This window comes from Streptomyces sp. NPDC050264, assembly GCF_040655895.1.
GTDB lineage: Bacteria > Actinomycetota > Actinomycetes > Streptomycetales > Streptomycetaceae > Streptomyces.
Window position 1 is genome coordinate 132,516 of the sequence record NZ_JBFAKV010000004.1, and the last position, 54,861, is coordinate 187,376.

54 protein-coding genes and 2 pseudogenes are annotated in these 54,861 nt (G+C 71.3%); 22 read left to right on the plus strand and 34 right to left on the minus strand.

The window, feature by feature from the left end; genetic code table 11:
* Nucleotides 1–373: 373 nt before the first annotated feature.
* Nucleotides 374–1,777: an MFS transporter gene (locus AB0J02_RS08060; protein ID WP_363192740.1), complete on the minus strand. Its 1,404-nt coding sequence runs from the start codon at nt 1,775–1,777 to the stop codon at nt 374–376.
* A 227-nt stretch (nt 1,778–2,004) separates the two neighbouring features.
* Between AB0J02_RS08060 and AB0J02_RS08065 the strand changes: the two genes are divergently transcribed.
* Complete coding sequence (locus AB0J02_RS08065; RefSeq protein WP_363192741.1) at nt 2,005–2,883, plus strand: helix-turn-helix transcriptional regulator; 879 nt, start codon at nt 2,005–2,007, stop codon at nt 2,881–2,883.
* A 32-nt stretch (nt 2,884–2,915) separates the two neighbouring features.
* On the opposite strand, the gene AB0J02_RS08070 is transcribed toward AB0J02_RS08065, so the two are convergent.
* Nucleotides 2,916–4,211 (minus strand): acetyl-CoA C-acetyltransferase, encoded by a 1,296-nt coding sequence (locus AB0J02_RS08070; protein WP_363192742.1) that lies wholly within the window; start codon nt 4,209–4,211, stop codon nt 2,916–2,918.
* Nucleotides 4,212–4,280: 69 nt separating this feature from the next.
* On the opposite strand from AB0J02_RS08070, the gene AB0J02_RS08075 reads away from it, so the two are divergent.
* Entirely contained in the window at nt 4,281–5,630 is a 1,350-nt protein-coding gene (locus AB0J02_RS08075; RefSeq protein WP_363192743.1) for a 3-oxoacyl-ACP reductase, read from the plus strand.
* Nucleotides 5,631–5,992: 362 nt separating this feature from the next.
* Nucleotides 5,993–6,817, plus strand: a complete 825-nt coding sequence (locus tag AB0J02_RS08080; RefSeq protein WP_363193033.1) for a MaoC/PaaZ C-terminal domain-containing protein — start codon at nt 5,993–5,995, stop codon at nt 6,815–6,817.
* Here the strand turns inward: AB0J02_RS08080 and AB0J02_RS08085 are convergent.
* From AB0J02_RS08085 to AB0J02_RS08095, 3 genes are all read right to left on the minus strand, one after another.
* Complete coding sequence (locus tag AB0J02_RS08085; protein ID WP_363193034.1) at nt 6,806–7,420, minus strand: TetR/AcrR family transcriptional regulator; 615 nt, start codon at nt 7,418–7,420, stop codon at nt 6,806–6,808. The two genes, AB0J02_RS08080 and AB0J02_RS08085, sit on opposite strands and share 12 nt — an antisense overlap.
* A 142-nt stretch (nt 7,421–7,562) precedes the next feature.
* Nucleotides 7,563–8,897, minus strand: a complete 1,335-nt coding sequence (locus tag AB0J02_RS08090; RefSeq protein ID WP_363192744.1) for a dicarboxylate/amino acid:cation symporter — start codon at nt 8,895–8,897, stop codon at nt 7,563–7,565.
* 376 nt (nt 8,898–9,273) lie between these two features.
* Nucleotides 9,274–9,567, minus strand: coding sequence for a DUF4229 domain-containing protein (locus tag AB0J02_RS08095; RefSeq protein ID WP_363192745.1), 294 nt, complete (start codon nt 9,565–9,567; stop codon nt 9,274–9,276).
* 108 nt (nt 9,568–9,675) lie between these two features.
* On the opposite strand from AB0J02_RS08095, the gene AB0J02_RS08100 reads away from it, so the two are divergent.
* On the plus strand, nt 9,676–10,209 hold the full coding sequence (locus AB0J02_RS08100) for a GNAT family N-acetyltransferase (RefSeq protein WP_363192746.1): 534 nt from the start codon (nt 9,676–9,678) through the stop codon (nt 10,207–10,209).
* A gap of 19 nt (nt 10,210–10,228) precedes the next feature.
* On the opposite strand, the gene mqnE is transcribed toward AB0J02_RS08100, so the two are convergent.
* Together mqnE and AB0J02_RS08110 are read right to left on the minus strand one after the other, a co-directional pair.
* Complete coding sequence (mqnE, locus tag AB0J02_RS08105) at nt 10,229–11,392, minus strand: aminofutalosine synthase MqnE (RefSeq protein ID WP_363192747.1); 1,164 nt, start codon at nt 11,390–11,392, stop codon at nt 10,229–10,231.
* Nucleotides 11,393–11,466: 74 nt separating this feature from the next.
* Nucleotides 11,467–11,922, minus strand: a complete 456-nt coding sequence (locus tag AB0J02_RS08110; RefSeq protein ID WP_363192748.1) for an Lrp/AsnC family transcriptional regulator — start codon at nt 11,920–11,922, stop codon at nt 11,467–11,469.
* A 140-nt stretch (nt 11,923–12,062) separates the two neighbouring features.
* Here AB0J02_RS08110 and AB0J02_RS08115 point away from each other — a divergent pair, with 140 nt between their 5' ends.
* Entirely contained in the window at nt 12,063–12,197 is a 135-nt protein-coding gene (locus tag AB0J02_RS08115; protein ID WP_363192749.1) for a hypothetical protein, read from the plus strand.
* Here the strand turns inward: AB0J02_RS08115 and AB0J02_RS08120 are convergent.
* On the minus strand, nt 12,194–12,874 hold the full coding sequence (locus AB0J02_RS08120; protein WP_363192750.1) for a UbiX family flavin prenyltransferase: 681 nt from the start codon (nt 12,872–12,874) through the stop codon (nt 12,194–12,196). The two genes, AB0J02_RS08115 and AB0J02_RS08120, sit on opposite strands and share 4 nt — an antisense overlap.
* 111 nt (nt 12,875–12,985) lie before the next feature.
* Here AB0J02_RS08120 and AB0J02_RS08125 point away from each other — a divergent pair, with 111 nt between their 5' ends.
* Both AB0J02_RS08125 and AB0J02_RS08130 read left to right on the plus strand, forming a co-directional pair.
* The gene (locus tag AB0J02_RS08125; protein WP_363192751.1) at nt 12,986–13,600 is read left to right on the plus strand and encodes a rhomboid family intramembrane serine protease; all 615 of its coding nucleotides are present in this window, start codon (nt 12,986–12,988) and stop codon (nt 13,598–13,600) included.
* A 102-nt stretch (nt 13,601–13,702) separates the two neighbouring features.
* Nucleotides 13,703–14,461, plus strand: a complete 759-nt coding sequence (locus AB0J02_RS08130) for a hypothetical protein (RefSeq protein WP_363192752.1) — start codon at nt 13,703–13,705, stop codon at nt 14,459–14,461.
* On the opposite strand, the gene mqnP is transcribed toward AB0J02_RS08130, so the two are convergent.
* Nucleotides 14,451–15,356 carry a menaquinone biosynthesis prenyltransferase MqnP gene (gene mqnP, locus AB0J02_RS08135; protein ID WP_363192753.1) on the minus strand — a complete coding sequence of 302 codons (906 nt, stop codon included), beginning with the start codon at nt 15,354–15,356 and terminating at the stop codon, nt 14,451–14,453. The two genes, AB0J02_RS08130 and mqnP, sit on opposite strands and share 11 nt — an antisense overlap.
* Nucleotides 15,353–16,807, minus strand: coding sequence for a menaquinone biosynthesis decarboxylase (locus AB0J02_RS08140; RefSeq protein ID WP_363192754.1), 1,455 nt, complete (start codon nt 16,805–16,807; stop codon nt 15,353–15,355). The genes mqnP and AB0J02_RS08140 overlap by 4 nt, the downstream gene beginning before the upstream one ends.
* Nucleotides 16,808–16,908: 101 nt before the next feature.
* Between AB0J02_RS08140 and AB0J02_RS08145 the strand changes: the two genes are divergently transcribed.
* Together AB0J02_RS08145 and AB0J02_RS08150 are read left to right on the plus strand one after the other, a co-directional pair.
* Nucleotides 16,909–17,313 carry a PLD nuclease N-terminal domain-containing protein gene (locus AB0J02_RS08145; protein ID WP_363192755.1) on the plus strand — a complete coding sequence of 135 codons (405 nt, stop codon included), beginning with the start codon at nt 16,909–16,911 and terminating at the stop codon, nt 17,311–17,313.
* Between the two features lie 5 nt (nt 17,314–17,318).
* Nucleotides 17,319–17,795, plus strand: a complete 477-nt coding sequence (locus tag AB0J02_RS08150) for a nucleoside deaminase (protein ID WP_363192756.1) — start codon at nt 17,319–17,321, stop codon at nt 17,793–17,795.
* A gap of 105 nt (nt 17,796–17,900) precedes the next feature.
* Here AB0J02_RS08150 and AB0J02_RS08155 read toward each other — a convergent pair.
* Nucleotides 17,901–18,668 (minus strand): annotated as a pseudogene (locus AB0J02_RS08155) (serine/threonine-protein kinase); the annotation flags it as partial.
* A gap of 29 nt (nt 18,669–18,697) precedes the next feature.
* Complete coding sequence (locus AB0J02_RS08160) at nt 18,698–18,895, minus strand: hypothetical protein (protein ID WP_363192757.1); 198 nt, start codon at nt 18,893–18,895, stop codon at nt 18,698–18,700.
* Between AB0J02_RS08160 and AB0J02_RS08165 the strand changes: the two are divergent.
* A pseudogene (locus AB0J02_RS08165) lies at nt 18,869–19,224 on the plus strand (2OG-Fe(II) oxygenase family protein); the annotation flags it as partial. The gene AB0J02_RS08160 and the pseudogene AB0J02_RS08165 overlap by 27 nt on opposite strands.
* Here AB0J02_RS08165 and AB0J02_RS08170 read toward each other — a convergent pair.
* The 8 genes from AB0J02_RS08170 to hemL all read right to left on the minus strand — a co-directional run bounded on the left by AB0J02_RS08170 (nt 19,211) and on the right by hemL (nt 27,591).
* Nucleotides 19,211–19,711, minus strand: coding sequence for a hypothetical protein (locus tag AB0J02_RS08170; protein ID WP_363192758.1), 501 nt, complete (start codon nt 19,709–19,711; stop codon nt 19,211–19,213). The pseudogene AB0J02_RS08165 and the gene AB0J02_RS08170 sit on opposite strands and share 14 nt — an antisense overlap.
* 81 nt (nt 19,712–19,792) lie before the next feature.
* Nucleotides 19,793–20,881 carry a c-type cytochrome biogenesis protein CcsB gene (gene ccsB / locus AB0J02_RS08175; protein WP_363192759.1) on the minus strand — a complete coding sequence of 363 codons (1,089 nt, stop codon included), beginning with the start codon at nt 20,879–20,881 and terminating at the stop codon, nt 19,793–19,795.
* Entirely contained in the window at nt 20,878–22,587 is a 1,710-nt protein-coding gene (locus AB0J02_RS08180) for a cytochrome c biogenesis protein ResB (protein WP_363192760.1), read from the minus strand. Before AB0J02_RS08180 ends, ccsB begins: the two co-directional genes overlap by 4 nt.
* A 3-nt stretch (nt 22,588–22,590) precedes the next feature.
* Nucleotides 22,591–23,364: a cytochrome c biogenesis protein CcdA gene (locus AB0J02_RS08185; protein WP_363192761.1), complete on the minus strand. Its 774-nt coding sequence runs from the start codon at nt 23,362–23,364 to the stop codon at nt 22,591–22,593.
* A gap of 6 nt (nt 23,365–23,370) precedes the next feature.
* A complete protein-coding gene (locus AB0J02_RS08190) occupies nt 23,371–23,991 on the minus strand; it encodes a TlpA disulfide reductase family protein (RefSeq protein ID WP_363192762.1) in 621 nt (206 codons plus the stop codon).
* A 66-nt stretch (nt 23,992–24,057) separates the two neighbouring features.
* Nucleotides 24,058–25,317 carry a hypothetical protein gene (locus AB0J02_RS08195; protein WP_363192763.1) on the minus strand — a complete coding sequence of 420 codons (1,260 nt, stop codon included), beginning with the start codon at nt 25,315–25,317 and terminating at the stop codon, nt 24,058–24,060.
* Between the two features lie 172 nt (nt 25,318–25,489).
* Entirely contained in the window at nt 25,490–26,146 is a 657-nt protein-coding gene (locus AB0J02_RS08200) for a histidine phosphatase family protein (RefSeq protein WP_363193035.1), read from the minus strand.
* Between the two features lie 110 nt (nt 26,147–26,256).
* Nucleotides 26,257–27,591, minus strand: a complete 1,335-nt coding sequence (hemL, locus tag AB0J02_RS08205) for a glutamate-1-semialdehyde 2,1-aminomutase (protein ID WP_363192764.1) — start codon at nt 27,589–27,591, stop codon at nt 26,257–26,259.
* A 394-nt stretch (nt 27,592–27,985) separates the two neighbouring features.
* Between hemL and AB0J02_RS08210 the strand changes: the two genes are divergently transcribed.
* Entirely contained in the window at nt 27,986–28,423 is a 438-nt protein-coding gene (locus AB0J02_RS08210; protein WP_030565229.1) for a hypothetical protein, read from the plus strand.
* On the plus strand, nt 28,420–28,947 hold the full coding sequence (locus AB0J02_RS08215; protein ID WP_363192765.1) for a DUF664 domain-containing protein: 528 nt from the start codon (nt 28,420–28,422) through the stop codon (nt 28,945–28,947). Before AB0J02_RS08210 ends, AB0J02_RS08215 begins: the two co-directional genes overlap by 4 nt.
* A gap of 29 nt (nt 28,948–28,976) precedes the next feature.
* Here AB0J02_RS08215 and AB0J02_RS08220 read toward each other — a convergent pair whose 3' ends face one another.
* Genes AB0J02_RS08220 through AB0J02_RS08230 form a run of 3 tightly spaced genes read right to left on the minus strand, consistent with a single transcriptional unit; the run spans nt 28,977 to nt 32,028 of the window.
* On the minus strand, nt 28,977–29,843 hold the full coding sequence (locus tag AB0J02_RS08220) for an LLM class flavin-dependent oxidoreductase (RefSeq protein WP_363192766.1): 867 nt from the start codon (nt 29,841–29,843) through the stop codon (nt 28,977–28,979).
* Between the two features lie 54 nt (nt 29,844–29,897).
* Nucleotides 29,898–31,295, minus strand: a complete 1,398-nt coding sequence (locus tag AB0J02_RS08225) for a HAMP domain-containing sensor histidine kinase (protein ID WP_363192767.1) — start codon at nt 31,293–31,295, stop codon at nt 29,898–29,900.
* 1 nt (nt 31,296) lies between these two features.
* The gene (locus AB0J02_RS08230) at nt 31,297–32,028 is read right to left on the minus strand and encodes a response regulator transcription factor (RefSeq protein ID WP_363192768.1); all 732 of its coding nucleotides are present in this window, start codon (nt 32,026–32,028) and stop codon (nt 31,297–31,299) included.
* A 178-nt stretch (nt 32,029–32,206) separates the two neighbouring features.
* On the opposite strand from AB0J02_RS08230, the gene AB0J02_RS08235 reads away from it, so the two are divergent.
* A complete protein-coding gene (locus AB0J02_RS08235; protein ID WP_363192769.1) occupies nt 32,207–33,514 on the plus strand; it encodes a glycosyltransferase family 4 protein in 1,308 nt (435 codons plus the stop codon).
* Nucleotides 33,462–35,042 (plus strand): hypothetical protein, encoded by a 1,581-nt coding sequence (locus AB0J02_RS08240; protein ID WP_363192770.1) that lies wholly within the window; start codon nt 33,462–33,464, stop codon nt 35,040–35,042. The genes AB0J02_RS08235 and AB0J02_RS08240 overlap by 53 nt, the downstream gene beginning before the upstream one ends.
* Before the next feature lie 35 nt (nt 35,043–35,077).
* Here AB0J02_RS08240 and AB0J02_RS08245 read toward each other — a convergent pair whose 3' ends face one another.
* The 3 genes from AB0J02_RS08245 to AB0J02_RS08255 form a co-directional block, all read right to left on the minus strand.
* Complete coding sequence (locus AB0J02_RS08245) at nt 35,078–35,740, minus strand: CE1759 family FMN reductase (RefSeq protein WP_363192771.1); 663 nt, start codon at nt 35,738–35,740, stop codon at nt 35,078–35,080.
* Complete coding sequence (locus AB0J02_RS08250; protein WP_363193036.1) at nt 35,737–36,834, minus strand: LLM class flavin-dependent oxidoreductase; 1,098 nt, start codon at nt 36,832–36,834, stop codon at nt 35,737–35,739. The genes AB0J02_RS08245 and AB0J02_RS08250 overlap by 4 nt, the downstream gene beginning before the upstream one ends.
* 65 nt (nt 36,835–36,899) lie before the next feature.
* The gene (locus AB0J02_RS08255; RefSeq protein WP_363192772.1) at nt 36,900–37,499 is read right to left on the minus strand and encodes a TIGR03086 family metal-binding protein; all 600 of its coding nucleotides are present in this window, start codon (nt 37,497–37,499) and stop codon (nt 36,900–36,902) included.
* A gap of 78 nt (nt 37,500–37,577) precedes the next feature.
* Here AB0J02_RS08255 and AB0J02_RS08260 point away from each other — a divergent pair, with 78 nt between their 5' ends.
* On the plus strand, nt 37,578–38,405 hold the full coding sequence (locus tag AB0J02_RS08260; protein WP_363192773.1) for a helix-turn-helix domain-containing protein: 828 nt from the start codon (nt 37,578–37,580) through the stop codon (nt 38,403–38,405).
* A gap of 17 nt (nt 38,406–38,422) precedes the next feature.
* On the opposite strand, the gene AB0J02_RS08265 is transcribed toward AB0J02_RS08260, so the two are convergent.
* The 3 genes from AB0J02_RS08265 to AB0J02_RS08275 all read right to left on the minus strand — a co-directional run bounded on the left by AB0J02_RS08265 (nt 38,423) and on the right by AB0J02_RS08275 (nt 39,784).
* The gene (locus tag AB0J02_RS08265) at nt 38,423–38,614 is read right to left on the minus strand and encodes a hypothetical protein (RefSeq protein ID WP_363193054.1); all 192 of its coding nucleotides are present in this window, start codon (nt 38,612–38,614) and stop codon (nt 38,423–38,425) included.
* Nucleotides 38,604–39,371 (minus strand): SDR family NAD(P)-dependent oxidoreductase, encoded by a 768-nt coding sequence (locus tag AB0J02_RS08270; RefSeq protein WP_363192774.1) that lies wholly within the window; start codon nt 39,369–39,371, stop codon nt 38,604–38,606. The genes AB0J02_RS08265 and AB0J02_RS08270 overlap by 11 nt, the downstream gene beginning before the upstream one ends.
* 77 nt (nt 39,372–39,448) lie before the next feature.
* On the minus strand, nt 39,449–39,784 hold the full coding sequence (locus AB0J02_RS08275; protein WP_363192775.1) for a YnfA family protein: 336 nt from the start codon (nt 39,782–39,784) through the stop codon (nt 39,449–39,451).
* 318 nt (nt 39,785–40,102) lie between these two features.
* On the opposite strand from AB0J02_RS08275, the gene AB0J02_RS08280 reads away from it, so the two are divergent.
* Nucleotides 40,103–41,287: a patatin-like phospholipase family protein gene (locus tag AB0J02_RS08280; RefSeq protein WP_363192776.1), complete on the plus strand. Its 1,185-nt coding sequence runs from the start codon at nt 40,103–40,105 to the stop codon at nt 41,285–41,287.
* 84 nt (nt 41,288–41,371) lie between these two features.
* Here AB0J02_RS08280 and AB0J02_RS08285 read toward each other — a convergent pair whose 3' ends face one another.
* Nucleotides 41,372–42,565: an RtcB family protein gene (locus tag AB0J02_RS08285; RefSeq protein WP_363192777.1), complete on the minus strand. Its 1,194-nt coding sequence runs from the start codon at nt 42,563–42,565 to the stop codon at nt 41,372–41,374.
* A 221-nt stretch (nt 42,566–42,786) separates the two neighbouring features.
* On the opposite strand from AB0J02_RS08285, the gene AB0J02_RS08290 reads away from it, so the two are divergent.
* From AB0J02_RS08290 to AB0J02_RS08300, 3 genes are all read left to right on the plus strand, one after another.
* The gene (locus tag AB0J02_RS08290; protein WP_363192778.1) at nt 42,787–43,626 is read left to right on the plus strand and encodes a DUF3558 domain-containing protein; all 840 of its coding nucleotides are present in this window, start codon (nt 42,787–42,789) and stop codon (nt 43,624–43,626) included.
* A gap of 156 nt (nt 43,627–43,782) precedes the next feature.
* Nucleotides 43,783–44,703: a DUF3558 domain-containing protein gene (locus tag AB0J02_RS08295; RefSeq protein ID WP_363192779.1), complete on the plus strand. Its 921-nt coding sequence runs from the start codon at nt 43,783–43,785 to the stop codon at nt 44,701–44,703.
* Nucleotides 44,704–44,833: 130 nt separating this feature from the next.
* A complete protein-coding gene (locus AB0J02_RS08300; RefSeq protein WP_363192780.1) occupies nt 44,834–46,093 on the plus strand; it encodes a DUF2637 domain-containing protein in 1,260 nt (419 codons plus the stop codon).
* A gap of 68 nt (nt 46,094–46,161) precedes the next feature.
* Here AB0J02_RS08300 and lysS read toward each other — a convergent pair whose 3' ends face one another.
* Nucleotides 46,162–47,979, minus strand: coding sequence for a lysine--tRNA ligase (gene lysS / locus AB0J02_RS08305; protein ID WP_363192781.1), 1,818 nt, complete (start codon nt 47,977–47,979; stop codon nt 46,162–46,164).
* Between the two features lie 303 nt (nt 47,980–48,282).
* Here lysS and argS point away from each other — a divergent pair, with 303 nt between their 5' ends.
* On the plus strand, nt 48,283–50,046 hold the full coding sequence (gene argS / locus AB0J02_RS08310) for an arginine--tRNA ligase (RefSeq protein ID WP_363192782.1): 1,764 nt from the start codon (nt 48,283–48,285) through the stop codon (nt 50,044–50,046).
* Nucleotides 50,047–50,050: 4 nt separating this feature from the next.
* On the opposite strand, the gene AB0J02_RS08315 is transcribed toward argS, so the two are convergent.
* Nucleotides 50,051–51,271: a PLP-dependent aminotransferase family protein gene (locus AB0J02_RS08315; protein WP_363192783.1), complete on the minus strand. Its 1,221-nt coding sequence runs from the start codon at nt 51,269–51,271 to the stop codon at nt 50,051–50,053.
* A gap of 120 nt (nt 51,272–51,391) precedes the next feature.
* Entirely contained in the window at nt 51,392–52,672 is a 1,281-nt protein-coding gene (locus AB0J02_RS08320) for a helix-turn-helix transcriptional regulator (RefSeq protein ID WP_363192784.1), read from the minus strand.
* Nucleotides 52,673–52,859: 187 nt separating this feature from the next.
* On the opposite strand from AB0J02_RS08320, the gene AB0J02_RS08325 reads away from it, so the two are divergent.
* A complete protein-coding gene (locus AB0J02_RS08325) occupies nt 52,860–53,588 on the plus strand; it encodes a DUF4232 domain-containing protein (RefSeq protein ID WP_363192785.1) in 729 nt (242 codons plus the stop codon).
* A 38-nt stretch (nt 53,589–53,626) separates the two neighbouring features.
* The gene (locus AB0J02_RS08330; RefSeq protein ID WP_363192786.1) at nt 53,627–54,292 is read left to right on the plus strand and encodes a nucleoside/nucleotide kinase family protein; all 666 of its coding nucleotides are present in this window, start codon (nt 53,627–53,629) and stop codon (nt 54,290–54,292) included.
* Between the two features lie 18 nt (nt 54,293–54,310).
* Here the strand turns inward: AB0J02_RS08330 and AB0J02_RS08335 are convergent, their stop codons facing one another.
* Nucleotides 54,311–54,757, minus strand: a complete 447-nt coding sequence (locus AB0J02_RS08335) for an ATP-binding protein (RefSeq protein WP_363192787.1) — start codon at nt 54,755–54,757, stop codon at nt 54,311–54,313.
* Nucleotides 54,758–54,861 lie beyond the last annotated feature (104 nt).

A 54,861-nucleotide genomic window follows, 5' to 3' on the forward strand; every position in this document is an offset into this window, starting at 1 on the left:
TAGTGCGGGGGGCGTCCGGTTCGGGTGCAGCGCCGTCGTATTGCGACCACGAGTGCGTGGGACGTCCGGTTCGGGTGCAGCGCCGTCGCATTGCGACCGCGAGTGCGTGGGACGTCCGGTTCGGGTGCAGCGCCGTCGGCTGTCGCCGCCTCCGCCAGCGGGTTCGCCGCCCCGCCGGCCGGGTCGCCGCCCGTCGCTGCCCTCGTCGCCTCGCCGCCCGCCCCGCCCTGGGCAACCTGCCCTCGCCTTACCCGACTTGGGCAATCTGCCGCCTTGGGCGGCAGGGTGGGCAAGGCGGCACCCCAGCGCCGGGCACCGTGGAATCAGGCCCGTAGGAAGGCAGACTCCCGGCCGAGGCCGATGCCCCGACATGTCAACGACCTCGCGGCAACAACCACCCCGCCAGCCCCGCCGTCCCGCACAGCAGGACCCCCGCGACGACCAGACTCACCCGCATCCCGGCCAGGGAAAACACCGCGCCACCGTCGGAGACGAGCGTGCCGAAGAGGGCCACCGCCAGCGCCCCGCCGGTCTGCCGGAACGCGTTCAGGAGTCCGGACGCCGTGCCCACCCGCGGGCCCGGGACGGAGTCCATCAGCATGGCCGTGACGGCCGGGATCGCGAAGGCTCCGCCGAGGCCGGTCGGCACCAGCAAAAGGATCACGAGCCACATCGGCGTACCGGCATCGAGCGGCAGCAGTACGAACATGGCCAGGGCAAGGACGAGTTGGCCCAGGACGATGACCGGGCGGCGGCCGAACCGCTCGGCCATGCGCGGGGAGACCAGGTTCGTCGTCGTGATGATCGCCGCCAGCGGTACGAACACCAGGCCCGCGGTGAGCGCCGACATCCCGCGCTCCTGCTGGAGGTAGAGGCCGAGCATGAACACGAGGCCGTAGAACGCGACGTTGATCGCGAAGCCGACCGCGAGCGACACGGACACGGTGCGCCGGCGCAGCATCGGCAGCGGCACCATGGGCGCCCGGTGACGCTTCTCGGTGACGTAGAACGCGATCGCGCCGACCACGGCGAGTGCCGCGGACGCGAGGACCGGCGCGGACGTCCAGCCCGCGTGCCCGCCCTCGATGACGGCGAAGGTGAGCCCGGCGAGTGTGACCACCGCCGTGATCTGGCCGGGTACGTCGAGCGGTGCCGGCCTGCGCGGCGAGGGTGCCACCTTCAGGAGCAGCGTCAGGATGGCCGCGCCGACGGGGAGGTTGAGGAAGAAGACGGCCCGCCATCCGACCGTCTCCGTGAGGACACCGCCCAGGACCGGGCCCGCCGCCATCGCGACGGAACCGCCCACGGTCCACAGCGCGATGGCCCGCGCTCTGCGCCGTGCGTCGTCGTAGGCCTGCCTGATCAGTGCCAGGGACGCGGGCATCAGGATCGCGGCGGCCCCGCCCTGCACGACCCGTGCGCCGACGAGTGCGCCGATGCCGGGGGCGAGGGCGCAGGCCAGCGAGGCGAGGGTGAACAGGCCGGTGCCCCAGGCGTAGGCGCGACGGGCCCCGGCGCGGTCGGAGAGCGCCCCGGCGGACAGCATCAGTCCCGCGAACATCAGCGTGTACGCGTCCACGACCCACTGCAGCCCCGCCATGCCACCGTGCAGCGAGGCCCGGATGTCGGGCAGCGCGATGTTCACCGCCGACACGTCGACCGTGATGACGGTGAAGCCGAGCAGCGCGGCGACCAGCGCCGTGCCGCCGGAGGCGGCGGCGCCTACCGGTGGCGGGGTGGTGCGGACGGCGACGGCAGGTGTACCGGTGAGGGTCACGCGGGCCTCCAAGCAGGCGGACGGGTCGGGGAGGAGCGGGTGGGTGGGGACGTCGGGCCGCGGCCCGGTGACGTGCACCCCCTGGGCCCGGCGGCCCCAGCCACCCGCAACGGGATCCACTCTCCCGGCGGCCCGCGCGAAGTGGCAGGCCGCGCTCCACCGGGGTGCCGCGTTCCACGCCCTGACACGGCCCCCCACCGCGTTCAGCGGCCGGGGACAATGGGCGTATGGCTGACAGCAACGGCACGGGCACCCCCACCGGCACCGAACTCGGCAAGTACCTGCGCGCCCGCCGCGCCCAGGTCACCCCCGCCGAAGCGGGTCTGCCCGCCGGCATGGGGCTGCGCCGTACCCCGGGCCTGCGCCGCGAGGAGCTGGCCACGCTCGCCGGGGTCAGCGTCGACTACTACACGCGCCTGGAGCGGGGCCGCGAGACCAACCCGTCGACCCCCGTGATCGACGCCCTCAGCCGCGCCCTGCGCCTGCGCGGCGACGCCCACGAACGCCTTCACGAACTCGCCGAGCTGGCCTCGGGCCGGCTCACCGTGCCGCACCCCACGAGCGACGACACGGTCCGCGACTCGGTGCTGCACATGCTGGAGGCGCTGCGCCCGATGCCCGCGTACGTGGTCAGCCGCCACAGCTACATGCTGGCCGCGAACCCGGCGGGCCGCCGCCTGCTGCCCGGCCTGTGGGACCTGCCCCCCGAGCAGCGCAACGTGACCCGCTACCTCTTCCTGCATCCCGTCGGCCGGACGCTGTACGTGCCGTGGGAGGACACGGTCGCCAAGTCGGTGGCGCATCTGCGCGCGGTGGGCGGCACCGACCCGGACGACCCGAGGATGGCCGGTCTCGTCGGTGAACTCCTTCTCAAGTCACCGGAGTTCGCTCGCCTGTGGGACCGGTACGACGTGCAGGAGCGGGGTGGCGGCACGAAGACGTTCGACCACCCGAAGGTGGGCGGGATGACCCTCACGTACGAAGTGATGCAGCTGGCCCGTACGGGCGGCCAGCGCCTGGTGGCCTACCAGGCGCCGGCCGGCTCCCCCGACGAGGCGGCCATGCTGGAACTGGACCCTGCCCACTCAAGCCCCTCCGGCGGTTGAGGAGCGGGGTCCGGGGCGGGGCCCCGTGTCCTTCAGGCCCGCTCCAGAATCGCTGTGACCCCCTGGCCACCTGCGGCGCAGATGGAGATCAACCCCCGCCCCGAACCCCCGCGCTCAGCAAGCAACTTGGCCAGCGTCGCCACGATCCGCGCCCCCGTCGCCGCAAACGGATGCCCGGTGGCGAGGGACGACCCCGCCACGTTCAACCGCTCCCGCTCGACCGGCGCGAGCCCCCGCTTCTCCCACGCGGCGAGCGTCGCCAGCACCTGCGACGCGAACGCCTCGTGCACCTCGACCAGGTCGAAGTCCTCGATCCCGAGCCCGGCCCGCTCCAGCATCCGCGGCACGGCGTACGCGGGCGCCATCAGCAGACCGTCGCCGCCACCACCCGTGACGTCCCCGTCCACGAAGCCGACCGCCGCGGTCTCGTACGCCGTCAGATACGCCAGCGGTTCGAGCCCGCGCGCCTCGGCCCACTCCTCGCTCGCGAGCAGCACCACGGCGGCGCCGTCCGTCAGCGGCGTCGAGTTCCCGGCCGTCATCGTCGGGTGCGGATCCTTGACGCCGAACACCGGTTTCAGGGTGGCGAGTTTCTCCACGGTCGAGCCGGGACGCAGGTTCTGGTCGCGCTCAAGTCCCTTGTAGGGGACGACCAGTTCGTCGAAGAACCCGCGGTCGTACGCCGCGGCGAGCCGCTGATGGCTGGTGGCGGCGAGTTCGTCCTGGGCCTCCCGCGCGACGCCCCACTCGCGGGCGGTGACGGCGGCGTGCTCGCCCATGGACAGGCCGGTGCGCGGCTCGGCGTTGCGCGGGATGTCGGGCACGAGGTGGCCCGGCCTGATGCGCGCCAGCGCCTTCAGCCGGGCCGGCGCCGTCTTGGCGCGGCGCGCGGCCAGCAGGATCTTGCGCAGGTCGTCGTTGACGCCGAGCGGGGCGTCGCTCGCGGTGTCGGAGCCGCCCGCGACGGCGCTCTCGGTCTGGCCGAGGGCGATCTTGTTGGCGGCGGCGATCACGGCCTGCAGGCCCGTGCCGCAGGCCTGCTGGATGTCGTACGCGGGCGTGCGCGCGTCCAGCATCGAACCGAGCACGGTCTCGCGCGCGAGGTTGAAGTCCCGGCTGTGCTTGAGCACGGCGCCGGCCACGAACTCGCCCACGGCGCCGGGTTCGTGGAGCTTGAAGCGGCCGGCGAGGCCGTCCAGGGCCACGGTCAGCATCTCCTGGTTGGAGGCGGTCGCGTACGGGCCGTCGGAACGCGCGAACGGGATGCGGCTGCCGCCGATGACGGCGACTCGGCGGGGCGGTGCCGGTGTTTTGGCGGGGCGTACCATCTCGACAACTCCTGACTACTGAGTAACCTTACTCCGAAGTAAATTTACGACCGAGCAGGGAGTTGGACAATGGCCGACCGCTATCTGAACTTCACCGGCACGGCCCCCGGCCGCTTCCTGACCCGCGGCCTGGGCCTGCCGCAGCCCGCGCCACTGCGCCGCTGGACCAGCGAACACCCCTCCTTCACAGGGCAGTTGCTGCACTTCACCGCCGGTACGTCCGCCCACCGCGAGGAGCTGTCCGAACTCCTGGCCCGCACCGGTCTCCAGGTGCGCGGCTCGCTCTCGGGCGCCGACCCGGAAACCCGGCGTCCCGTCGGCGTCGTCGTGGACGCGACCGCCGTCGCCGACCTGGCGGCACTCGCCGAGGTGCACGCCGCGCTGCATCCCGTCGTCCGCTCGGTCGCGGCGAGCGGACGCGTCATCGTGCTCGGGACGCCGCCGTCCGCCGACGACCATCACCAGGCGGCCGTGCAGCAGGGCCTCGAAGGGTTCGTACGCTCCCTCGGCAAGGAGATCGGGCGCGGCCGCACGGTGAACCTGGTACGGGTCGCGGGGCCGGTGGCGGCCGCCGAGTCGACGCTGCGTTTCCTGCTCTCCCCCAGGTCGGCCTATGTCAGCGGGCAGGTCGTCGAAGTCGGCGCTGCGGAGGGCGAGCCGGCGTCTCCGGAGGACTGGGCGCAGCCGCTCGCCGGACGCACCGCGCTGATCACCGGCGCCGCGCGCGGTATCGGCGAAGCCGTCGCCGCGACCCTCGTACGGGACGGGGCGAAGGTCGTTCTCCTCGATGTGCCGTCCGCCGAGGCCGAGTTGGGGCGGGTCGCCGAGCGGCTGGGCGGGCGCGCGCTGCCGCTCGACATCACCGCCGACGGCGCGGGCGAGCACATCGCCGAGTTCACCGCCGGGTCCGGCGGGCTCGACATCCTCGTCCACAACGCGGGCATCACCCGCGACCGGCGTCTGGCCAACATGCCCGCGGAGCGGTGGAGTTCGGTCCTCGACGTGAACCTCGCGAGCGTGCTGAGCACGACGGACACACTGCTCAAGGCGGGAGCCGTGCGCCGCGGCGGCAGCATCGTCGCCACGGCGTCCATCGCGGGCCTCGCCGGCAACACCGGGCAGACCAACTACGCCGCGAGCAAGGCCGGCATCGTCGGCCTCGTACGCTCCCTCGCACCGCGGGCCCTCGCCGAGCACGGCGTCACGGTGAACGCGGTGGCCCCCGGCTTCATCGAGACGAAGATGACGGCGGCCGTGCCGCTGTTCATCCGCGAGGCCGGACGGCGGATGAACTCGCTCGGCCAGGGCGGGCTCCCGGTCGACGTGGCGGAAACAACGGCGTGGTTCGCGTCGCCCGGCTCCGGGGCGGTGAACGGGCAGGTGGTCAGGGTCTGCGGCCAAAGCCTCCTCGGCGCCTGACCCGGCGGCCGGCGCCCCCGCGCCCCGTCGCCGCCTCGTGCCCGGCCTGGCACCTCGTGCCCCGCGGCCCCGTGGCCGCTCGCCCGGCCCCGCGGCCCCGCGGCCGCCCGGCGCCCGGCCCCGACACCCCGCGCCCCGTCGCTGCCGCCACCTGACCCGACGCCGCACCATCCGAGCCCGCTCATCTCCGGCGAACCGCCACCCCCAGGCCGTTCTCCCGGCCGGCCGCCGCCCCTCCTCCCCCAGGAGCCGACATGACCGAACCGAAGCCGCACACCGCACCGCGCACCCCCGCCCGCGCCACCGCTCCCACCCCCACGCGCACCGTCACCCTCGCCTCCACCCCGTCGCTCGTCCCCCTCATGGCCCGCGGCGCCCTCCTGTCCCCCCTGAAGCGGCCCCGCCCCGACGCCGTCCTGCCCGGCACCCGGCTCGTCCTGCCCGGGCTGCGGGTCTCGCAGGATCATCTCGCCGCCTACGAACGCGTCTGCGCCTTCGCGACCGGGCGGGACGAGCTGCCCGTCACGTATCCGCACGTCCTCGGGTTCCCCCTGGCCATGCGGCTGATGTCGGAACGCGCGTTCCCGCTGCCGCTGCTCGGGCTCGTCCACACCTCGATCGACATCACCCAGCGACAGAGCCTCTCCCCCACTGATGTGTATGAACTGGCCCTTCAGGTAACGGAGTTGAGGCCTCATCGGCGCGGCACGGAGGCTGTCGTCAGCACCGCACTGCGTACCGGCGGCACCCTGGTGTGGGAGTCGACGAGCACCTATCTGGCCCGGCACAAGACAGCCGGGGGCGCGACCCAGGACCCGCCCGCACCCGAACCCGGGGCCGGCGAACCGCTCCCCCCGCTCACGGAATGGAAGCTGGGCGGCGACCTCGGCCGCCGCTACGCCGCCGCGTCCGGCGACCGCAACCCGATCCACCTGCACCCGGCCACCGCCCGCCTCTTCGGCTTCCCACGCGCCATCGCCCACGGCATGTGGACGGCGGCCCGGTGCCTGGCGGAATTCGGCGCGAGCGGCCCCGTACACGTGCACGCGCGGTTCAAGGCGCCGGTGCTGCTGCCGGGCACGGTGACGTACGCGACGCGGGGGACGGCCTTCGAGCTGCGGGCCGCGCGGGGGGAACGGGTGCACCTCACCGGGAACGTACGGGAGGCGGCTCCGCTAACGGACTGACCAGCGCCGCCCGTCCATCAGGTTCCCCAGCCCCGACCACGCGAAGTTCATCATCGTCGTGGCGGCCTCCTTCGCGGAGACGGACGGGTCGGTGTTGGCCCACCCGGCGAGCGCCTCCGCCGCGCCGACCAGGGCCGTCGCGAGCCCGGCGACCTCCCGCTCGGCCGGCCCGGGCTCCTGGTGCGCCTCGCGCGCGGCCTCCGCGATCAGGGACGTCACGAAGGCGACGATCTCCTCCCGCATCGTCCCGACCTCCGCGACGAACGGGTCCCCGCCCGACCGCGCCTGGCTGTGCAGCACCGCCCACCCGTCGGGGCGCTCGGCGGTGTGGGTGAAGAAGGCGGTGAGCCCGTCCCAGAGCTGCCGGTCGGCGGCCACGTCCGGACGCACACCCGCCCGCACGGCCGCGATCAACGCCTGCGCCTCCCGCCGGATGCAGACGGTGAACAGCTCTTCCTTCGAGTTCAGGTAGAGGTACACCAACGGCTTGGACACACCGGCGAGTTCGGCGATCTCGTCCATCGATGCGGCCCGGTACCCGCGCTCCCCGAACACCCGCACCGCGGCGTCCATCATCTGCCGCTCCCGCTCGGCCCGCGGCATCCGCCGCACCGCCCCGGACCCCACGTCGCCGCCCACCCCTGCCGCCTTTCGCACACGCCCCGTCCACGGGCCAGCCTACGGCCGTGCCCCGCCCCCGGGATCCGGGAGCGGGGCACGGTGGTGGCGTACGAGCCGGGGGACGTCAGGCGGCGGCGGTCACGGCCACCGACTGCGGCTCGTCCACCGGGGAGGAGGACGCGTTCTCGTAGGCCTTGGTGTCGAGGATCTTCTCGCGGGCGGAGACGATCACCGGGACGAGGACCTGGCCGGCGACGTTCGTGGCCGTCCGCATCATGTCCAGGATCGGGTCGATCGCCAGGAGCAGGCCGACACCCTCCATCGGGAGGCCCAGCGTGGACAGGGTCAGGGTCAGCATGACCGTGGCGCCGGTCAGGCCCGCCGTGGCGGCGGAGCCGACCACCGAGACGAAGGCGATGAGCAGGTAGTCGCCGAAGCCCAGGTCGATGTCGAAGATCTGCGCGACGAAGATCGCGGCGATCGCCGGGTAGATCGCGGCGCAGCCGTCCATCTTGGTCGTGGCGCCGAACGGGACCGAGAAGGAGGCGTACTCCTTCGGGACGCCGAGGCGCTCGGTGACCTTCTGGGTCAGCGGCATGGTGCCGACCGAGGAGCGGGAGACGAAGGCGAGCTGGATCGCGGGCCAGGCGCCCTTGAAGAACTGCAGCGGGTTCAGCTTGGCGACGGTCGCGAGCAGCGTCGGGTAGACGACGAACATGACCAGGGCGCAGCCGACGTAGATGTCGGCGGTGAAGGTCGCGTACTTGCTGATGAGGTCCCAGCCGTACGTGGCGATCGCATAGCCGATGAGGCCGATGGTGCCGATGGGCGCCAGCTTGATGACCCACCACAGGGCCTTCTGGAGCAGTTCGAGGATCGACTCCGAGAGCGTGAGGATCGGCTTGGCCTTCTCGCCGATCTGCAGGATGGCGATGCCGGCGACGACGGCCATGAAGACGATCTGCAGGACGTTCAGCTCGGTGAAGGGCGTGATGACGTCGGTGGGGACGATGCCCGTGAGGAAGTCGATCCAGGAGCCCGCGTGGTCCGGCTTGGCGCCGTCCTTCGGGGTCAGTCCGGTGCCCGCGCCCGGGTTGGTGAGCAGGCCGATGACGAGGCCGATGGCGACCGCGATCAGCGACGTGATCATGAACCAGAGGAGGGTGCGGGAGGCGAGCCGCGCCGCGTTGTTGACCTTGCGGAGGTTGGTGATGGACACCAGGATCGCGAAGAAGACGAGCGGGGCGACCGCCAGCTTGAGCAGCTGGATGAAGATACCGCCGACCTTCTCCAAGGTGGTGACCAGCCAGGACATGTCCTGGCTGCGGGCGAGCCAGCCGAGCAGCACACCGAGGACGAGGCCGCCCAGGATCTGCGCCCAGAACGGGATCTTCGGTATGCGGGAGCCGGACTTCGGCTCAGCCGGCTTGGCGTCGGCGGGGGTGGTGTTCGCGGACACGGAGGCACTCCAGTGAAGGCACGCGGGGACAAGGCAGGGACGTACGGGAAGTACCGGAGCGGCGACCGTGGGATGAGGTCAGCGACGCCGCTGCATCGGGATGGTCGCGTCAGGCGCGACAGGCCGCGGACATGCAACGGCAGAGATCGACATGCAGGCGCGCCACGAGCGGGACGCTCATGGCAGTACGGTGCGCGGCTGATGTCTTCATGTCTGGAACGTTAACACCAGTGCTTTGGGAACATCAAAGGGCTTCTTTGGGGAAATCGAGGCGCCCGCATGCCTCTTAAGCCGCATTTACCTTGAAAACACAGGCGCAACGCAGCCGCCCCCGACACCGGAGCGGTGTCGGGGGCGGGGTGGTCTGTGAGGTAACTTACGCGCCCTGCGCGCGGGCGGCGTCGTCCGCCTCGTCCTCCATGGTGCGGCTCGCGTCCATGTTGGCCTTCGCGCGGTCCACGCGGGCGACGATCTTCTCGGAGGCCCGGTCGCGCTCCCGGCGCAGCACCACGAAGCTGATGGGCGCGGAGATGACCAGGGAGAGCAGTGCGATCCACAGGTAGTTGGAGCCACCCAGGCCGCGCGGAACGATGCCGGTGGCGACGAGACCCCAGACGACGAGGAAGCAGCCCGCGAAGACCCCGAGGCGCATCAGCGTGTAGCGGAGCATCTCAATCCACTCTTCCGTAGCGATCCGTTGTCAAATGGTCCCCCCAGTGAAGCACGGCCGTGGAGAGCGATGTTGAGCGGACCCGCGTGTAATGGGTACGGTCGGTTCATGCCACTTACTTTCACCCTGGACCCGTCGGTCGACCCGGCCCTGCGCGACGGCATCCTCGCCCTGTGGGCGGACGTGTCGAACGCGGGCGGGGCCGTCGGATTCGTCCCGCCGGTCACCCCCGACGACATCCGCCCCGAGCTGGTGAAGCACCTCGCGGGGATCGCCGAGGGCCGCACCCGGCTGCTGGTCGGCCGCGCCGAGAACGACCCGGACGGTGCGGTCGCGGCGACAGCGTTCCTGGCCTGCAACCAGCACCGCCTCATGCGGCACCACCTGTGGCTGTACACGGTGATGGTGCACCCCCGGCACCAGGGCAAGGGGTACGGGCGGGCGCTGATGTCCGCCGCCGAGGACGCGGCCCGCGGCTTCGACGGCATAGAGGCGCTCCGCCTCACCTGCCGCGGAGGCACGGGCGCGGACTCCTTCTACGCGGCGTGCGGCTACAAGGAGGTCGGCCGTGTCCCCGGGGCGATCCGGGTGGCCCCGGGGGACGACCGTGACGACGTGCACATGATGCTGCCGCTGAACTGAGGCCCCCCGGCCCGCGATCTCAGACGCGCATCGGCTGCGGGGCGTCCCGGCGCGCCGGGTCCGGGCCGTCGTACTCGCGGATGATCTCGTAGCGCGTGTTGCGCTCGACGGGCTGGAAGCCGGCGTCGCGGATGAGGTCGAGCAGGTCCTCGCGGGTCAGCTTGGACGGCGTGCCGTAGTTGTCCGCGTCGTGCGTGATCTTGTACTCGACGACCGAGCCGTCCATGTCGTCGGCGCCGTGCTGCAGCGCGAGCTGCGTGGTGTGCAGGCCGTGCATGACCCAGAAGCACTTCACATGCGGCACGTTGTCGAAGAGCAGGCGCGAGACCGCGAAGGTCTTCAGCGCCTCCGCGCCCGTCGCCATCGTGGTGCGGGCCTGCAGGCGGTTGCGGACCTTGCCGTCCTTCATGTCGACGAAGTCGTGCTGGTAGCGCAGCGGGATGAAGACCTGGAAGCCGCCGGTCTCGTCCTGCAGTTCCCGCAGGCGCAGCACGTGGTCGACGCGGTGACGGGGCTCCTCGATGTGCCCGTACAGCATCGTCGCGGGGGTCTTGAGCCCCTTCTCGTGCGCCAGGCGGTGGATGCGCGACCAGTCTTCCCAGTGGGTGTCGTGGTCGACGATGTGCTGCCGGATCTCCCAGTCGAAGATCTCCGCGCCGCCGCCGGTCAGCGACTCCAGGCCCGCGTCGATCAGCTCGTCGAGGATCTCGGAGGCGGGAAGCCCGGAGATCTTCTCGAAGTGGTGGATCTCGGTGGCCGTGAACGCCTTGAGGCCGACGTTCGGCAGGGCCTCCTTGAGGGCCTTCAGCGAGCGCGGGTAGTAGCGCCAAGGGAGCGTCGGGTGCAGGCCGTTGACGATGTGCAGCTCGGTGAGGCTCTCCGACTCCATCGCCTTGGCGAGCTTGACGGCCTCCTCGATGCGCATCGTGTACGCGTCCTTCTCGCCCGGCTTGCGCTGGAACGAGCAGTAGGCGCACGAGGCGGTGCACACGTTGGTCATGTTGAGGTGACGGTTCACGTTGAAGTGCACGACGTCGCCGTTCTTGCGCGTGCGCACCTCGTGGGCGAGGCCGCCGAGCCAGGCCAGGTCGTCCGACTCGTAGAGCGCGACGCCGTCCTCGCGGGACAGCCGCTCACCGTCCCTGACCTTCTGCTCCAGCTCGCGCTTGAGCCCTGCGTCCATGCCCTTTACCTCTCCTCACCAACAAGACCCGTAAGTCCGGTCCACCGTACGCCCACCCTCCGACAGGGCCGCGCTCACACCTCTTCGGGCAGCTCCCCGACGCGGTTCTCCCACTTCGTGGAGAGCACGATCGTGGTGCGCGTGCGGGAGACGCCCTTGGTGCCGCTGAGGCGGCGGATCGTCTTCTCCAGACCGTCGACGTCGCCGACCCGCACCTTGAGCATGTACGAGTCGTCGCCCGCGATGAACCAGCAGTCCTCGATCTCGTGCAGGTCCTTCAGGCGGCGCGCGACGTCCTCGTGGTCGGCGGCGTCGGAGAGGGAGATGCCGACGAGGGCGGTGACGCCGAGGCCGAGCGAGGCGGAGTCGACGGTGGCCCGGTAGCCGGTGATGACCCCGGCCGCCTCGAGGCGGTTGATGCGGTCCGTGACGCTCGGTCCGGACAGGCCGACGAGACGGCCCAACTCCGCATACGAGGCGCGGCCGTTCTCGCGCAGGGCCTGGATGAGCTGCCTGTCCACGGCGTCCATAGGTCCAAAGCCTTTCATTATTCAGCGTTGACGCGAGTTTACGTGTAGAATCTAAGGCATGCGGGGGCAACACCCCGCAAGATCTAAAGCCCAGTCACCGGATCAGCGAAGATCCATCGATTTTCAGGAGTGTTGTCACCGTGTTCACGATCGAGATGGCGTACGCCCGCATGCGCGAGATGCAGGCGGCGGCCAATCGTTCCCGTGTCCACCAGTCCGCCACCACCGAGCGCCGCGCGGCCGAGAAGTCCGCCGCCCGCGGCAAGAAGAGCTAGTCACGGCGAGAGCCTCCCCCCAGCTCTCCCTCCCAGCGGCGGTACAGCGTGTGCGGCACTCCCGCCGCGTCCAGCGCCCGCCCCGCGACGAAGTCCACCAGATCCTGGATGTGCGTCGCCCCCGCGTAGAACGCCGGCGAGGCGGGCAGCACGACCGCGCCCGCCTCGTCCAGCGTCACCAGATGCCTGAGCGTCTGTCCGTTCAACGGTGTCTCCCGTACCGCGACCACCAGCCTGCGCCCCTCCTTGAGCGTCACGCTCGCCGCGCGCTGCAGCAGGTCCTTCGACAGACCGAGCGCCACCCCCGCCACGCACGCCGTCGACGCGGGCACGATGATCATGCCCTTGACCGGGTACGAGCCGGAGGACGGACCGGCGGCCAGATCGCCCGCCGCCCAGTGCCGTACGCCGTCCAGCCCGACGCCCCCGAACGTGTCCGGCTTGCCGTCCGCGCCCCGCGCCAGCCACTCGGCCAGATCCTCGCGCCAGTGCGCGTCCCGGAACGCGATGCCCGTCTCGTCGAGCAGGGTGAGCCGCGAGGCCCGCGAGACGACCAGGTCGACGGCCTCGCCCGCGGCCAGCAGTGCGCGCAGCACAGAGGCGGCGTAGGGGGTCCCGGATGCGCCGGACACCCCGACGATCCAGGGGCTGCGGCTCGATGCGTTAACGTGCTCCACACCGCGAGCCTATCCGGCGTCGCCCCAGGGGAACTTGAGCAGGGGCCGTGGTCGTTCTTCCCGCGATGTCGTTCTTTCCGCGACGGCGGGCCCATGGGGGTGGGGGCGGTAATGACGGACAGTACGAGCACGGTTCGCGGACCGGCGCGCGGTCGCGCACTGGCCGCGGGAAAGCTCATGGTGGGGTGGGTCGCCCTGCTGTGGCTGCTCGAAGTGGTCGACACGGCGTCGGGGCACGCGCTCGACCGCTTCGGCATACAGCCGCGCGATCCGGCCGAGCTGGTCGATGTCGTCCCGGCCTCGTTCATCCACTTCGGCTTCGACCACGTCGCGGCGAACTCGGTCCCGCTGCTGGTCCTCGGCTTCGTCGCCGCGCTCTCCGGACTGCGCCGCTTCCTGCTGGCCTGCGCCCTGATCATCGTCGCGGACGGGCTCGGGGTGTGGCTGGTGGCCCCCGCCCACTCCAACACGGCGGGCGCCTCCGGCCTGATCTTCGGGCTGTTCGGCTTCGTCGTGCTCAGCGGCTTCGTCGAGCGCAGACCGCTCGGCATCGTCGTCGGCGTGCTGGTGGCCGCGTACTGGGGCACGACGATCCTGGCGGGCCTCTCCCCGGCCAACGAGGGCGTGAGCTGGCAGGGCCACCTCATAGGCCTGATCGCGGGCGTGGCGGCGGCGTTCGTCGTACGCCGCCGGCCGGAGCGGGCGCGGCCACAGCTCCCGCTGTGAGTCCGGTCCCGCGGTGAGACCGGCCGCAGACACCGCCGGTTGAGTACGTGACTGAGTACGCCGACGCATACGGCGAGCCGCGCGGCTCGCCACAGTGAGGCCATGAAGGCCCGCTACCTGGTGCTGTGCGGGGCGGCCGCCGTCGCCGCCCTCGTCCTGGTCCACGCGCTCGGCATCCCCGCCGACACCGTGCTGCTCGCCGCGGGCGGAGCGATCTGCCTGCTGTGGCTCGTGCTGCTGCTGACCGTGCCCTGGAACCTCTACTTCCGGGCCCGTTCCGTGGTCCACGAGGCCCGCGTCAGCCGCGAGAAGGGACTCGCGGTGCCGGCCGACCGGGACGCGGAGGCCGCACGGATCGCCGCCGTGATGCTGCGCCTGGCCGTCGGCGCGCATGTCGTCACGGGCGCCGCCACGGTGTTCGCCGCCTGGGCCACGGGCCGGACAGCGGGCTACTGGATCGCCGGCTGCTATCTGCTCAGCACCCTGTTCCGCCCCGCCGGCGCCTACTTCACCGCGCTGCGCCGCCGGCTCACCACGCTCCACGGCGAGGTGCGCTTCCCGCGCGACGACGTCGCCGCACTGCGCGCCACCGTCGCCGCGCTCCAGAAGGGCGCGGCCGTCCTGGAGGAGAAGGGGGAGGAGACCTACCGGGTCCTCGCCGAACTGCGTACGTCCGTCGACGCCGTCGGCCTTTCCGCCCACGGACGCGCGGACCGCGTGGATCTCCGCGTCGAGGCACTCAGCCGCGAGTTCGAGTCGGTGGTGAACCGGCTGACGGACAACCAGGAGATCATCAGCGGACTCAGGGCGTTCCTGCGCCTGCTCCGGGCCGAGGACGGCCCGGACCCGCTCACACGGTGAGCCCGCGCACCAGCAGATCCAGCAGCGCGCACACGAACAGCGCGATGCCGATGAACCCGTTGACCTGGAAGAACGCCCGGTTCAGGCGGGACAGGTCGTGCGGCTTGACGATCGTGTGCTCGTACAGGAACGCGCCCGCGACGATCACCAGGCCGACCCAGAAGAAGGTGCCCGCGCCGGTGGTCAGCGCGTACCAGACGAACAGGGCCGTCGTGACGGTGTGGCAGACGCGCGCGCCCCAGATGGCGGCGGGGATGCCGAAGCGGGCCGGCACCGACATGACGCCGACCTCGCGGTCGGTCTCCACGTCCTGGCACGCGTAGATCAGGTCGAAGCCGCCGATCCAGATGCCGACGGCGAGACCGAGGATCACCGCTTCCCACGACCAGGAGCCGGTGACCGCGATCCACGCGCCGATCGGGCCCATCGCCTGGGCGAGACCGAGGATGGCCTGCGGGAAGTTCGTGAACCGCTTGCCGTACGGGTAGACGACCATCGGGATCACGGCGATGGGGGCCAGGGCGAGACAGAGCGGGTTCAGGAGGGCCGCCGCGCCGAGGAAGATGACCAGTGCGATCAGCGCGCCCGTCCACGCCGACTTCACCGACACCGCGCCCGTGACCAGCTCGCGGTGGGCGGTGCGCGGGTTGCGGGCGTCGATCTCGCGGTCGATGATCCGGTTCGCCGCCATCGCGAACGTGCGCAGGCCCACCATGCAGATGGTGACCAGGAGCAGCCGGCCCCAGTGGATGTTCTTGTCCAGCTCGAACATCGCGGTCAGCGCCGCGGTGTAGGCGAACGGCAGCGCGAAGACCGAGTGCTCGATCATGACCAGGCGCAGGAACGCCTTGGTGCGGCCCGGCTGCTGCGGGATCGCCGCGGATGCTGAGGTCACTTGAGTCCGTACTCCTTCCAGCGGCGGTCCACCAGGGCCGCCGTTCGGGGGTCGGAGACGACCATCTCGGGCCAGCCGCCGTCCCGCGTGTAGCCCTCCTCGGGCCACTTCTTCGTCGCGTCGATGCCCGCCTTGCCGCCCCAGAACTGCTGGTACGAGGCGTGGTCGAGGTGGTCGACAGGGCCCTCGACGACGGTCAGGTCACGGGCGTAGTCCGTGTTCCCGAGCGCGCGCCACGACACTTCATGAAGATCGTGCACGTCGCAATCGGAGTCGACGACGACGATCAGCTTGGTCAGCGACATCATGTGCGCGCCCCAGATGGCACTCATGACCTTCTGGGCGTGCTTCGGGTACTTCTTGTCGATCGAGACGATCGCGCAGTTGTGGAAGCCGCCCGACTCCGGCAGGTGGTAGTCGACGATGTCCGGGACGATCACCTTGAGGAGGGGAAGGAAGAAGCGTTCCGTCGCCCGGCCCAGCGGGCCGTCCTCGGTCGGCGGGCGGCCGACGACGATCGACTGGAGCAGCGGGCGCCTGCGCATGGTGACGCAGTCGATGGTCAGCGCGGGGAACGGCTCCTGCGGGGTGTAGAAGCCCGTGTGGTCGCCGAAGGGGCCCTCGGGCAGCATCTCGCCCGGCTCCAGCCAGCCCTCGATGACCACCTCGGCGTTGGCCGGGACCTGGAGCGGGACCGTCTTGCAGTCGACCATCTCGACGCGCTTGCCCTGGATGAACCCGGCCAGCATGTACTCGTCCATGTCGCCGGGCAGCGGGGCCGACGACGCGTAGGTGACCGCGGGCGGGCAGCCGAAGGCGATGGCGACGGGCAGCTTCTCGCCCTTGCGGGCCGCCACCTGGTAGTGGTTGCGGCTGTCCTTGTGGATCTGCCAGTGCATGCCGATGGTGCGCTTGTCGTGGCGCTGCAGCCGGTAGAGGCCGAGGTTGCGCACCCCGGACTCGGGGTCCTTGGTGTGGGTCAGGCCCAGGTTGAAGAAGGAGCCGCCGTCCTCGGGCCAGGTGAACAGCGCCGGGAGCTGGTCCAGGTCGACGTCGTCCCCGTGCAGCACGACCTCCTGCACGGGCGCGTCCTTGACCTTGCGCGGCGGCACGTGGGTCATCGCGCCGAGCTTGCCGAACGCCTCGCGGACACCGACGAAGCCGTGCGGCAGTTCGGGCTTGAGCAGGCCGCCGATCTTCTCGCTGATGTCGCTGTACGACTTCAGGCCGAGGGCTTTCAGCAGCCGCCGGTCGGTGCCGTACACGTTCATCGCGAGGGGCATCGCCGAGCCCTTCACGTTCTCGAAGAGCAGGGCCGGGCCGCCTGCCTTCTGTACCCGGTCGACGATCTCACCGACCTCCAGGTAGGGGTCGACCTCGGCCTTGATGCGCTGGAGGTCGCCCTCGCGCTCCAGCGCCCGGAGCAGGGAGCGAAGATCGTCGTAAGCCATGCGTTCCAGTATCCGGCACCGGCTACCCTGGCCCGGTCACCGGGGGCCCGCACCCCGCCTCTACGTCACCGTGCGCACCGTTCTTGGGGGGTCGCGACACCATGCTCCGCTATTTGCCGTTCTTGCTGGTCCTGGCGCTGTGGATCTACGCGTTCATCGACTGCCTGAACACCCCCGAGGAGGAGGTGCGCGGCCTGCCGAAGGTGGTGTGGGTCATCATCATCCTGCTCTTCGGCGAGGTCCTCGTCGGCCCGGTCGCCTGGCTGGTGGCCGGCAAGCGGCGGCACGCGCCCGCCGGCGGCGCCACCCCGTCCGAGTGGCAACGCGACCGCAGGGCGCGGTTCGTCGCGCCGGACGACAACCCCGAGTTCCTGGACTCCCTCAAAGACTCCGGTGACAAGAAGGACGACCAGAAGGACGAAGCGCTCCTCAAGGACTGGGAGGCGGACCTGCGCCGCCGCGAGGAGGAGCTCAAGCGCCGCGAGGACGAGCGGGGCAAGGAGTGACAGGCATGAACCCCGGTCTCGCCCGCACCTGGCTCGCCACCGCCGTGGCGGAGGCGAGGGCCGGTCTCGCCGAGGGCGGCATCCCGATCGGTGCCGCCCTGTACTCGGCCGACGGCACGGTCCTCGGCCGCGGCCACAACCGGCGGGTGCAGGACGCGGACCCGTCGGTGCACGGCGAGACCGACGCGTTCCGCGACGCGGGGCGGCAGCGCTCGTACCGGGGCACCACGATGGTGACCACGCTCAGCCCCTGCTGGTACTGCTCGGGCCTGGTGCGCCAGTTCGGCATCTCCCGCGTCGTCATCGGCGAGGCGCGCACCTTCCACGGCGGGCACGACTGGCTGGCCGAGCACGGCGTCGAGATCGTGCTGCTCGACGATCCCGAGTGCGTCGGCATGATGGAGGACTTCATCGCGGCCAGGCCGGAGCTGTGGCACGAGGACATCGGAGACAACGGAGACAACGGCGCCGCCGGGGAGTAGACCGCCCCGCGGAGGCGTTACGTCCCGCTCGCGCCGCGGGGCCCGGGTGCCGGAGCCGGTCCCCCCGGTGTCCGGCTCCGGCACGGGCGGCGGCGCGGGTGTCCCCTCCGGCACCCGCGCCGCGAACGCCGCCCGCTCGGCCAGCGGGCCCTGGAGCGGGCCGGGCCACTCCGGCGTACCCAAGTCGCCGTGGGCTAAGCCTTGTTCGAGGATCTCGGCGACTGCCGGGCGCCCCTCCGGTTCCTTGTCCAGGCAGGCCGCGACCACCTCGGCGGGCCCGTCGTGCACGATGCGGCAGAGCGGGTTGCCCTCCCCGTCGCCGAACGGCCGGCGCCCGCCGGCCGCGTACGCGACGAGCAGACCCAGCGCGAACACGTCGGACGCGCCGGTCGGCCGCCGTGTGCCAGAGGCCTGTTCGGGCGACATGTACGCGGGCGTGCCGACGACGAGGCCGGTCCGGGTGAGCGGGCTCTGCTCCATGGCACGGGCGATCCCGAAGTCGATGAGGGTGACGCCGCGGGCGGTCAGCATGACGTTCGAGGGCTTGAGGTCCCGGCGCACCATGCCGAGGGTGTGCACGGCCGCAAGGCCCGCCGCCGCCTCCCGGAGCACTGACCACAGGCCGGGGACGAACTCCGTGGCGAACCACGGCGGTTCGGCGTCGCGGTCGCCCGCGAGCAGCCGCGCTAGGTTGTCCCGTTCCTGCCCGAAGCGGCGTACGGACCCCTGGTCCTCGGCGACGACGGACGCCGGCAGTTGCTTGACGGCGGCGAACCGGCCGTCCATGACGCCGAGGCACACCCGCCCCATGCCACCGGCCCCGATCCGGCCGGGGTCCCGCGGGCGCAGCGGCTCGGCGCCTCCGCCCGCCAGGTCGAGGGCCGCTGCCCCGGTGCGCCCGCTCACCGCGCGTACGATCCGAGGCCGACGAGGCGGTACACGTACTCGTTGATGACCGCGCCGTTCATCGTGTACCGGGACGAAAAGGCGTACCGCGTACCGGAGTTGCTTTCGCAGCGGCTCAGCTCGGACGTCATGGGGATCGTCTGGATCACCCGGACGCGGCGCGCCTCGGCACGGTCACCGTGCTCGACCGGCATGCGGGCAAGGGCGGGCAGCAGGTGTACACGGATCCCTCGGACAGGGCGCCGGCTGGGAGGACGCGCCGTACGACCCGGCCGCGTTCGCCATCGGCATCGTCGACCTGATGGCCCGTTGGACGGGCGACCGCCGGCGCTCCGGGCGCCACCGAGTCCCTCCCTCCCCCGGCGGACGCGCCCACCGACTGCTGTCGCTCGTCCGCTTCCACGAATGCGAGCCGGGTACGACGGTCGAGCCGGTGCCCGCGCCGAAGGGGCGCGTCGCCCACGAGCCCGTCGACAGCCACATGTGTCTGCGCGGCAAGCTGGACTCCATCACGGTCGGCTGACGTAACCGTCCCTGAGGGTCTGCCAGCGGTCGGGGGTCCACGCCGCCCAGTCGGCCGGGGTCATGGGCCGCCCGTCCAGGGCGTCGAGCAGCGACAGGAAGTGGTCGTGCCAGCCGGCCAGGCAGTCCAGGCGCAGCGCGTCGTCGCCGTCGAACTCGTTCGTGAAGCGCAGGGTGGTGGCCGGTTCCAGGTGGCAGCGGATCCGGCCGTGCACTCCTTCGAGGGTGTACTCGGCGACGCGCTGCACGTCCCAGGCGGTGACCCGCCCCTGGTGCGCGCCGCCCCCGTTGAGCCAGCGCAGGGTGACGGCGCCGCCGAGCCGCGGCTCCAGCACGTCGGCGGCCGCCAGCCAGCCTTCGAGGCCTCTCGGGGTGGCCACGGCCTGCCAGACCTGTTCGACGGGGTGGGGCAGGCGCAGGGTGAAGAACAGGGTGTGGGTGGTGCCGGCGGTGCGGCTGGTGCCGGGCTCGATGAGGGTCACGGTCATGGGTCCAGCTTGCCCTGCGGGTACCGAAAGGCCGGTTCTCACGACGGGGAGTCGCGGGAACCGGCCTCGGGTGTCGGCGTCTCAGACCCCGGCGTAGGAGTGCTTGCCGGTGACGAAGATGTTCACGCCGTAGTAGTTGAAGATCCAGCAGCCGAAGGCGGCCAGCGCCAGATAGGCGGCCTTGCGGCCCTTCCAGCCGGCGGTCGCCCGCGCGTGCAGGTAGGCGGCGTAGGCGACCCAGGTGATGAACGACCAGGTCTCCTTGGGGTCCCAGCCCCAGTAGCGGCCCCAGGCGTCGCCGGCCCAGATGGAGCCCGCGATGATCGTGAACGTCCACAGCGGGAAGACCGCCGCGTTGACGCGGTAGGAGAACTTGTCGAGGGACTGCGAGGCGGGCAGCCGCTCCATGACCGACGTCGCGAACCGGCCGGGCTCGCCGCCGCTCGCGAGCTTGCTCTCGTAGCTGTCCTTGAAGAGGTACAGGATCGTGCCGACCGCGCCGACGTAGAAGACCGCGCCGCAGAAGATCGCCGTCGAGACGTGGATGTACAGCCAGTACGAGTGAAGGGCGGGAACCAACTGGTCGCTGGCGGTGTACAAGACAGTGACAGCGAGACCGAGGTCGAGGAGGACCGTGGTGACCAGCGGAAGGCCGAGCCAGCGGACGTTCTTCTTCAGCGCGAGCAGCGCGAGGTACACGCCGACGGCGACGGTGGAGAAGGTCAGGTTGAACTCGTACATGTTGCCCCACGGCGCGCGCTCCACGGAGAGCGCGCGGGTGAGGACACCGGCGAATTCGACGAGGAACCCGAGCGTGATGAGCGAGATGGCGATACGTCCGTAGAGGTCGCCCTGCTCGTCACCTCCGGAGGCGCCGGGCCCGTCCGGCACGTCGCGGGCGCCCGTGGCGGCCCGGGTGACGACCTTCGGCCGCTCCAGTACGGCGGTGCCGCCGTTCTTCTGCTTGACCTGGACCTTCACCCCGGAGGCGTCCTCGGCCCCGGCGGTCCCGGTGAGGGCGGACGCGGTGCGGCCGACCTTGCTGCGGCTGCCCAGGATCCACTCGGCCATGTTCGCGAAGAACGCCAGCAGGTAGACGGCCATGGACGAATAGATGAGGACGTTACTCGTGTGCGCCAGGGATTCGTTGGTTGCGGCGGCGAGAGTCACTTCTCAGCCCCTTCGGCGGCAGGAACAGCTGTGGGTGGTTCGGAGGTCTCGGAAGGTTCGGGGGCGCTGGGCGCCTGGGCGTGCAGTTGGTCGACCAGACCGCCCAGCTCTTCGGGGAGCTTCGCGGACTCGCTGCGGCCGAGGCCGGCCATCTCGACGACGGTCACGCCGTCCGGGCCCTCGACGGCGCGTACCCAGACGCGGCGGCGCTGGATGAACAGGGAGCCGGCCAGACCGGCGATCGCGGCGAGGGCACCGGCGAGCGCCCACGTGTCACCGGGCTGGTGGGAGATCTGGAAGGTGACCCATTCCTTGATGTCCTTGTCGAAGGTGATGGAGCCCGCCCCGCCCGGGAGCTTCATCGTCTCGCCCGGCAGCAGGCGCGACTTCAGGGCCTTGCCCTTGGAGTCCTTGAACGCCTTCATGTGAGAGGTGTCCAGTTGGTACACGTTCTGCGGCAGACCGGCGTCCACACCGAGATCGCCGTGTGTCGCGTTGAGCGCGAGGACCGGGAAGTCGAGCGCCGGGAACTGGGAGAACATCGTGCCCTTGCCCGCGCCGGCGAACGTCGGCACGAACCAGGCGCTGAAGCCGAGCTGCTCCTTCTCGCCCTTCGCGTTGCGGTAGCCGTCCATCACCTTGATCGCGCCCTGCGACGAGATGTTGGAGTCGATCGGCAGCATCGGCACGGTCTGCTGGGAGACGACCTTGCCCTTGCCGTCGCGGACGGTGACGTTGACCGCGTAGCCGTGGCCGTTGAGGAAGATCTTGGTGCCGTCGATGTCCAGCGGGTGGTTGGACTCGATGGCGGTCTTCTTGGTCTTGCCGTCGGCGCCCTCGCTGTAGCTGACGTTCGCGCGGAAGGTACGGGGGGTGCCCTTCTCCGGGCCGGTGCGCGCGTAGGTCGCGGTGAACTTGTCGAGGTTGAAGCTGAACGGCGACAGGTCGTTGTCTCTGTCGAAGAGGTTGCCCGACTTGAAGTCGTCGTACTGGGTGAGGCTGTTGGCGAAGCCGTCGCCCTCGACGACCAGCTTGCCGCCCTCGAACTTGAAGAGCTGCCCCCAGGCGAAGGCGACCAGCATGACGATCAGCGCCACGTGGAAGGCCAGGTTGCCGACCTCGCGCAGATAGCCCTTCTCGGAGGCGACCGCGTCGCCCGCGAGGTGGGCACGGTAGCGGCGCTTCTTGAGCATCGTGAGCGCGGCGGCGCGCACCTGCTCGGGGTCGGCCTCGGTGCGCCAGGTCGCGTAGGCGGGCAGCCGGTTCAGGCGCTTGGGGGCGCCCGGCGGGCGGCCGCGCAGCTGGCCGACGAACTGCCAGGTGCGGGGCACGATGCAGCCGATGAGCGAGACGAACAGCAGGATGTAGATCGCGGAGAACCACACCGAGCCGTAGACGTGGAAGAGGCCGAGCTTCTCGTAGATCGGCCCGAGCGTGGTGTGCGCCTTCTGGAAGTCGGAGACCTTGAGCGGGTCCGTCCCGGACTGCGGGATCAGCGAGCCGGGGATGGCGCCGAGCGACAGCAGGAACAGCAGGATCAGGGCGACCCGCATCGAGGTGAGCTGCCGCCAGAACCAGCGGATCCAGCCGATGACGCCGAGCTTGGGGAGGTTCGGGGACTGGTCCTCCACCGGCGCGGTGCTCAGCTGGGCCCCGGCCTCCTGCTCGGTGGTCTCCGGGCCCTCAGGGGTGTGTGTGTTGCTCATGGATCAGATTCCCACCTGGAAGCCGGTGGACCATGTCCGCATCTGCCCTACGAGGCTGTCCCAAGCACCCGTGAGCAGGAGGAGTCCGGTCAGGATCATCATGATGCCGCCGATGCGCATCACCCATGCGTAGTGCTTCTTGACCCAGCCGAAGGCGCCGAGCGCCTTGCGGAAGGCGACCGCGGCGAGCACGAAGGGCACGCCGAGGCCGAGGCAGTACGCGACAGTCAGTATGGCCCCGCGTCCGGCGCTGCCCTGCTGCGAGGAGAGCGCGATCACGGAGCCGAGGGTCGGGCCGATGCAGGGCGTCCAGCCGATGCCGAACAGGGCGCCGAGCAGCGGGGCGCCGATCAGTCCGGCGGCGGGCTTCTTGTGGATGCGGAACTCACGCTGGGTCATCCAGGGCATCAGCCCCATGAAGAACACGCCCATGGCGATCATGAGCCCGCCCAGCACCTTGTTCAGTACGCCCTGGTACTCCTGCAGCGTCTGCCCGAAGTAGCCGAACAGCGCGCCGCCCGAGACGAACACGGCGGTGAAGCCGAGGACGAAGAGACTGGCGCCGGCCACCATGCGGCCCCGCCGCTGTTCCATCAGGTCGGTGCCGGTGACGCCGGTGACGTAGGAGAGGTAACCGGGCACGAGCGGCAGCACGCACGGGGAGAAGAAGGAGACCAGGCCGCCGATGAGGGCCACCGGCACGGCGAGGAGCAGCGCGCCGCTCAGGATCGTGGCGTTCTCGCTGTCATAGGCGGCGAGAGTGACAAGCGTGGACACCGTCGCTCACTTCTCCGCGACTACCGGGTCGAGCATGTCCCGCAGACTCTTCTCGCTCAGCGGCTTCAGCGAGCGCGCGGCGATCTTGCCCTCCCGGTCCACGATGATCGTGGACGGGATGGCCTGCGGGTTGAGCGTGCCCTTCTCGAACTTGAGCAGCAGCTTGCCCGTGGGGTCGTAGTAGCTCGGGTAGGAGACGTCGAAGCTCTTCTCGAACTCCTTGGCCGGGCTGGTGCTGGTGTCACGGGTGTTGATGCCGAGGAACTGCACGTTCTGCTTCTCGGTGGCCTTGGCGACCTTCACGAAGTTGGGCGCTTCGGCGCGGCAGGGCGGGCACCAGGAGCCCCAGACGTTCAGCACGACCACTTTGCCCTTGTAGTCGGCGAGGTCCAGGGCCTTGCCCTCCAGGTCGTCGCCGGTCAGGTCGGGGGCGTCGTGCCGCTCGCCCTTCTTGACGGTGGCGACGCCGCCGGAGCTGGTCACGAAGTTCGTGTTGTTGCCGCCCCCGGACGTGCCGCCCGAGCCGCACGCGGTCAGCGCCAGGGCCGCGACGGCGGCTCCCACGGTCAGCTCGACGGCGCGGCGCGTGGTCGCGGAGTTGCGCGGGGCGCTGCAGGCGGCACTCATGTGAAAAGTTTCGCATGTCTGTTTAGGGGATCTTCCGCACCCCCCTCATGCACGGAAAAGCCCATTTCAGGAGGGGTTTGTCGCCGGTTCGGCGAGGAACTTCCGCCAGCCTTCGGCGGGCTGCTGACCGACGTCGAGCGTCCGGAGCTTCGCGAGCACCTCGGGGTCCTGCGCGTCCATCCAGTCGACATACTGCCGGAAGGAGACGAGGCGTACGTCGTCGTGCTTCTCGGCAGCGGAGGCGATGTGCTTGAGCGCTTCCTCCACGGCGTCCATGTAGATGCCGCCGTTCCACTCCTCGAAGTGGTTGCCGATGAAGAACGGCGCCCGGTTCGTCTCGTAGGCCCGCTTGAACCCGGCGATGTACGCCTCGGTGGACTGCTTGCGCCAGCCCGGGTAGTTGTAGGCGGGCGCCTTCGTGGAGTTGAGGGACTGGTTGGCCAGCATGTTGTAGTCCATCGACAGCACCTCGAAGCTGTGCCCGGGGAACGGGACGGCCTGCAGCGGCAGGTCCCAGACGCCCTGCTTCTTGTCGGGCCAGCGCTGTCGGCCGCCGGGCGAGGACGCGTCGTAGCGCCAGCCGAGCTCGCGGGCGGTGGGCAGCAGATTGTTCTGCCCGAGCAGGCAGGGGGTGCGGCCGCCGACGAGTTCCTTGTCGTAGTCGAAGGGCAGCGAGGGCAGGTCGTGCCAGCCCGTGTTCGTCCGCCACTGCTTCACGAAGGACGTGGCCTGGTCGATCTCGCTGCGCCACTGCTGGGGTGTCCAGTTGGCCACGGAGCCGGAGCCCACGCAGAAGTGCCCGTTGAAGTGCGTGCCGATCTCGTGCCCGTCGAGCCAGGCCTGGCGTACGTACTTGAGGGTCGCCTTGACGTGTTCGTCGGTGAGGTAGCCGATGTCGGAGGCGCCCACCGCGTTGTTCGGACCGTGGTAGAGCCGCTTCTTCGACTCCGGCAGCAGGTAGATGCCCGAGAGGAAGAAGGTCATGTGCGCGCCGTGGTCCTCGGCGAGCTTGAGGAAGCGCGGGAAGAGTCCGTTGCCCACTTCTCCCGCGCCGTCCCAGGAGAAGATCACGAACTGCGGTGGCCGCTGCCCCGGTTCGAGCCGCTCGGGCGCCGCGGGCTGGTGGGGCTGCTTGCCGGTGTACGAGGTCGAGCCGTCCCCGATCGGCTTGGCGGTGGGCCGCCCGGGCTTCCCGGAGTGTCCGGCGCCGCCGTGTCCGCCCGGCGAGACAGTCGGGGAGTCACCCGATCCACAGCCGGCGAGCGCCGCCGCGGCCGCCGCCCCGGCCCCCAGACCGAGAAGTCCCCTACGACTGACATCGCGCATATCGTCCCCATTCATTGCGCCCTGTACTCGTTCATGGCGGGCACACAGTGAGAGGGTTCAACGAACGCGCGGGTTCCGACAAGTCGAAGGTATTTGCGGTGGTTTGACGGGAAAGCGGCGCGGGCCGCCGTCAGACGGTGGCCCGCGGCCGGGGAACTTCCGAGGGCGAACGCTAGGCGCCGAACGCCTTGCCGCCGCCCTGGGCGCCCTTCACCGGCTTGGCACCCGCCAGCAGATGGGCGGGGACGAGATCACGCGCGGGCTCCGTGTAACCGACCGAGACGATCTTGTCGCCCTGGTAGGTGAACGTGGTGAGCGAGGCGAGCGTGCACTGCCGCTTGCGCGGATCGTGCCACAGCCGCCGCTTCTCGACGAAGCTGCGCACGATCCAGATCGGCAGCTGGTGACTGACACACACCGCCTCGTGCCCGCGCGCCGCGTCCTTGGCCGCGTCGAGCGCGCCCATCATCCGCACGACCTGCTCGACGTAGGGCTCGCCCCACGACGGCTTGAACGGGTTGACGAGGTGCTTCCAGTTGTCCGGGTTCTTCAGGGCGCCGTCGCCGACTCCGAAGGTCTTGCCCTGGAAGACGTTGGCCGCCTCGATGAGCCGGCCGTCGCTGTCCAGATCGAGGCCGTGCGCCTTGGCGATCGGCGTCGCCGTCTCCTGCGCCCGCTCCAGCGGGGAGGCGACGACATGCGTGATGTCGCGGACCGACAGGTGCTCGGCGACCCGGTCGGCCATCTGCCGGCCCAGCTCGGAGAGGTGGTAGTCGGGCAGCCGCCCGTACAGGACACCCTCCGGGTTCTCCACCTCACCGTGCCGCATGAGGTGCACGACGGTGATGTCCTCGTCGCTCTTCCCGATGCCTCTGTTGCCGATGCCGCTCTTGTTCTCGGTACGGCTCTTGTCGGTGCCGCTCTTCTCGGTGCTGTCGCTCATGCCGTGGCCTCCGCAGCCGCGCGCGCGGCAGCCGGGAGCGCGGCGGCGATGCGCTCGACCGCCCGCTCGTCGTGGGCGGTCGAGACGAACCAGGATTCGAACGCCGACGGCGGGAGGTAGACACCCTGCGCCAGCATCGAGTGGAAGAACGCGGTGAAGCGGAAGGACTCCTGCGCCTTCGCGCCCTCGTAATCCCGGACCGGTTCGTCGGGGGTCCCGGTGAAGAACACGGAGAACATGTTGGAGGCGTTCTGCAGCCGGTGCGCGACGCCCTCCTTGGCGAACGCCTCCGTGACCAGCGCGCGCAGCTGCTCGCTGACCGCGTCGACCTTCGCGTACGCGGCGTCGTCGAGGAGGCGCAGCTGGGCGAGGCCCGCGGCGGTGGCGACCGGGTTCCCGGACAGGGTGCCCGCCTGGTAGACCGGGCCGGCCGGGGCGAGGTGGGCCATGACGTCGGCGCGACCGCCGAAGGCCGCGGCCGGGAAGCCGCCGCCCATCACCTTGCCGAAGGTCAGCAGGTCGGGCACGACGCCGTCGACGCCGAACCAGCCGGCCTTCGACGTACGGAAGCCGGTCATCACCTCGTCGGAGATGTACAGCGCGCCGTTCTCCTGACACGCGGCCTTCAGCCCGGCGTTGAAGCCGTCCAGCGGCGGCACGACGCCCATGTTGCCGGGCGAGGCCTCGGTGATGACGCAGGCGATCTCGCCGGGGTGCGCGGCGAACGCGGCGCGCACGGCGTCCAGGTCGTTGTACGGCAGGACGATCGTGTCGCCGGCCTGCGCGCCGGTGACCCCGGGGGTGTCCGGCAGGCCGAACGTGGCGACGCCCGAGCCCGCGGCGGCGAGCAGCGCGTCCACGTGACCGTGGTAGCAGCCGGCGAACTTCACGACCTTCGCCCGGCCGGTGAAGCCGCGGGCGAGGCGGATCGCGGACATGGTCGCCTCGGTGCCCGAGGAGACGAGGCGGACCTGCTCGACCGGCGCGATCCGGTCGACGATCTCCTCGGCGAGCGCGACCTCGCCCTCCCCCGGCGTGCCGAAGGAGGTGCCGCGGGCGACGGCCTCCTGAACGGCCGCGATCACCTCGGGGTGGGAATGGCCGAGAATCATCGGCCCCCACGAGCACACGAGGTCGACGTACTCGCGGCCGTCGGCGTCCGTCAGATACGGACCGGTACCGGACACCATGAAACGGGGCGTACCGCCCACGGCTCGGAACGCGCGCACCGGGGAGTTCACGCCGCCGGGCGTGACCACGGCCGCACGGTCGAAGAGCCCCTGCGAAACGGGTGCCTCATAGGGATAGGGGGTGTTGTTCGCCTCTGCCATGCCTCTCAGCGTACGGCCCGCTTCCCCGGCCCCCCTCGCGCGGACCCCGGGCGCCATAGACTCAGGCTGTCAGGGCGCTGTACTGCATCTGTACGGCGACGGGGGCGGGCCGCTCGCGCAGTTGTTTCACTCGGACGTTTCACCGGGTGACCGTGGGGGAGGTCACTGACACGATGATCGGGTTGCGCGTGGGCGGTCGCGCGGCCTAGAAAAGGGCCTGGCGCCCTGAGAACAGCAGTCGGGTGGAGATATGCATCGCGGTGGCGGCGGACTGGGTGAGGGGACCGACGACCTGGGCCCCCGGCGTGCCCGGCGGGGAAAGCACCGGCGCGAGGGCCTCGACGACACGGCGGGACAGATCCAGAGAGCGACGGGCAGCGGGAATGGTGGCCGGGTGGGGGTGACGTACAAGTACTTCGGCGCGCCCGACGGTGCGACGGCGGCCCGGGTCCCGATCTCCATGCGCCCCGAGGAGCTCGGCGGTGACGAGCTGGGCATGGGCGGCATGTTCACCAAGATCAAGCCGGAGACGATGGCCGCGATGGTCCTCACCGGCATCGAGGGCATACCCCTGCACAAGGTCCCCCCGCTGGAACTGGTCGTGCTGCACCCCGACTACGCGGTCGTGAAGCTGCCGATGACGGTCGTCGACCCGCTGCGCGGCGTCGGCGAGGAGTCCGTGGGCGCGGCGGCGTTCATCTGGTCGACGGTCCCCGACCGCGGCGGCCCCCGCGACGCCTTCAACGTGTACCAGCTGCTGCACGAATGGCAGGACTTCAGCCACCGCCTGCACGACGCGGGCCATCAGGCGTACTGCCTGGTGTGGCCGTGAACGCGCCCGACGCACCGAGCACACCACGGGACCCGGAGATCCGGGCACTGCTCGCCGCCCTGCACGGGCAGCGCCGGCACATCCTGGGCATCCTCGAGGGACTCGACGCCGACGCGCTGCACCGGCCCGCGCTGCCGTCCGGCTGGAACTGTCTGGGACTCGTCCAGCACCTGGCGCTCGACGTGGAGCGGTTCTGGTTCCAGGCCGTCTTCCGCGGCGACCGGGACGTCATCGGCTCCCTGGCCGGCATCGAGGACGCCTGGCAGGTGGCGCCCGGCACCTCACCCGACGCCGTGCTCGCCCGCTACCGCGCGGAGACCGAGCTGGCGGACGCCGTCGTCACCGCCGCCGCGACAGCGGACGCCCCCTTGGCCTGGTGGCCCCGTGACCTCTTCGGCGAGCCGCATCTGCACACCCTGCGCGACCTCCTGCTGCACGTCGTCACGGAGACCGCGTGCCACGCCGGTCACCTGGACGCGGCACGCGAACTCCTCGACGGGCGGCGCTGGTTGGTCCTGACCTGAGCGGTCGCCGCCCCCGGTCCGCCCCCGGCTCACAGCACCGGCGGCCCCGCTTCGATGCGCCGCAGCACGGCCTCGTACGAGTCGACGGTGCCGCCCGTCTGCAGCTGCCGTTCGTCCCACCAGGTGGCGCCCGCGTCGGCGAGCGGGCCGATGACGTCGAGAGCCCCCGCCCTGCGGGCCGGGCTGAGGCCCCCGACGACGATGTCGAAGGGGTCGTCGGGGAACTCCCTGTGCTGCTGTACGTAGGCGACGAGGTCCGCGAGTTCGTCGGGGCGCGGCGGGACCCCGTGCAGGGCGGTCGTGAACAGCGGAGCGGCGCCGTCCCAGCGGGCCGCGCGGCGCATGGGCCGGCGGTGGGGCCAGAAGCCGCCGATCCATACGGGTGGGCGGGGCCGCTGCGTGGTGGCGGGCAGCAGGGCCGTCTCGTGTACGCGGAAGTGGGCGCCGGTGTGCTCGACGCTCTCGCCGGTCCAGTACCGGGTGAGCAACTCCAGTGACTCATCCAGGCGTTCGGCGTGCACCGACCGGTCGACGGTGTCGCCGAAGCTGCCGTACTCGTCGTCGGCGGGTCCGCCGAGTCCCACGCCGAGGATCACCCGGCCACCACTGAGCGCGTCCAACGTGGCGACCTGGCGGGCGAGTTGCTCGGGCCGGTAGCGGGGCACGGCGGCGACGAGCGGGCCCACCTTCAGCCGGGACGTGGCGAGCGCGGCCGCGGTGAGCAGCATCCAGGGGTCACCGAACGGCTTTCCGCGCTGTTCCCGCTTGTCGTGCACGACGTGGTCCCAGACGAACAGACCGTCCCAGCCCGCCTGTTCGGCGGCGACGGCCGTCCGGGCGACGGTGTGGGCATCGGCGAAGTCACCGAAGTTCGGGATGTTGACGGAGAAGCGCATGCCCGGCATCGTGCCGGGCCCTGGCCGGGCGGGCCAGCGAATTGACGGCCCGGGTCAAACCCGGCGCGCCGCCCCCCTCACCGTGAAGCCGATCACCGCTCCCCCGCCCGCCCGCCGCGCAGCGAACGGCACGCCGTCGTGGGTTGCCGCGACCTCTCGTACGATCGACAGGCCCAGGCCCGAGCCGGGCAGGCTGCGGGCCGCGGGGGCTCGGTAGAAGCGGTCGAAGACGCGGTTCGTGTCGCCCTCCTCGAAGCCGGGGCCGCGGTCCAGGACCTCCACGCGGACGCCGCCCGAGACGCGGGTGACGACGATCTCGATGGGGGCGGTGCCGTCGGCGTCGAACTTGGCGGCGTTCTCGACGAGGTTGGTCAGGGCCCGTTGCAGCTGGGCGGGGCGGCCCGGGATCGTCGTGTCGCCCTCGGCGCGGACGGTGACGGTGCGGCCGGTGCGGCGGCGGGCGAGCGCGGCGACGTCCTCGGCGGTGTCCGCGAGGGCCACCTCGACGACCGGCTCGTCGTCGCCCTTGCCGGCCGCGAGGTCGACCAGCTCGTTGACCAGGTCGGTCAGTTCGCGGGATTCCTGGGCGAGGTCGGCGACGAGTTCCTCGCGGGCGGCGGGCGGGAGTTCGTCGATGCGGCGCAGCAGGGAGATGTTCGTACGCAGGGAGGTCAGCGGTGTACGGAGTTCGTGGCCCGCGTCCTGGACCAGGCGCCGCTGGTCCTCCACGGAGCGGGCCAGGCGTCCCAGCATCCGGTCGAAGGAGCGGCCCAGGCTGCCCACCTCGTCGCCGCCCGCGACGGGCACGGCGACATCGAGCCGCCCGGTGGAGGCGACGACCTCGGCGGTCTCCGCGAGGCGGACCAGGCGGGAGGTGACGCGGCGCGCCAGCCACCAGCCGAACAGACCCGCGGCGATCACCACCGCCCCGGTGAGGAGCAGCGTCCGTTTCTGCAGCTCGCGCAGCAGGTCCTCGGTGTCGCTGAACTCCTGCGCGACCTGCACGGCGCCGCGTCCGTCGCCGAGCGCGACGGTGGCCATGCGGTAGGCGTCGTCGTCGATCTCCACGTCGTCGTCCTCGGTCACCGTGCCGACGGCCCGCGCGTCGGCGACCCGGCGCGCGGCGGCGTCGACGGGCAGTTGCGGGCTGCCCCGGTCGACGAGCGCGCCTTTCGGGCCGAGCACCTGGACGTCGGTGCCGGCCGGGCGGGACAGGTCGTCGCGGGGGCCGTCGTGGTCGGGGTCGCCGGAGGTGAAGTCGTGCGGTGTGAGGGTCTGCTGCCGGACCTGTCCGCGCAGGCCGTGGACGACCTCGTCGAAGACGGCCTGCTGGTCGACCCGGACCAGGCGCGCGGCCGCGTCGTAGGACAGGAACCCGACCAGGGCGGTGACGCCGACCGCGACGGCGGCGAACGAGATGGCCAGGGTCGTCCGCAGGCTCCTGGCGTTCACCTCACCCCTCCCTCAGCACGTAGCCCACGCCCCTGACCGTGTGGATCAGCGGCACCCCGTGCGGCTCGTCCACCTTCCGCCGCAGGTAACCGACGTAGACCGCCAGATTCTTGGACCCCGGGCCGAAGTCGTAGCCCCAGATGCGGTCGTAGATCGTGGCGTGGTCGAGGACGATGCCGTGATTGCGGGCCAGCAGTTCCAGCAGGTCGAACTCGGTGCGGGTCAGCTCCAGCTCGCGCGCGGCGCGCCAGGCGCGCCGGGCCCCCGGGTCGATGCGCAGATCGGCGGCGACGACCTGGCGGCCGCCGGCGGGGCCGGTCCCGGGGGCGTACGCCGAGGCCGTGCGGCGCAGCAGGGCGCGCAGCCGGGCGAAGACCTCCTCCACGTCGAACGGTTTCACCACGTAGTCGTCGGCGCCCGCGTCCAGGCCCGCGATCCGGTCCGGGGTCTCCACCAGCGCGGTCAGCATGAGGATCGGCGTGCGGTCGCCCTCGGCGCGCAGCACCCGGCAGACCTGGAGGCCGTCGATGCCCGGCATCATCACGTCGAGGACCAGGATGTCGGGCTTCGTGCGGTGTGCGGCGGCGAGCGCCTCGACGCCGTCTGCGACGGCCGTGACGGCGTAGCCCTCCAGGGTCAGGGCGCGGGCCAGCGCGTTGCGGATCGCGCGGTCGTCCTCGGCGAGCAGCACGGTGGGCGCGGACGGCGAAGAGGGCGGGGCGGAGTGCGACACGCTGCCCAGTGTGCCCCGCCCACCTGGACGCATCCCCTGATCAGGCGTCGGCCAATGGGCTTCTTACCCGGCTCTCACCCGGCGCGGCACAGCGGCTTACCTGCCCGTCGCAGGCTGTGCCGGTACATCGAGGGGTGTGCGGGCCCGTACCGGCCGCCCGCCGGGGAAGGCACTACGTATGAAGATCGTGTTCCTGCTGCACAACGCCTATGCCGTCGGCGGCACCGTACGTACCACGCTCAACCTCGCCGCCGCGCTCGTGGAGCACGGCGGCCACGACGTGGAGATCGTGTCGATGTCGCGGCACCGCGAGAAGCCCCGGTTCGCCGTCGACCCGCGGATCACCCTCGTACCGCTGGTCGACACGCGGGCCGGCGGCGCGGACGCCCGGGAGCCCGGGTACGGGCAGCCGTCCCGGGACTTCCCGGCCGCCGAGAAGCGGTACAAGCAGTACACGCTCCTGCATGACCAGCGGGTCCGCGCCTATCTGGAGGACCGCTGCGCCGCGGACGTCGTCGTCGGCACCCGGCCCGGCATCAACGTCTATCTCGCCCTGTGGGGGCCGCGGCAGGCGCTGCGGATCGGGCAGGAGCACCTGCGGCACGACGCGCACAACAAGAAACTGCGCGCCACGCTCGCCCGGCACTACCGGCAGCTCGACGCGCTCGTGACGATGACGGAGGCGGACGCGGACGTCTACCGGTCGCGGATGGCGCTGCCGGGGGTGCGAGTGCTGGCCGTGCCGAACATCGTGCCGCCGGCCGCCGGCCCGCCCTCCGACGGCACCACGAAGATCATCGCGGCGGCGGGGCGGCTCGCCCCCGGAAAGCGCTACGACCTGCTTCTGGAGGCGTTCGCCGCGGTCGCGGCGAAGGAACCGGAGTGGGAGCTGCGGATCTACGGCGGCGGCCCGCAGGAACCGCATCTGCGGGCGCTGGTCGGCGGTCTCGGGCTGACCGGCCGGGCCCGGCTCATGGGCACCGTCTCCCCGATCGAGCCGGAGTTCGCCAAGGCGTCCGTCGTGGTGAGCGCGTCGGACGCCGAGTCGTTCGGCATGACGCTGGTCGAGGCGATGCGCTGCGGGGTGCCGGTGGTCAGTACGGACGCGCCGCTCGGCCCCGCCGAGATCGTCACGGACGGCGTCGACGGGTGGCTCGTCCCGGTCGGTGACGCGCGGGCGCTCGCCGAGGCGATGGCGGAGCTGATCGAGGACCCGGTGACCCGCAAGGGGATGGCCGCGGCGGCGCTCGCCTCGGCCCGGCGTTTCGATCCGGCGCCCATTGTGGCGCGATATGACTCCCTTTTTACGGAACTTCGGGCGTCGCGCCGTCGTCGAGCATGGCAACGGTTCCGCGCCCGGACCGCCAACTGGGCGCGCAGAAAGGCCCGTTCGGTACGCCGTGCGCGGCCGGGCGGTCCAGGGGGGACACCGCATGACCGCCGACGCAGTCGTACCCATGGCGCAGCACAGCCCGGAAGTTCGTAGGTCGCGCGCGGTGCAGGCCGTCACGGAGCGGGAGACGGGCAGGACGGGCCGGGCGATCCGGTGGCGGCCCGCCGCCCGGCCCGGCGCCCCGCGCGGGGACGGCTGGCTCGCGATCGTCGCCGTTCTCTACGGCATCACCCAACTCTCCCTTGTCGTCACCCAGTTGGGGCACGGACTCGGCTGGGACGAATCGGTGTACGTATCGCAGTACGACCCACGCAATCCGGCCGTCTTCTTCAGCGCACCGCGTTCGCGCGGTACGAGTCTGCTGACGGCGCCGCTCGTCGCGGTGACCGGCTCGACGGTGGTGCTCCGCATCGCCCTCGCCGTGCTGTCGTCGGCCGCGCTGTACGCCGCGTTCCGCGTGTGGCGGCCGCTGGTCGGGGCACGTACGACAGCCTTCGCGGCGCTGCTGTTCGCCGGGCTGTGGATCACGGTGCTGTCCGGCGCGATGGCCATGCCGAACCTGTGGGTGGCGTTCGGCGCGGTCGCCACCGTGGGCTGGTTCCTGCGCATCACGGGCGGGGGCAAGAGCGGGGACGCGGGCAGGGGCCGCGGCTGGTGGCCGGCCGGGTGCGTCGCCGCGGTGGCGCTGTTCCGGGCGCCGGACGCGGTGTGGCTGGTGCTGCCGCTGGCCGTCGCCGCCCTGCTGCTGCGCGAGCGGCGCCGCATCCTGCCGTACCTCGCGGCGGGGCTGGTGGCGGGGCTCGCCCAGTGGGTCGTGGAGGCGTACATCCGCTGGGGCGGGGTGCCCGAGCGACTGCGCGTGTCCAGCGCCACCGAGGGCGACATGGGCCTGCACCTGAATCTGGGCACGGCCTGGCGTTCCGTGAACGGGCCGCTGCTGTGCCGCCCGTGCACGGCGGGCTCTCCGATGGACCCGGGACTCGCCCTGTGGTGGCTCGCGCTGCCGCTGCTCGCCGCGGCGGCGGCGTACGTCGCGTTCCGTGAGCGCCGCGTCCCCGTGACGGTCGTGCCGGTGGCCTGCGCCGTCGCGCTCGCGGTCCCGTACCTCCTGCTCATCGGCTACTCGGCGCCGCGCTTCCTGCTGCCGTCGTACGCGCTGCTGTCGCTGCCCACGGCGGTACTGCTGCGCAGGCTGCGCCGTCGGCGCCCCCTCGCGATCGCGGCGGTGGTCCTGGCCGCGTTCCAGCTCACCTCGCAGTTCGTCGTGCTGAACCGCCAGGTCGACTCGACGGCGCGCACCGACGCCCGTTACGTCGCGGCCGCGCGGGGCCTGCGCGCGATGGGCCTGACACAGCCCTGCCTGGTGACGGGCCCGCGCGCACTGCCCATCGGCTACGCGGCGGGCTGTGCGTCGGCGCAGACCAGGGGCAACAACCGCTCCACGACCCACGACGCGTTCCTGCGCCGGGCCGCTCGCGTTCCCACGGCCGTTCTCACCCCGCCGGGCGACCGGCCCCCGCGGTACGCCCGCGACTGGACCCCGTACGAACTGCCGGACACCGGCGGCTGGACGGCGTGGAAGTCGCCCGTCCCGTACCGGCTGCAGCTGCTCAACCCGTAGGAAGGCCGGGCCGTCCGTACAGGCCGCAGTGACAGCTACTGGGTCCGCAGAGCGGCCAGCCGCTGCTCGAACGGCACGATCTCGAAGCCGTCCGCCGGGTCCACCGACGTGATCGCCCCCGTCAGCGAGCGGGGCGCGATCGCGGCGGCCGTGTCGACGTCCGGCGCGGCGTCCGCCGCGGCCGGCGCCATGAAGCGGGCCAGCTCGGCGCCCGCGCGGGCGATGCGCCGCTGCAGACCCTCCTCGCCCCAGTCCTCCGACGCCGCGTACACGGCGGTCGGCAGGACGAGCGCGCGCAGATACGTGAAGAGCGGGCGCAGCGCGTGTTCGGTGACCAGGGAGTGCCGGGCCGTGCCGCCGGTCGCGGCGACGAGGACCGGCTTGCCGGTCAGGGCGTCCTTGTCGATGACGTCGAAGAACGACTTGAACAGTCCGCTGTACGACGCCGCGAACACCGGGGTCACGGCGATCAGGCCGTCCGCCGCGGCCACCGCGTCGAGCGCGGCGGCCAGCCGGGCCGGCGGGAACCCGGTCACGAAGTGCTGGGCGATCTCCGTGGCCAGGTCCCGCAGTTCGACGACCTCCACCTCGGCCGCCCCCGCGGCCGGGTGTCCCACGGTCGCGGCCGTGAGCCGGTCGGCGAGCAGCCGGGTGGACGAGGGCGAGCTCAGCCCCGCCGATACGACGACGAGCTTCACTTCGAACTCCCCTCAGGGGTCTGGGACTTGGCGGCGACGCGGGCAGCGTGGGTGGGCGCGTCCGGCACGTTCGCCGGGCGCTTGTTGTCGAACTCCTTGCGCAGCACCGGCACGACCTCCTCGCCGAGCAGGTCGAGCTGCTCCAGGACGGTCTTCAGCGGCAGGCCCGCGTGGTCCATCAGGAACAGCTGGCGCTGGTAGTCGCCGACGTAGTCGCGGAAGGACAGGGTCCGCTCGATGACCTCCTGCGGCGAGCCGACGGTCAGCGGGGTCTGCGAGGTGAACTCCTCCAGGGACGGGCCGTGCCCGTAGACCGGCGCGTTGTCGAAGTAGGGGCGGAACTCGCGCACCGCGTCCTGCGAGTTCTTGCGCATGAACACCTGGCCGCCGAGCCCGACGATCGCCTGCTCGGGGGTGCCGTGCCCGTAGTGGGCGTAGCGCTGCCGGTACAGGTTCACCATCTGCTTGGTGTGGGAGGCGGGCCAGAAGATGTGGTTGTGGAAGAAGCCGTCGCCGTAGTACGCGGCCTGCTCGGCGATCTCCGGCGAGCGGATGGAGCCGTGCCACACGAACGGCGCGACGCCGTCCAGCGGGCGCGGGGTCGAGGTGAAGGACTGCAGCGGCGTGCGGAACTTGCCCTTCCAGGTGACGACGTCCTCGCCCCAGAGGCGGCGCAGCAGCGCGTAGTTCTCGATGGCGAGGTCGATGCCGTCGCGGATGTCCTTGCCGAACCAGGGGTAGACCGGGCCGGTGTTGCCGCGGCCCATCATCAGGTCGACGCGGCCTTCCGCGACGTGCTGCAGCATCGCGAAGTCCTCGGCGATCTTCACGGGGTCGTTCGTGGTGATCAGCGTCGTGGAGGTCGAGAGGATCAGCTTCTCGGTGCGCGCGGCGATGTAGCCGAGCATCGTCGTCGGCGAGGACGGGACGAACGGCGGGTTGTGGTGCTCGCCGGTGGCGAAGACGTCGAGGCCGACCTCCTCGGCCTTCTGCGCGATGGCGAGCATCGCCTTGATGCGCTCGTGCTCGCTCGGCGCGCGTCCGGTCGTCGGATCGGTCGTGACGTCACCGACGGTGAAGATCCCGAACTGCATGCTGCTCACCTTCCGCAGGTTGTTGATGCTTCAACTATACCCACAGAACGGCAGCCCCCGCCCCGCTATTCCCGGTACGGGTCCCGGCCCGTCGCCGCCAGCAGCCGGACGAAGGGCGGCGCGCCGGCCGCGACCTCCACCGGCTCCCCGAAGACGCCCATCGTCCTGGCCGTCGGCGACAGCTCCGCCACCGCGGCCGCGAGCGGCGCCACCACCTCCGGCGGGGCCTCGTACGGCCGGCCCGTGGCCCGCGCCAGATCCCAGGCGTGCACCGTCAGATCCAGCAGCGCCATCGAGCCCACCAGCCGCGCCGGCATGTTCATCGCGCCGCTCGTACCGTCCTCCGCGCCCGGCGCCGACCACGCGGCCGCCAACGCCTCCGCCTCACCGGCGAACCGCTCCCGCCAGTCCGGGCCCTCCCCCACCCGGTCCACCGTCACGGCGAAGTCGGAGTCCTTCTTCACGGCCAGTTTCTGGAACTCCACGACCACCTGGAAAAGATGGTTGACCAGGGCCTTCACGTCATAGTCGGCGCACGGGGTGGGCGCGGAGAGCGTCGTGTCGCCGATCCCGGCCACGACCGGCACCGCCCGCGCCGCCGCCACGGCCAGCAGCTCCCCGATGCCGTACGCCTGCTGCTGCTCTTGCGTGTCGTTTTCGTCCATGCCCCGACGCTACGAGCCCGGCGCCCGCGCCTCTTGAACAAACGCGACGCTGTCAGTACCCCGCCGTACGATCCGCGCATGGCCCAGGATCGCGACACCCGCGGGATCGTCGACCCGTCCGCGCTGCTCACGCGCGTGCGCTTCCGGCGGCACGCCCCCGCCGAGGCGCTGCGCCCGTACGTCGAGAACTACTGGTTCATCGACTGGGACCTGCCCGCGCCCTACGCGTCGCACATCCTGCCCCACCCCTCGGTGAACCTCACGTTCCAGTGGGACGAGTACGACAAGGGGACTTCGCCGCCGTACGGGGAGCTCACCGGGGTCGCCGCGCCCGGCCTCTACACCCGCAAGATCGGCGGCCGGGGAAGGGTGTGCGGGGCGAAGTTCTGGCCGGGGGCGTTCCGGCCGTTCGTGCCGGAGGTGCCGGTCGCCGAGTGGACCGGCCGCGCCCTGGCCTACGAGGACGTGTTCCCGCGCACCGATGTAGCCGCCCTCCTGTCCGGCGGGCCCGGCCCCGACGGTGGGGACCCCGCGCGGATCGCCGCCCTCGACGCCTACCTGCTGGTCCTCGTCCCCGCCGGACCGGACCCCGCCGCCGAGCTCGCGCGCGGCCTCGTCGCCCGGATCCGCGCCGAGCGCGCGGTGCGCCGCGTCGCCGACCTCGCGCGCGCCGAGGGAATGTCGGTCCGCTCGCTGCAGCGGCTCTTCACCGGATACGTCGGCGTCAGCCCCAAGTGGTGCATCCTGCGCTACCGCATCCACGAGGCCGTCGAAGCGGCCGGCACCCGCACCGACGTGGACTGGGCCGCCCTCGCCGCAGACCTCGGCTACGCCGACCAGGCCCACCTCGTCCGCGACTTCACGTCCACGGTGGGCGTCCCGCCGACGGCGTATCCGACGTCGTAACGGCGGCCTTCCAGGGGCTACTCGGCGTGATGGATCGCGTAGATCATCACGAACGCCACGATGTGGATCCCGAAGAGGAAGTAGCCCAGGTACCACCACATGTACCGCTCGCCCTTCTTCTCCTGGGCGAGCCGCCGCTCGTCGTACTCCCGCTGCAGTACGTCCAGCGGGTCGGACGCGTCCGAAGAGTCCGGCGCGTCACTGCTCACGGTGGACCTTCGTATTGGAGGCCTGGGCGCGCGGACGGACCACCAGCAGGTCGATGTTGACGTGGCTGGGCCGGGTGACGGCCCACGTGATCGTGTCGGCCACGTCGTCCGCCGTCAGCGGCTGGGCGACGCCCGCGTACACCTTCGCCGCCTTCTCCTCGTCCCCGCCGAACCGCGTCAGCGCGAACTCGTCCGTCTTCACCATGCCGGGCGCCACCTCGATGACGCGGACCGGCGTGCCCACGATCTCCAGGCGCAGCGTCTCCGCGAGCACGTGCTCGGCGTGCTTGGCGGCCACGTACCCGCCGCCGCCCTCGTACGTGCCGTGCCCGGCGGTCGAGGACAGGACCACGACGGTGCCGTCGCCGGACGCGGTCAGCGCGGGCAGCAGGGCCTGCGTGACGTTCAGCGTGCCGATGACGTTCGTCTCGTACATCTGCCGCCACTGCTCCGGGTCGGCGGACGCCACGGGGTCCGCGCCGAGCGCGCCCCCCGCGTTGTTCACCAGCACCCCGACCGACTTGAACGCCGTCGCGAACGCGTCGACGGCCGCCCGGTCGGTGATGTCGAGGGCGTACGCGGCGGCCTGGTGCCCCGCGCCGTTGATCTCCTCCGCCAGCGCCTCGATCCGGTCCTTGCGGCGAGCCGTGAGCACCACCCGGTATCCGGCGGCGGCCAGTTGCCGCGCGGTCGCGGCGCCGATACCGCTGCTCGCGCCGGTGACGACGGCGATACGGGAAGACGCTGCGGGGGCCATGAGCTACTCCTCGGACAACAGGACGGCTGTGCGAACGATCGACGCCGTCCAGCGTACGTCCCGGCCGGTCCCGCCCCTCAGTCTCCCCGGGGCGCGTACATGATCACGGCCATGCCTGCCAGGCAGATCAGCGCCCCCGCCACGTCCCAGCGGGTCGGCCGGTACCCGTCCGCGACCATGCCCCACGCGATCGAGCCCGCCACGAACACCCCGCCGTACGCCGCCAGGATCCGCCCGAACTCGGCGTCCGGCTGCAGCGTCGCCACGAACCCGTACAGGCCGAGTGCGATCACCCCGGCACCGATCCACACCCACCCGCGATGCTCCCGCACCCCCTGCCACACCAGCCACGCGCCGCCGATCTCGAACAGGGCGGCGAGCACGAACAGGGACACGGAACGGGCGACGAGCATGGGCGACAGGGTGTCACGCGCGCTTCCCTACGAGTCCCCCGCACGTCGCGGGCCCCGGCCGACGCATGGCCGATTACGCCATTGCGTCGCGCCACCGATGGCAGTGGTATCGAACCGGTAGCCCGTCCCCGATCAGTAGAGCGAGCAACGAATTCCAACCGGCCCCAATAGGGAGATGTCATGCCCGAGAAGAGTTCCGGAACTTCACGGAGCACGACCGAAAGCGAATTCTACGACGAGTCGCAGAAAGAACCCCGCAAAGCAGCCGGAACCAAAGGCTCAGGATCATCGTCCGGAACTCCGGCCGAAGACAACCACGTGAGTGTCGTCCTGGCAGGAGCGGGCGCCCGCGGCGCCTACGAAGCCGGAATGCTGGCCACGCTGCTGCCGGAACTCGACGCGGCCGGCCAGCGGCCGAAGACGTTCGTCGGTACCAGCGCGGGATCACTCAATGCCGTGCTCTTCGCCTCACTCGCCCACCTGCCCGCGCACCTGGCAGCGGACGAAGCGCTCAAAGTCTGGCGAGGAATCACCAAGAAGCAGGTCTTCAAACCGTTTCTGACGGCGGCCCTGCCCGGCGTCATGCTGCAATATCTCTCCGGGCTGGTGAATCCGTCCGCCCAGCCTCTCTCGGCCTTTCTCGACACCGGCCCGCTGAAAACCACCCTCAAGAACAAGGTGGACTGGAATCAGCTCCACGCCAACATGCTGAGCGGCGCGGTGCAGGCCGTGGCCGTGGCCACCACGGCCTGCTACAGCGGACGGACCGAGGTCTTCGCCGAGGGGCCCGCGGCCACGCGGCTGCCCTCCACCGACATCGACCGGGCGGTGGACTACACCCAGACCGTCCTGACCGAGGACCACGTACTGGCGTCCGCCTCGATCCCCGGCGCGTTCCCGCCCGTACGCATCGAATCGGCGGGCGGCTGGTACATGGACGGCGGCGTGCGGCTCAACGCCCCCATCAAACCGGCGATCTCGCTCGGCGCGAAGCGCGTCGTGGTCATCGCCACCACGCCCCTGCGCTACCTGCCCCGCTCCCGCGGGCGGGGCGAGCCCGCGCCCTCCGTGCTGGACGTCGCCGCGCAGATCACGACCGGCCTGATGACCGACCGCATGGTCGAGGACACCCGCACGCTCGGCAAGGTGGACGAGCTGCTCAAGGCCGGCGCGAAGAAGGTCAGCCCGCTCGGCCGCGAGTACTCCATCATCGAGTACGTCTTCGGCGGCCCGGTGCCCGGCCAGATCAACCAGCTCAACGAGTGCGCCACGTACGTCCTCGACACCTACTTCCGGGGGCTGCGCCGCCTCACCAACCCCGACCTGATGCTGCTCGCCACCCTCCTCGGGCCGGGCCACAGCCGGGGCGAACTCCTCAGCTACCTCTTCTTCGAGCCGGAGTTCATCGACCGGGCCATCAAACTGGGCCAGCGGGACGCGCAGATCATCCTCGACGAGGCGGGCGACGACCCGAGCAACTTGTGGCGGAGCGACGCGGACTGACCCAGACAGACACAGACAGACACCAACAGACACAGACCCGGGCGAAGGGCCCGAGCCGTCAACGGCTCGGGCCCTTCTGCCGGTTCAGCCCTTCACGCAGACGACCTGCTTCAGCTTCGCCACGACCTCGACCAGGTCCCGCTGCTGATCGATGACCTGCTCGATCGGCTTGTACGCGGCCGGGATCTCGTCCACCACGCCGGAGTCCTTGCGGCACTCCACGCCCCGCGTCTGCTCCTCCAGGTCGCGCGTCGAGAAGCGCTTCTTGGCCGCGTTCCGGCTCATCTTGCGGCCCGCGCCGTGCGAGGCGGAGTTGTAGGACGCCGCGTTGCCGAGACCCTTCACGATGTACGAACCCGTGCCCATGGAGCCCGGGATGATCCCGTACTCGCCCGAGCCCGCGCGGATCGCTCCCTTGCGGGTGATCAGCAGGTCCATGCCGTCGTAGCGTTCCTCGCTGACGTAGTTGTGGTGCGCGCTGATCTCGGGTTCGAAGGTCACCTTCGCCTTCTTGAACTCCTTGCGGACCACGTCCTTGAAGAGCGCCATCATGATCGAGCGGTTGTACTTCGCGTACTCCTGCGCCCAGAACAGGTCGTTGCGGTACGCGGCCATCTGCGGGGTCTGCGAGATGAACACGGCCAGGTCGCGGTCGACGAGGTTCTGGTTGTGCGGGAGCTTCTGCGCGACGCCGATGTGGTGGTCGGCGAGCTCCTTGCCGATGTTGCGGGACCCGGAGTGCAGCATCAGCCACACCGAATCGGCCGAATCCACGCAGAGTTCAACAAAGTGGTTGCCGGAGCCGAGCGTTCCCATCTGCTTCGTGGCGCGCTCCTGACGGAACTTGACCGCGTCGGCGACACCCCCGAACCGCCCCCAGAAGTCGTCCCACCCGGCGGTCCCGAAGCCGTGCAGCCGGCCCGGGTCGACGGGGTCGTCATGCATCCCCCGGCCCACCGGAATCGCCTGCTCGATCTTCGAGCGCAGCCGGGACAGGTCGCCCGGCAGGTCGTTCGCCGTCAGGGACGTCTTCACCGCGCTCATCCCGCAGCCGATGTCGACCCCGACCGCCGCCGGGCACACCGCACCCCGCATCGCGATCACCGAGCCCACCGTCGCGCCCTTGCCGTAGTGCACGTCGGGCATGACGGCGAGGCCCTTGATCCAGGGGAGGGTCGCCACGTTGCGGAGCTGCTGCATCGCCCCGTCCTCGACGGACGCGGGGTCCGCCCACATACGGATGGGAACCTTCGCCCCCGGTACCTCTACGTACGACATGAAATCCCCCGAAAGTAGGCGCGGTTGGAGCTATTGGAGCTATTGGAGCTATGAGAACCAATGGAGCCGAACTCCGAAAACGCAGATACCGGAGCCAAGGTCCATGAAACGGATGACGGACCGGCGTCCACGGCAGTGCGTGCGATAGACATTGTCATCACTGGTCGCCTTTCAGCGGCAACCGATTAACCAGGCGCAACCCGCCGAGAGGAGCCCTTACGGTGCAGCGGAAGTCGTACGCGTACGTGCCGGGCGTCGCCGTACTCCTGACGGCGTTGCTCGCCGGGTGCAGCGGGAGTTCCGGCTCCGACGACGGCGCGGACGACTCGAAGCCGGGTGAGGCGAGCGCCTCCGCGTCGGCGGCCGAGCCCGGCAAGTACCGGACGCTGCCGGAGCCGTGCAGCCAGCCCGACCAGGCGACGCTGGACACGATGCTCCCCGGCATCAGGCAGCTGACCGACGAGCGCGCGCGGGAGAAGGCGTACGAGGGCACGGCGACGGCCACGTACGACACGGACCGCCGGGCGGGCTGCGGCTGGAAGGACGATTCGGCGGCGGGCGGCACGCACCGGCTGACGCTGGACTTCGAGCGGGTGGTGTCGTACGACGCGGCGGTGAGTGACGACTCCCGCGCGCAGGACGTGTTCGCCTCGAAGGAGGTGAAGGCGGATCTGCCGGCGCCGTCGTCGACGGGGTCCGTGGCGGAGCCGGACGACGACGGAAGCTCCGCGAGCGCCGCGGGTACCGGGGGTTCAGGCGGCGGGACGGGTGGCGGCGACGGGTCGCCGGACGCCTCGCCCTCGTCGGTCGTGACACCGGCCGAGCTGCAGCCCCGGTTGCTGGAGGGGCTCGGCGACGAGGCGTTCATCGACGACGAGCTGTCGGGTCCCACGGCGTCCCGGAGCCGGACGGTGACTGTGGTGTTCCGCACGTCGAACGCGCTCGTGACCGTCCAGTACGTGGCGCAGTCGGCGACGCCGGGCGAGGCCCCGGACAGCAAGGAATCGCAGGACACAGCGCAGGAACTGGCCCAGAAGCTGGTCGGGAAGTTCGGCGAGTAGGGGGCTCCGGGCGGCCTTCGGGGCCGCGGGGAAGTCGAGGCGTGCGGGACGGCTACGGCGTACGGTGGCCCATCGGACCCGGGTTCGTGGTGGCCTTGTGAAGATGCCGCCGTGTTTCCGGGACCGTGCTCCAGCCAGCGTCCTAGTGAAGGAACCATGCACCGTCCGACCAAGCGACTCACCCGCATCCTCGCCTGCGCAGCCGCCGTGCCGGTGGTTCTCGTCGTAGCCGGCTGCTCGTCCGACTCCGGTTCCGACTCCGGTGACGGGGCGAAGGCCGGGTCCGAGGCAAAGACGTCCGCGTCGACCGCCAAGGACGCGGCGAAGAAGGTGGCCCCGGCGACGTACAAGTCCCTGCCGAAGGCGTGCTCGGCGCTCTCGAAGAAGACGCTGGGCGACCTGGTGCCCAAGGGCGACAGCAAGGCAGGCGCGTCGGACGACGAGTCGACGCGGGACAACTGCTCCTGGTCGAGCCTGGAGAACAACGGGGTCAAGGGCTCCCAGTTCCGCTGGCTGAATGTCTCGATGGTCCGTTTCGACTCGGATGTGAACCGGGGCAGCGGTGACAAGCTGGCGTCGGCGTACTACGCGAAGCAGGTCAAGGACGCGCAGGCGACGGACGGCGCGAAGAGCGTGAAGACGGCGCCGGTGGCGGGTACGGGCGACGAGGCAACGCTGGTGCGCTTCGACAGCACGTACAAGGAGAAGAAGAAGAACGTCACGTCCAAGCAGCAGACGGTCGTCTCGCGCGTGGACAACGTGGTGGTGACGGTCAACTACAACGGCTCGGGTCTCGCGGGCGAGAAGACGCCGGACGCCGACGACCTGTCGAAGGACACCGAGAAGGCGGCGAAGGAGGCCGTGGCCTCGGTCGTGGATTCGGCGAAGAGCTCGGCGCAGGACGCGGGGAAGAGCTCGGCCTCCCCGTCCCCGTCCGGGAAGTCCTCGTCCGGGAAGTCCTCGTCCGGGAAGTCCTCGGAGAAGCCGTCCGACAAGACGTCCGGGAAGCCGTCGGAGAAGACGTCGGCCTCGGCTTCGGCCTCCGCCTCCAAGAAGGCCGACGACAAGGACAAGTGACCGCTGTTTCCCGTGGTTTGAGGAGCCCGGCCCCTTTTGGGTGCCGGGCTCCGGGCGTACCGGCCCACGGCCGCCCGTACGCGTGTGCCAGTCTGTTGGCGCAACATGCCGAACTGGGAGGGGAACTGGAGTGGCCGCGCCACTGGAGTTGACACGGACGCACCGGATGCTCATCGGCCTGGTGGTGGCCGGTGCGGTCGTCATCGCGGGGATCGGTTTCGCCGGTTCGTACGCGGCCGTGCGCGAGCTGGCCCTGGAGAAGGGCTTCGGGAACTTCAGTTACGTCTTCCCGATCGGCATCGACGCGGGCATCTGCGTGCTGCTCGCCCTCGACCTGCTGCTGACGTGGATCCGGATCCCGTTCCCGCTGCTGCGGCAGACGGCGTGGCTGCTGACGGCGGCGACGATCGCGTTCAACGGCGCGGCGGCCTGGCCGGACCCGCTGGGCACCGGCATGCACGCCGTCATCCCGATCCTGTTCGTGGTCGCGGTCGAGGCGGCGCGGCACGCGACCGGCCGGATCGCGGACATCACCGCGGACAAGCACATGGAGGGCGTGCGCATCACGCGCTGGCTGCTCTCCCCGCTTCCCACCTTCCTGCTGTGGCGCCGGATGAAGCTGTGGGAGCTGCGCTCCTACGACGCGGTGATCAAGCTGGAGCAGGAGCGCCTCGTGTACCAGGCGCGGCTGCGGTCGCGGTTCGGGCGGGCGTGGCGGCGCAGGGCTCCGGTGGAGTCGCTGATGCCGCTGCGGCTCGCGAAGTACGGGGTGCCGCTGGCCCAGACCGCCCCGGCGGGGCTCGCCGCCGCCGGGATCGAGCCGCAGCTGCTGCCGCCGGCCCCGCACACTCCCGAGCTGGAGCAGAAGGCGCCGGTGGCCCCGCAGGAGTCCGTGGCGCCGCAACCGGCGGAGCCGGTGGAGCCGGCGCCCGTCGTGGAGGCCCCGAGCCAGTGGTTCGCGACCCCGCCGCAGGAGCAGCAGTACCAGGGCGGCTACGACCCGACGTACGTCCCGGAGCAGGAGCACCAGGACTGGTACGAGGAGCAGCCGCAGCAGATTCCGGTGCCGCGTCCGCGGGCGGCGGAGCCCCAGCCGGTGCCGGGCCCCGAGTTCATGGAGCCGGAGTTCCCGGTGCCGAACGGGGCCGGTGGGACGCGCCCGCTGGGCGACGGGATCCAGGAGGTGGAGGCCGCGGCCCCCTCCGAGGAGGACTACTACCGGGTCTACCGGCAGGCCATACAGGGTGAGGGTGTGCCGTCGCCGGGCAGGTTCGCGGCGGACGTGGAGGACTCGTTCGGCATCCGGCTCCAGCCGCGGGACGTGAACCGCTTCGCGGAGCAGTTCGAGGCCCGCTACAACGCGGAGCTGATGGAGGACCACATCGCCTGAGCGTGTGGGCGAGCATGTGAAGAGGGGCGGCGCCGGGATTCCGGTGCCGCCCCTCTTCGTATGTCCGCTTACGCGCCGAGCAGCTTGCGGACGCGGTCCGCGCCGACGGCGAGGAGCAGCGTGGGCAGGCGCGGGCCGGTGTCGCGGCCCACGAGCAGGTGGTAGAGCAGCGCGAAGAACGAGCGCTGCGCGACCTTGATCTCGGCCGGCAGTTCCTTGGCGGTGGCGTCGGCGGGGAAGCCCGCCTGCACCTTCGGGACGCCGTAGACGAGGTGCGTCAGGCCGTCGAGCGACCAGTGCGAGTCCAGGCCGTCCAGGAGCAGCCGGATGGACTTGCGGCCCTCCTCGTCGAGGGCGGCGAGGGCGTCCGCGTCCGGCTCGGAGCGGACGATGGTGCGCGACTCCGCGGCCACGTACTTGGTGATCCAGGTCTCGGCCTTGTCGAGCCGCGGCCGGACCACGGAGAGGTCAGTGACCGGGTTCTCCGGGTCGAGCTCGGTGAGGATGCGCAGCGTCTGCTCGGCGTCCCCGGCCGTCACGTCGGCGACGGACGCCAGCGTGCGGTAGGGCAACGGGCGTTCGGTGCGCGGCAGTTCACCGGCCGCGGTGCCGACGGCACGGCTGTACGCGGCGGCGTCGGCGGGCAGCACGGCGCTGTCCGTCACCTTCGCGGCGAGCTTGTCCCACTCGTCGTAGAGCCGCTGGATCTCCTGGTCGAAGGCGATCTTGAACGACTGGTTGGGGCGGCGGCGGGCGTAGAGCCAGCGCAGGAGCTGCGGCTCCATGATCTCCAGCGCGTCGCCCGGGGTGGGTACGCCGCCCTTCGACGACGACATCTTCGCCATCCCGGAGATGCCGACGAAGGCGTACATCGGGCCGATCGGCCGCTCGCCGCCGAAGATGCCGACGATCTGGCCGCCGACCTGGAAGGACGAGCCGGGGGACGAGTGGTCGACGCCGGACGGCTCGAAGATCACGCCCTCGTAGGCCCAGCGCATCGGCCAGTCGACCTTCCACACCAGCTTGCCGCGGTTGAACTCGGTCAGCCGCACGGTCTCGGAGTGGCCGTCGACGGTGCAGGTGTAGGAGAGCTCCGTCGTCTCGTCGTCGTACGACGTGACCGTGGTGAGGTCCTTGCCGCACTGCCCGCAGAACGGCTTGTACGGGTAGTAGCCGCCCGCGCCACCGCTGCCGTCGTCCTCCGACGCGGCGCCGGAACCCTCGGCGGCCTCCACCTCGGCCTCGTCCAGCGGCTTCTGCTTCTGCTGCTGCTTGGCCGGGGCCTTCTTCGTCCGGTACTGCTCGAGGATCGCGTCGATGTCGCCGCGGTGCTTCATCGCGTGCAGGATCTGCTCGCGGTAGACACCCGAGGTGTACTGCGCGGTCTGGCTGATCCCGTCGAACTCCACCCCGAGCTCGCCGAGGGCCTCGACCATGGCGGCCTTGAAGTGCTCCGCCCAGTTCGGGTACGCCGAACCGGCCGGGGCCGGCACGGACGTCAGCGGCTTGCCGATGTGCTCGGCCCACGACGCGTCGGTGCCGGGCACGCCGTTCGGGACCTTGCGGTAGCGGTCGTAGTCGTCCCACGAGATCAGGTGCCGCACCTCGTGGCCGCGGCGGCGGATCTCGTCGGCGACCAGGTGCGGGGTCATGACCTCGCGCAGGTTGCCCAGGTGGATCGGGCCTGACGGGGAGAGGCCTGACGCGACGACGACCGGTTTGCCCGGGGCACGACGCTCGGACTCGGCGATGACATCGTCCGCGTAACGGGAGACCCAGTCCGCCTTCTCGGCGGTCTCGGTGGGCTCCGTTCCGGTGCTCTGGGACACGGTCGGTTCGTCCTTCTCTACGTGATCGGGGGCGCGGGTTGGCTCCGCCCCGACCATTGTCCCAGTTACTGGGGGCTGGGGGAAAACGGCTTACGGGGAGGGTGGCTCGGGTGGTGTCGCGACCGCGGCCCGGTGGGGCCGGGACCGCGGTTCCCCGCGCCCCTGGAGCATGCGGCTGCGCCGCGGCTCCATGAGCGGCGCGATGGCGCACGCAGTGCGCATCTCAGGGGCGCGGGGAACCGCGCGACCGGCCCCCCCACCGGACCCGCGGCCGGGACCGAACCGAGAAACCCCTTTGCGGCCCCGTGGGATACTGGGCGGACCTACAAACCAGCCCCGACCAGAACGGCACCCATACCCATGGCCCCGGTCACGTCCATCACCGCTTCCGTCAATCAGCGCCTCTCCGACGCCCTCACCTCCGCCCACCCGGAGACCGTCGGAGACCCCTTGCTGCGACGTAGCGACCGGGCCGACTTCCAGGCCAACGGGATCCTCGCCCTCGCCAAGAAGGCGAAGGCGAACCCGCGGGAGCTGGCCGCGCAGGTCGTCGAGAAGATCGTGAACGGGGAGCTGCTGAAGGACGTCGAGGTCTCCGGGCCCGGCTTCCTGAACGTCACGGTCACCGACCGCGCGATCACCGAGACGCTCGCGGCGCGCGCCGCCGACGGCGACCGGCTCGGCGTGCCCGTCAAGGAGCACCCGGGTGTCACGGTCATCGACTACGCGCAGCCGAACGTGGCGAAGGAGATGCACGTCGGGCACCTGCGTTCGGCGGTCATCGGCGACGCGCTGCGCGCCATGCTCGACTTCACCGGTGAGCGGACGATCGGCCGGCACCACATCGGCGACTGGGGCACCCAGTTCGGCATGCTCATCCAGTACCTGATCGAGAACCCCGGCGTGCTGGCCCCGGCCGAGGACGTCGACGGCGAGCAGGCCATGTCGAACCTGAACCGGGTGTACAAGGCGTCGCGCGCGGTCTTCGACTCGGACGAGGAGTTCAAGGAGCGGGCCCGTAAGCGGGTCGTGGCGCTCCAGTCCGGGGACAAGGAGACCCTCGACCTGTGGCAGCGGTTCGTGGACGAGTCGAAGGTCTACTTCTACTCGGTCTTCGAGAAGCTCGACATGGAGATCCGCGACGACGAGATCGTCGGCGAGTCGGCGTACAACGACTCGATGCCGGAGACGGCGCGGCTCCTGGAGGAGTCGGGTGTCGCCGTGCGTTCGGACGGCGCGCTCGTCGTGTTCTTCGACGAGATCCGCGGCAAGGACGGCGAGCCGGTGCCGCTGATCGTGCAGAAGAAGGACGGCGGCTTCGGGTACGCGGCCTCCGACCTCTCGGCGATCCGCAACCGTGTCGTCGACCTGGACGCGACGACTCTGCTGTACGTCGTGGACGTACGGCAGTCGCTGCACTTCAAGATGGTCTTCGAGGCGGCCCGCCGGATGGGCTGGCTCGGCGATGACGTCACGGCGCACAACATGGGCTACGGCACGGTGCTCGGCGCGGACGGCAAGCCGTTCAAGACGCGTGCGGGCGAGACGGTGAAGCTGGAGGACCTGCTCGACGAGGCGGTGGAGCGGGCCACCGCCGTGGTGCGGGAGAAGGCCGAGAAGGTGGGCCTGTCCGAGGCGGAGATCGTGGAGAACGGGCGGTATGTCGGTATCGGCGCCGTGAAGTACGCGGACCTGTCGACGTCGGCGAACCGGGACTACAAGTTCGACCTGGACCAGATGGTGTCGCTGAACGGCGACACGTCCGTCTACCTCCAATACGCGTACGCCCGTATCAAGTCGATCCTGCGCAAGTCCGAGGGCGACACCGCCGCCGCGCACCCCGAGGTCGAGCTGGCCCCGGCCGAGCGGGCGCTCGGCCTGCACCTGGACGCGTTCGGCGATCTGGTCTACGAGGCGTCGGCCGAGTACGCGCCGCACAAGCTGGCCGCGTACCTGTACCAGCTGGCGTCGCTGTTCACGACGTTCTACGACCAGTGCCCGGTGATCAAGCCGCGCCCGGCGCAGGACGTGGTGGAGAACCGGCTGTTCCTGTGCGACCTGACGGCCCGGACGCTCCACCAGGGCATGGCCCTGCTGGGCATCCGGACCCCCGAGCGCCTCTGAGGCCTCAACTCCTCAGGGCCCTGCCCAGCCGCTTCAGCCCTTCCGCGATCTCCTGCGGTGTCTGCGTCACGAAGCAGAGCCGCAGGGTCGTGGGGTCGGGGTCCCCGACGTGGAACGGGGCGCCGGGGACGTACGCCACCTCGTGTTCGACCGCCTTGCTCAGCAGGGCGGTCGAGTCGTATCCGCCGGTGTCCGGCAGGCTCGCCCACAGGAACATGCCGCCTTCGGGCCGGGACCAGGTGGAGCCCTCGGGCAGGGCGCCGGGCAGTCCCGCGAGCATGGCGTCGCGGCGTCTGCCGTACTCCGCGGCGACCTTCGCGACGTGCGCGTCGAGGTCGCGGACGGCCAGGTAGCGGGCCGCCGCGAGCTGGTTGACGGTCGGGGTGTGCAGGTCGGCGGCCTGTTTGGCGACGGCGCAGGCGCGGCGGAGTTCCCGCGGCGCGCGCAGCCAGCCCAGGCGCAGTCCGGGCGCCATGACCTTGGAGAAGGAACCGAGCAGGACGGTGCGGTCGCGGGCGCCTTCGTAGGTGGCGATCCAGGGCACGCGCCCGCCCTCGAAACGGAGTTCGCCGTACGGGTCGTCCTCGACGATCCACAGTCCGCGCCGCCCCGCGACCTCGGCGACGGCGGCGCGGCGGTCGGCGGACAGGGTGCGTCCGGTGGGGTTCTGGAAGGTCGGGACCGTGTAGAGGAGCTTGGGGCGGTGCTCGGCGACGAGGGCGTCGAGGGCTGCCGGGTCGATGCCGTCGTCGTCGCCGGGGACGCCGATGACGCGGGCCCCGGCGAAGCCGAAGGCCTGAAGTGCCGCCAGGTAGCAGGGGCTTTCGACGAGGACGGTGTCGCCGGGTTCGAGCAGCGCCGTCGCGAGGAGGGACAGGGCCTGCTGCGAGCCGGTGGTGACGAGCAGGTCGTCGGCGTCCGTGGGCAGCCCGCGTGCCGTGGTGCGCGCGGCGAGCGCCTCGCGCAGGGCGGGTTCGCCCTCGGTGGTGGCGTACTGCAGGGCGCGCCGCGCGTCGTGGGCCAGTACGTCGGCGAAGGCGGCCGCGATGCCGTCGGTGTCGAAGAGTTCGGGGGCGGGCAGGCCGCCGGCGAAGTTGATGACCTCGGGGCGGGCCGTGACGGCGAGGATGTCGCGGATCGGGGAGCCGCCGGTTGCCGCGACCCGGGCGGCGAACGGGGGCACCGGGGCAGCGAGTTGGCGATCGGTGGCGTCGGTGGTGGTCATGGCGGGGCGGCTCCTTCTCGACGGGCGGCTTTCCGCGACCCTAGAGAAATGGGTGCCCCGCGCACATACCGTTTTCGCGATACGGACGGCGGATGCGTGGCGTGACCGCGAGAAGGGCCGCTACTGCTGCTCCGTCCGCTCGATCCACTCGCTGTAGCCCAGCGGGTAGTCGTAGCCGGGGCGGCCGGTGGCGGCGCTCGTGCGGAACGGGGTGCCGTTGTTGTCGATGTGCGCGGTGCCGTGGCGGGAGCCGCTGGACCACTCCAGGGTCAGGTCCCAGCGGACGTCGTGCGCCTTGGTGTGGGCGGTGACGTAGAAGACCTCCGGATCGGTCTCGCTGACCTTGTACGGGAAGTCGCGCTGGCCGTTCTTGACGGTGACGGTGGGGCTGCCGTTGTCCAGGTCGATGTCGAACGACTTGGTGTTCACGTTGCCGCCGCAGCCGACGCCCATCGAGTAGTCGTTCCAGGCGAGCGGCGCGGCCTTGCCGAGGATCCGGACGTACAGCTTCTCCAGGACCACCGTGTCGGAGCCCGTGCCCTGGACGGTGAGGGCGACCTGCTGCTGGTCCGCGGAGACGGCGCCGTACGCGGCGGCCCACTTCGGGGCGTCCTGTTCGGTGGGGGCGGGCGGGCCGACCTGCGCCGGTGCGCTGTCGACGAGGAAGTGCTGGCTGCACGGGCTGTCGTAGACGTAGGGGCGGGTGGCGACGTTGAGCGAGGCGGCGCTGTCGGCGGGCCCCTTGGAGGCGCCGCCCTTGCCCGGCGCCGGTGCGGAGGCGGAGCCCGGTGCGCTCGCGGACGGTGTGCGGCCCGGCTTCTTGTCCGCGGATTTCGACGGGGAGGCCGAGGTGGACGGGGTCCTTCCGGTGTGCGTGGTGGTGGCCCCGGCCGCCTGCTGGGCGTCCGGAGTGCCCTTGCCCCCGCCGGAGTTCAGGTTCACGGCGAGGACGACGGCCCCGAGGACGGCCGCGACGGCGACGGCCGCGATCACCGCGGTGCGGCGCCGGTGCGGCCTGTCGGCGGGCCGCTCGCCCCCGTCGACCACGAGAGGTTCACCGGCATCGTCGGCTCCGCTCTCCCCGCCTCCGCTCTCCTCGGCGGCGGGCGGCTCCGGAACGGGGACCGGCTCCCCCTTACGGGTCCGGGCCGCGTCCGCCAGGATCCAGCGGCGGTGCAGCTCGACCAGTTCCTCGGGAGCCGCCCGGCAGGCCCGCGCGAACCGCTCCACCGGGGCGTACTCGTTCGGAACGGCCGTCCCGTTGCAGTACCGGTGCAGGGTCGACGTGCTCATGTGCAGTCGCTTGGCGAGCGTGCCGTAGCTCAGCCCCGAGCGGTCCTTCAGTTCCCGCAACAGCTCCGCGAAGCCGTCCGCCGCGCCCCCGGACAAGTCCCCTGACACCTGTTCCTCCATCCCCCCGCGTCCCATTCCGCCGTTCCAGGGAGGACACGTTTCCCCTGGTCATAGCCCGTTCCGACGTTCCAGTGTCCCCAACTCCCCGCCGGTCATGGCGGTCGGGACGGATCACCCCACAAGCTCTGGTCATCCAAGCACCACACCCACTGAAACGCCGAAGGGGCTCCACCACATGAACAGCAACCGCACGTCCCGCACCCGCCTCGTCACCGCCGCCGCGACCGTCGCACTCGCCGCCCTCTCACTGACCGCGTGCAACGACGGATCGGGCGTCAAGGACGAGGGCGCGTCGGCGGCTTCGTCGACGACCGCCTCGCCCACCGCGTCGTCCTCCGCCTCCTCGGCCTCCTCGGACGACGCGAAGGCCGGCGGCTCGAAGGCGGGCGGCGCCGAGGGAAGCGACGCCGCTCCCGCCTCGAAGACGTCGGCCGGAAAGGCCCCGGCCGCCACGAAGGCCCCGGGCTCCTCCGCCAAGCCGGTCACCTGCGAGGGCTCCAACACCAAGACGGTCGCGGCCCCGCTGACCCGCCCCATCAACCACATGCTGCTCACGGTCACCAACACCGGCAGCAGGACCTGCTACCTCTACGGCTACCCGGCCGTCCGCTTCGGCGAGGCCCAGTCGGTGCCCCCGGTCGACGAGAGCACCCAGCCGCAGGCGGTCACCACGCTTGAGCCCGGCGAGTCCGGCTACGCCTCCGTGCGGCTGTCCGCCGCCGACGGGAGCGGCTCGAACGGCTACACCGCCAAGTCCCTGTCGGTGTACTTCCAGGGCCGCTCGGGCAACGAGAGCGTCGGCTCGGGCGCCACTCCGTCGCTGCCCGCGAAGGGCCTCTACGTCGACGACTCGATCAAGGTCACCTACTGGCAGCAGTCGATGGACTCCGTCCTGAGCTGGTGACCCGCCATCACCCGCACCCCGTCTGGCAGGCTCCGTCCATGTCCTACGTCGATGAACTGGCCGCCCGCGCACAGTCCCCGGCCACCCCGGGCGGCCCCCGCCGGATCCTCGGCATCGCGGGGCCGCCCGGCGCGGGCAAGTCCACGCTCGCCGAGTCCGTGGTCCGCGCGCTGGACGGGCCGGCCGTACTGGTCCCCATGGACGGCTTCCATCTGGCCGACGCCGAACTGGCCCGTCTCGGCCGCGCGGAGCGCAAAGGCGCGCCGGACACGTTCGACGCGTACGGGTACGCGGCGCTGCTGGCCAGGCTCCGCTCCCCGCACGCCGGGGAGACGGTGTACGCGCCGTCCTTCGAACGGGAGCTGGAGCAGCCGGTCGCGGGCGCGCTGCCCGTGGCCCCTGACGTCCCGCTGATCGTGACGGAGGGGAACTACCTCCTCCTGGACGAGGAGCCGTGGTCGACGGCGGTCCGCCCGCTCCTCGACGAGGTGTGGTGGGTGGCCGTGGACGACGCGGTCCGAGTCGAGCGGCTGATCGCCCGGCACATCGCCTTCGGCAAGTCCCCGGCATTCGCCCGCGACTGGGTGCTGCGCTCCGACGAGGCGAACGCCCGGCGGGTGGCCGCCGGCCGGGAGCGGGCGGACGTGATCGTCGACCTCGACGCCGGGCACCTCCTCGGGCCAGGCCGGGCCGGCCGCGCTTGAGGTGCTCGAACGCGGCGGTCAGCGAGTCGCGCGGCGCCGGACCAGCCGGACCAGCCGGAACACAGCCCACACCGACTTCCCCGGCGCCCGCCCCTCCACCCCCCAGCCATCCGCGCAGGCGGCGACGAGCAGCAGGCCCCGGCCGCCCTCGTCGCCGCTTTCGCACACCCGGGGCTCCCCCGCGCCGCTGTCCCGCACCTCCACCCTCAACACGCCCTCCCCGTACGCCAGATACAGCTGGTAGCCGCGTCCGGGCGGCGCCCCGTGCAGCAGCGCGTTGGTCGCCAGCTCGCTCACGCACAGCAGCACGTCGTCGGCCCGTACATGCCCCGCGAGCCCCCAGTCGTCGAGCGCCTCGCGCGTGAACCGTCTCGCGGCGGGCACGGTGCGGCGGTCCCGTGGATAGAACCGCTCGCGGCGCAGGGTGAGTTGACCCTGTCGGGGGGTGGAGATCGTCTCGTTCACCGGACAACCGTCGCGCAGCGTGACTAGCGTTCCTCAGAGAGTCATCCCGTACTCGTGTTTTGTACGGGTTCCGTACGGGTTCCCGCGCGGTGCGACGCGGGCCG

What these genes read in the sequence shown, in the direction of transcription:
- AB0J02_RS08065 (WP_363192741.1), top strand. Translation starts at nt 2,005, where the DNA reads ATGGCTGACAGCAACGGCACGGGCACCCCCACCGGCACCGAACTCGGC.
- AB0J02_RS08070 (WP_363192742.1), bottom strand. Translation starts at nt 4,211, where the DNA reads ATGGTACGCCCCGCCAAAACACCGGCACCGCCCCGCCGAGTCGCCGTC.
- AB0J02_RS08075 (WP_363192743.1), top strand. Translation starts at nt 4,281, where the DNA reads ATGGCCGACCGCTATCTGAACTTCACCGGCACGGCCCCCGGCCGCTTC.
- AB0J02_RS08080 (WP_363193033.1), top strand. Translation starts at nt 5,993, where the DNA reads ATGGCCCGCGGCGCCCTCCTGTCCCCCCTGAAGCGGCCCCGCCCCGAC.
- AB0J02_RS08085 (WP_363193034.1), bottom strand. Translation starts at nt 7,420, where the DNA reads ATGCCGCGGGCCGAGCGGGAGCGGCAGATGATGGACGCCGCGGTGCGG.
- AB0J02_RS08095 (WP_363192745.1), bottom strand. Translation starts at nt 9,567, where the DNA reads ATGCTCCGCTACACGCTGATGCGCCTCGGGGTCTTCGCGGGCTGCTTC.
- AB0J02_RS08100 (WP_363192746.1), top strand. Translation starts at nt 9,676, where the DNA reads ATGCCACTTACTTTCACCCTGGACCCGTCGGTCGACCCGGCCCTGCGC.
- mqnE (WP_363192747.1), bottom strand. Translation starts at nt 11,392, where the DNA reads ATGGACGCAGGGCTCAAGCGCGAGCTGGAGCAGAAGGTCAGGGACGGT.
- AB0J02_RS08110 (WP_363192748.1), bottom strand. Translation starts at nt 11,922, where the DNA reads ATGGACGCCGTGGACAGGCAGCTCATCCAGGCCCTGCGCGAGAACGGC.
- AB0J02_RS08125 (WP_363192751.1), top strand. Translation starts at nt 12,986, where the DNA reads ATGACGGACAGTACGAGCACGGTTCGCGGACCGGCGCGCGGTCGCGCA.
- AB0J02_RS08130 (WP_363192752.1), top strand. Translation starts at nt 13,703, where the DNA reads ATGAAGGCCCGCTACCTGGTGCTGTGCGGGGCGGCCGCCGTCGCCGCC.
- AB0J02_RS08140 (WP_363192754.1), bottom strand. Translation starts at nt 16,807, where the DNA reads ATGGCTTACGACGATCTTCGCTCCCTGCTCCGGGCGCTGGAGCGCGAG.
- AB0J02_RS08145 (WP_363192755.1), top strand. Translation starts at nt 16,909, where the DNA reads ATGCTCCGCTATTTGCCGTTCTTGCTGGTCCTGGCGCTGTGGATCTAC.
- AB0J02_RS08150 (WP_363192756.1), top strand. Translation starts at nt 17,319, where the DNA reads ATGAACCCCGGTCTCGCCCGCACCTGGCTCGCCACCGCCGTGGCGGAG.
- AB0J02_RS08160 (WP_363192757.1), bottom strand. Translation starts at nt 18,895, where the DNA reads ATGCCGGTCGAGCACGGTGACCGTGCCGAGGCGCGCCGCGTCCGGGTG.
- AB0J02_RS08170 (WP_363192758.1), bottom strand. Translation starts at nt 19,711, where the DNA reads ATGACCGTGACCCTCATCGAGCCCGGCACCAGCCGCACCGCCGGCACC.
- AB0J02_RS08180 (WP_363192760.1), bottom strand. Translation starts at nt 22,587, where the DNA reads ATGAGCAACACACACACCCCTGAGGGCCCGGAGACCACCGAGCAGGAG.
- AB0J02_RS08190 (WP_363192762.1), bottom strand. Translation starts at nt 23,991, where the DNA reads ATGAGTGCCGCCTGCAGCGCCCCGCGCAACTCCGCGACCACGCGCCGC.
- AB0J02_RS08195 (WP_363192763.1), bottom strand. Translation starts at nt 25,317, where the DNA reads ATGCGCGATGTCAGTCGTAGGGGACTTCTCGGTCTGGGGGCCGGGGCG.
- AB0J02_RS08200 (WP_363193035.1), bottom strand. Translation starts at nt 26,146, where the DNA reads ATGCGGCACGGTGAGGTGGAGAACCCGGAGGGTGTCCTGTACGGGCGG.
- hemL (WP_363192764.1), bottom strand. Translation starts at nt 27,591, where the DNA reads ATGGCAGAGGCGAACAACACCCCCTATCCCTATGAGGCACCCGTTTCG.
- AB0J02_RS08220 (WP_363192766.1), bottom strand. Translation starts at nt 29,843, where the DNA reads ATGCGCTTCTCCGTCAACATCCCGAACTTCGGTGACTTCGCCGATGCC.
- AB0J02_RS08235 (WP_363192769.1), top strand. Translation starts at nt 32,207, where the DNA reads ATGAAGATCGTGTTCCTGCTGCACAACGCCTATGCCGTCGGCGGCACC.
- AB0J02_RS08240 (WP_363192770.1), top strand. Translation starts at nt 33,462, where the DNA reads ATGACCGCCGACGCAGTCGTACCCATGGCGCAGCACAGCCCGGAAGTT.
- AB0J02_RS08250 (WP_363193036.1), bottom strand. Translation starts at nt 36,834, where the DNA reads ATGCAGTTCGGGATCTTCACCGTCGGTGACGTCACGACCGATCCGACG.
- AB0J02_RS08255 (WP_363192772.1), bottom strand. Translation starts at nt 37,499, where the DNA reads ATGGACGAAAACGACACGCAAGAGCAGCAGCAGGCGTACGGCATCGGG.
- AB0J02_RS08260 (WP_363192773.1), top strand. Translation starts at nt 37,578, where the DNA reads ATGGCCCAGGATCGCGACACCCGCGGGATCGTCGACCCGTCCGCGCTG.
- AB0J02_RS08270 (WP_363192774.1), bottom strand. Translation starts at nt 39,371, where the DNA reads ATGGCCCCCGCAGCGTCTTCCCGTATCGCCGTCGTCACCGGCGCGAGC.
- AB0J02_RS08275 (WP_363192775.1), bottom strand. Translation starts at nt 39,784, where the DNA reads ATGCTCGTCGCCCGTTCCGTGTCCCTGTTCGTGCTCGCCGCCCTGTTC.
- AB0J02_RS08285 (WP_363192777.1), bottom strand. Translation starts at nt 42,565, where the DNA reads ATGTCGTACGTAGAGGTACCGGGGGCGAAGGTTCCCATCCGTATGTGG.
- AB0J02_RS08295 (WP_363192779.1), top strand. Translation starts at nt 43,783, where the DNA reads ATGCACCGTCCGACCAAGCGACTCACCCGCATCCTCGCCTGCGCAGCC.
- lysS (WP_363192781.1), bottom strand. Translation starts at nt 47,979, where the DNA reads ATGGTCGGGGCGGAGCCAACCCGCGCCCCCGATCACGTAGAGAAGGAC.
- argS (WP_363192782.1), top strand. Translation starts at nt 48,283, where the DNA reads ATGGCCCCGGTCACGTCCATCACCGCTTCCGTCAATCAGCGCCTCTCC.
- AB0J02_RS08315 (WP_363192783.1), bottom strand. Translation starts at nt 51,271, where the DNA reads ATGACCACCACCGACGCCACCGATCGCCAACTCGCTGCCCCGGTGCCC.
- AB0J02_RS08325 (WP_363192785.1), top strand. Translation starts at nt 52,860, where the DNA reads ATGAACAGCAACCGCACGTCCCGCACCCGCCTCGTCACCGCCGCCGCG.
- AB0J02_RS08330 (WP_363192786.1), top strand. Translation starts at nt 53,627, where the DNA reads ATGTCCTACGTCGATGAACTGGCCGCCCGCGCACAGTCCCCGGCCACC.